The 56409-nt window shown below is 63.9% G+C and carries 50 protein-coding genes and 2 tRNA genes (1 of these 52 only partly in view); 18 read left to right on the top strand and 34 right to left on the bottom strand.

The genetic code is table 11. The features are described 5' to 3' along the window. Positions 1-153 precede the first annotated feature (153 nt). Positions 154-1041: a LysR family transcriptional regulator gene (locus tag CSZ94_RS11725; RefSeq protein WP_102121670.1), complete on the top strand. Its 888-nt coding sequence runs from the start codon at positions 154-156 to the stop codon at positions 1039-1041. 43 nt (positions 1042-1084) lie between these two features. On the opposite strand, the gene CSZ94_RS11730 is transcribed toward CSZ94_RS11725, so the two are convergent. The 8 genes from CSZ94_RS11730 to CSZ94_RS11765 are packed head-to-tail and all read right to left on the bottom strand — an operon-like array spanning position 1085 to position 7206. Next, positions 1085-2212, bottom strand: a complete 1128-nt coding sequence (locus CSZ94_RS11730; RefSeq protein ID WP_102121671.1) for an acyl-CoA dehydrogenase family protein — start codon at positions 2210-2212, stop codon at positions 1085-1087. Between the two features lie 57 nt (positions 2213-2269). Beyond that, the gene (locus tag CSZ94_RS11735; RefSeq protein ID WP_102121672.1) at positions 2270-2962 is read right to left on the bottom strand and encodes a glutathione S-transferase family protein; all 693 of its coding nucleotides are present in this window, start codon (positions 2960-2962) and stop codon (positions 2270-2272) included. A 23-nt stretch (positions 2963-2985) separates the two neighbouring features. Beyond that, positions 2986-3594 carry a flavoprotein gene (locus CSZ94_RS11740; protein ID WP_102121673.1) on the bottom strand — a complete coding sequence of 203 codons (609 nt, stop codon included), beginning with the start codon at positions 3592-3594 and terminating at the stop codon, positions 2986-2988. A 36-nt stretch (positions 3595-3630) separates the two neighbouring features. After that, entirely contained in the window at positions 3631-4851 is a 1221-nt protein-coding gene (locus CSZ94_RS11745; RefSeq protein WP_258000938.1) for a MalY/PatB family protein, read from the bottom strand. Next, the gene (locus CSZ94_RS11750; RefSeq protein ID WP_102121674.1) at positions 4848-5570 is read right to left on the bottom strand and encodes a glutamine amidotransferase; all 723 of its coding nucleotides are present in this window, start codon (positions 5568-5570) and stop codon (positions 4848-4850) included. Before CSZ94_RS11750 ends, CSZ94_RS11745 begins: the two co-directional genes overlap by 4 nt. After that, positions 5563-6261, bottom strand: a complete 699-nt coding sequence (locus tag CSZ94_RS11755) for a M23 family metallopeptidase (RefSeq protein WP_219725998.1) — start codon at positions 6259-6261, stop codon at positions 5563-5565. Before CSZ94_RS11755 ends, CSZ94_RS11750 begins: the two co-directional genes overlap by 8 nt. Beyond that, positions 6258-6788, bottom strand: a complete 531-nt coding sequence (locus CSZ94_RS11760) for a hypothetical protein (protein ID WP_102121676.1) — start codon at positions 6786-6788, stop codon at positions 6258-6260. The genes CSZ94_RS11755 and CSZ94_RS11760 overlap by 4 nt, the downstream gene beginning before the upstream one ends. Position 6789: 1 nt before the next feature. Further along, positions 6790-7206 (bottom strand): acyl-CoA thioesterase, encoded by a 417-nt coding sequence (locus CSZ94_RS11765; RefSeq protein ID WP_034783925.1) that lies wholly within the window; start codon positions 7204-7206, stop codon positions 6790-6792. A gap of 273 nt (positions 7207-7479) precedes the next feature. Here CSZ94_RS11765 and gshB point away from each other — a divergent pair, with 273 nt between their 5' ends. The 4 genes from gshB to CSZ94_RS11785 all read left to right on the top strand — a co-directional run bounded on the left by gshB (position 7480) and on the right by CSZ94_RS11785 (position 13631). Then, on the top strand, positions 7480-8448 hold the full coding sequence (gshB, locus tag CSZ94_RS11770; RefSeq protein WP_102121677.1) for a glutathione synthase: 969 nt from the start codon (positions 7480-7482) through the stop codon (positions 8446-8448). Continuing rightward, positions 8445-10499, top strand: coding sequence for a phenylacetic acid degradation bifunctional protein PaaZ (gene paaZ / locus CSZ94_RS11775; protein WP_102121678.1), 2055 nt, complete (start codon positions 8445-8447; stop codon positions 10497-10499). Before gshB ends, paaZ begins: the two co-directional genes overlap by 4 nt. Positions 10500-10745: 246 nt before the next feature. Beyond that, positions 10746-12821 (top strand): TonB-dependent receptor domain-containing protein, encoded by a 2076-nt coding sequence (locus CSZ94_RS11780; RefSeq protein WP_102121679.1) that lies wholly within the window; start codon positions 10746-10748, stop codon positions 12819-12821. Positions 12822-12866: 45 nt separating this feature from the next. Further along, positions 12867-13631 carry an SAM-dependent methyltransferase gene (locus CSZ94_RS11785; protein WP_102121680.1) on the top strand — a complete coding sequence of 255 codons (765 nt, stop codon included), beginning with the start codon at positions 12867-12869 and terminating at the stop codon, positions 13629-13631. Here CSZ94_RS11785 and CSZ94_RS11790 read toward each other — a convergent pair. From CSZ94_RS11790 to CSZ94_RS11810, 5 genes are all read right to left on the bottom strand, one after another. After that, positions 13628-15235: an ABC transporter ATP-binding protein gene (locus tag CSZ94_RS11790; protein WP_102121681.1), complete on the bottom strand. Its 1608-nt coding sequence runs from the start codon at positions 15233-15235 to the stop codon at positions 13628-13630. The two genes, CSZ94_RS11785 and CSZ94_RS11790, sit on opposite strands and share 4 nt — an antisense overlap. Beyond that, entirely contained in the window at positions 15229-16014 is a 786-nt protein-coding gene (locus tag CSZ94_RS11795; protein WP_102121682.1) for an ABC transporter permease, read from the bottom strand. The genes CSZ94_RS11790 and CSZ94_RS11795 overlap by 7 nt, the downstream gene beginning before the upstream one ends. Continuing rightward, the gene (locus tag CSZ94_RS11800) at positions 16011-16949 is read right to left on the bottom strand and encodes an ABC transporter permease (protein ID WP_102121683.1); all 939 of its coding nucleotides are present in this window, start codon (positions 16947-16949) and stop codon (positions 16011-16013) included. Before CSZ94_RS11800 ends, CSZ94_RS11795 begins: the two co-directional genes overlap by 4 nt. Positions 16950-17013: 64 nt before the next feature. Beyond that, positions 17014-18567, bottom strand: coding sequence for an ABC transporter substrate-binding protein (locus CSZ94_RS11805; RefSeq protein WP_146009789.1), 1554 nt, complete (start codon positions 18565-18567; stop codon positions 17014-17016). 275 nt (positions 18568-18842) lie between these two features. Further along, positions 18843-20303: a M20/M25/M40 family metallo-hydrolase gene (locus CSZ94_RS11810; protein WP_102121685.1), complete on the bottom strand. Its 1461-nt coding sequence runs from the start codon at positions 20301-20303 to the stop codon at positions 18843-18845. 175 nt (positions 20304-20478) lie between these two features. On the opposite strand from CSZ94_RS11810, the gene CSZ94_RS11815 reads away from it, so the two are divergent. The 3 genes from CSZ94_RS11815 (at position 20479) to CSZ94_RS11825 (ending at position 22670) form a co-directional block, all read left to right on the top strand. Further along, positions 20479-21009, top strand: a complete 531-nt coding sequence (locus CSZ94_RS11815; RefSeq protein WP_102121686.1) for a GNAT family N-acetyltransferase — start codon at positions 20479-20481, stop codon at positions 21007-21009. Positions 21010-21129: 120 nt separating this feature from the next. Continuing rightward, entirely contained in the window at positions 21130-21576 is a 447-nt protein-coding gene (locus CSZ94_RS11820) for a glycine zipper 2TM domain-containing protein (protein ID WP_102121687.1), read from the top strand. 143 nt (positions 21577-21719) lie between these two features. Beyond that, complete coding sequence (locus CSZ94_RS11825) at positions 21720-22670, top strand: PP2C family protein-serine/threonine phosphatase (RefSeq protein ID WP_102121688.1); 951 nt, start codon at positions 21720-21722, stop codon at positions 22668-22670. Here CSZ94_RS11825 and CSZ94_RS11830 read toward each other — a convergent pair. Continuing rightward, entirely contained in the window at positions 22651-23070 is a 420-nt protein-coding gene (locus CSZ94_RS11830) for a DUF2177 family protein (protein WP_102121689.1), read from the bottom strand. The two genes, CSZ94_RS11825 and CSZ94_RS11830, sit on opposite strands and share 20 nt — an antisense overlap. A 348-nt stretch (positions 23071-23418) precedes the next feature. Here CSZ94_RS11830 and CSZ94_RS11835 point away from each other — a divergent pair, with 348 nt between their 5' ends. Together CSZ94_RS11835 and CSZ94_RS11840 are read left to right on the top strand one after the other, a co-directional pair. Beyond that, a complete protein-coding gene (locus tag CSZ94_RS11835; RefSeq protein ID WP_258000939.1) occupies positions 23419-24990 on the top strand; it encodes an FHA domain-containing protein in 1572 nt (523 codons plus the stop codon). Between the two features lie 399 nt (positions 24991-25389). Further along, complete coding sequence (locus CSZ94_RS11840) at positions 25390-25983, top strand: metal-dependent hydrolase (RefSeq protein ID WP_102121690.1); 594 nt, start codon at positions 25390-25392, stop codon at positions 25981-25983. Positions 25984-26044: 61 nt separating this feature from the next. Here CSZ94_RS11840 and CSZ94_RS11845 read toward each other — a convergent pair whose 3' ends face one another. The 4 genes from CSZ94_RS11845 to CSZ94_RS11860 all read right to left on the bottom strand — a co-directional run bounded on the left by CSZ94_RS11845 (position 26045) and on the right by CSZ94_RS11860 (position 32159). Then, positions 26045-26932 carry a pirin family protein gene (locus CSZ94_RS11845; RefSeq protein ID WP_102121691.1) on the bottom strand — a complete coding sequence of 296 codons (888 nt, stop codon included), beginning with the start codon at positions 26930-26932 and terminating at the stop codon, positions 26045-26047. After that, positions 26929-27327: an OsmC family protein gene (locus CSZ94_RS11850; RefSeq protein ID WP_102121692.1), complete on the bottom strand. Its 399-nt coding sequence runs from the start codon at positions 27325-27327 to the stop codon at positions 26929-26931. The genes CSZ94_RS11845 and CSZ94_RS11850 overlap by 4 nt, the downstream gene beginning before the upstream one ends. Before the next feature lie 160 nt (positions 27328-27487). Further along, positions 27488-29818 (bottom strand): SUMF1/EgtB/PvdO family nonheme iron enzyme, encoded by a 2331-nt coding sequence (locus CSZ94_RS11855; protein ID WP_180977439.1) that lies wholly within the window; start codon positions 29816-29818, stop codon positions 27488-27490. Between the two features lie 19 nt (positions 29819-29837). Beyond that, complete coding sequence (locus CSZ94_RS11860) at positions 29838-32159, bottom strand: hypothetical protein (protein ID WP_102121694.1); 2322 nt, start codon at positions 32157-32159, stop codon at positions 29838-29840. Positions 32160-32513: 354 nt separating this feature from the next. Here CSZ94_RS11860 and CSZ94_RS11865 point away from each other — a divergent pair, with 354 nt between their 5' ends. The 3 genes from CSZ94_RS11865 (at position 32514) to CSZ94_RS11875 (ending at position 34791) form a co-directional block, all read left to right on the top strand. Next, on the top strand, positions 32514-32753 hold the full coding sequence (locus tag CSZ94_RS11865) for a hypothetical protein (RefSeq protein WP_102121695.1): 240 nt from the start codon (positions 32514-32516) through the stop codon (positions 32751-32753). Positions 32754-32941: 188 nt separating this feature from the next. Next, entirely contained in the window at positions 32942-33646 is a 705-nt protein-coding gene (locus tag CSZ94_RS11870) for a YXWGXW repeat-containing protein (protein ID WP_102121696.1), read from the top strand. A gap of 116 nt (positions 33647-33762) precedes the next feature. Next, on the top strand, positions 33763-34791 hold the full coding sequence (locus CSZ94_RS11875) for a transporter (protein WP_180977440.1): 1029 nt from the start codon (positions 33763-33765) through the stop codon (positions 34789-34791). Between the two features lie 54 nt (positions 34792-34845). On the opposite strand, the gene rnk is transcribed toward CSZ94_RS11875, so the two are convergent. Next, positions 34846-35253: a nucleoside diphosphate kinase regulator gene (gene rnk, locus CSZ94_RS11880; protein ID WP_162835757.1), complete on the bottom strand. Its 408-nt coding sequence runs from the start codon at positions 35251-35253 to the stop codon at positions 34846-34848. A gap of 581 nt (positions 35254-35834) precedes the next feature. Here rnk and CSZ94_RS11885 point away from each other — a divergent pair. Further along, positions 35835-37727 (top strand): putative bifunctional diguanylate cyclase/phosphodiesterase, encoded by a 1893-nt coding sequence (locus CSZ94_RS11885; protein WP_102121698.1) that lies wholly within the window; start codon positions 35835-35837, stop codon positions 37725-37727. Between the two features lie 48 nt (positions 37728-37775). Here CSZ94_RS11885 and CSZ94_RS11890 read toward each other — a convergent pair whose 3' ends face one another. Next, positions 37776-39452, bottom strand: a complete 1677-nt coding sequence (locus CSZ94_RS11890) for a peptide chain release factor 3 (protein ID WP_102121723.1) — start codon at positions 39450-39452, stop codon at positions 37776-37778. 174 nt (positions 39453-39626) lie between these two features. Between CSZ94_RS11890 and CSZ94_RS11895 the strand changes: the two genes are divergently transcribed. After that, positions 39627-41684 (top strand): methyl-accepting chemotaxis protein, encoded by a 2058-nt coding sequence (locus CSZ94_RS11895; RefSeq protein WP_102121699.1) that lies wholly within the window; start codon positions 39627-39629, stop codon positions 41682-41684. Between the two features lie 226 nt (positions 41685-41910). Beyond that, complete coding sequence (locus CSZ94_RS11900; RefSeq protein WP_102121700.1) at positions 41911-42720, top strand: Crp/Fnr family transcriptional regulator; 810 nt, start codon at positions 41911-41913, stop codon at positions 42718-42720. Positions 42721-42801: 81 nt separating this feature from the next. Here the strand turns inward: CSZ94_RS11900 and CSZ94_RS11905 are convergent, their stop codons facing one another. The 12 genes from CSZ94_RS11905 to CSZ94_RS11960 all read right to left on the bottom strand — a co-directional run bounded on the left by CSZ94_RS11905 (position 42802) and on the right by CSZ94_RS11960 (position 53536). Continuing rightward, positions 42802-44217, bottom strand: a complete 1416-nt coding sequence (locus CSZ94_RS11905; RefSeq protein WP_102121701.1) for a sensor histidine kinase — start codon at positions 44215-44217, stop codon at positions 42802-42804. 145 nt (positions 44218-44362) lie between these two features. Further along, entirely contained in the window at positions 44363-44995 is a 633-nt protein-coding gene (locus tag CSZ94_RS11910) for a response regulator (protein WP_034783185.1), read from the bottom strand. 201 nt (positions 44996-45196) lie between these two features. Beyond that, positions 45197-45601, bottom strand: a complete 405-nt coding sequence (locus CSZ94_RS11915) for a MerR family transcriptional regulator (RefSeq protein WP_102121702.1) — start codon at positions 45599-45601, stop codon at positions 45197-45199. Positions 45602-45611: 10 nt separating this feature from the next. Beyond that, positions 45612-45959 carry an integration host factor subunit alpha gene (locus CSZ94_RS11920; protein WP_010399205.1) on the bottom strand — a complete coding sequence of 116 codons (348 nt, stop codon included), beginning with the start codon at positions 45957-45959 and terminating at the stop codon, positions 45612-45614. A gap of 170 nt (positions 45960-46129) precedes the next feature. After that, positions 46130-48556: a phenylalanine--tRNA ligase subunit beta gene (gene pheT, locus CSZ94_RS11925; RefSeq protein WP_102121703.1), complete on the bottom strand. Its 2427-nt coding sequence runs from the start codon at positions 48554-48556 to the stop codon at positions 46130-46132. 78 nt (positions 48557-48634) lie between these two features. Further along, positions 48635-49651, bottom strand: a complete 1017-nt coding sequence (gene pheS / locus CSZ94_RS11930) for a phenylalanine--tRNA ligase subunit alpha (RefSeq protein WP_102121704.1) — start codon at positions 49649-49651, stop codon at positions 48635-48637. A gap of 147 nt (positions 49652-49798) precedes the next feature. Next, complete coding sequence (gene rplT / locus CSZ94_RS11935) at positions 49799-50158, bottom strand: 50S ribosomal protein L20 (protein ID WP_010399214.1); 360 nt, start codon at positions 50156-50158, stop codon at positions 49799-49801. Positions 50159-50184: 26 nt separating this feature from the next. Beyond that, complete coding sequence (gene rpmI, locus CSZ94_RS11940; RefSeq protein ID WP_010399216.1) at positions 50185-50382, bottom strand: 50S ribosomal protein L35; 198 nt, start codon at positions 50380-50382, stop codon at positions 50185-50187. 227 nt (positions 50383-50609) lie between these two features. After that, on the bottom strand, positions 50610-51170 hold the full coding sequence (gene infC, locus CSZ94_RS11945) for a translation initiation factor IF-3 (RefSeq protein ID WP_373629882.1): 561 nt from the start codon (positions 51168-51170) through the stop codon (positions 50610-50612). A gap of 12 nt (positions 51171-51182) precedes the next feature. Next, the gene (gene thrS, locus CSZ94_RS11950) at positions 51183-53090 is read right to left on the bottom strand and encodes a threonine--tRNA ligase (RefSeq protein WP_102121724.1); all 1908 of its coding nucleotides are present in this window, start codon (positions 53088-53090) and stop codon (positions 51183-51185) included. A gap of 211 nt (positions 53091-53301) precedes the next feature. Continuing rightward, positions 53302-53378 (bottom strand) — tRNA-Val (locus tag CSZ94_RS11955). 81 nt (positions 53379-53459) lie between these two features. Then, positions 53460-53536, bottom strand: a tRNA-Val gene (locus CSZ94_RS11960). A 148-nt stretch (positions 53537-53684) separates the two neighbouring features. Between CSZ94_RS11960 and CSZ94_RS11965 the strand changes: the two genes are divergently transcribed. After that, on the top strand, positions 53685-54149 hold the full coding sequence (locus CSZ94_RS11965) for a hypothetical protein (RefSeq protein ID WP_102121705.1): 465 nt from the start codon (positions 53685-53687) through the stop codon (positions 54147-54149). Between the two features lie 3 nt (positions 54150-54152). Here CSZ94_RS11965 and CSZ94_RS11970 read toward each other — a convergent pair whose 3' ends face one another. Beyond that, positions 54153-55256 (bottom strand): acyltransferase family protein, encoded by a 1104-nt coding sequence (locus tag CSZ94_RS11970; protein WP_180977441.1) that lies wholly within the window; start codon positions 55254-55256, stop codon positions 54153-54155. Positions 55257-55395: 139 nt separating this feature from the next. Between CSZ94_RS11970 and CSZ94_RS11975 the strand changes: the two genes are divergently transcribed. Then, the gene (locus CSZ94_RS11975) at positions 55396-56358 is read left to right on the top strand and encodes a succinylglutamate desuccinylase/aspartoacylase domain-containing protein (RefSeq protein WP_102121706.1); all 963 of its coding nucleotides are present in this window, start codon (positions 55396-55398) and stop codon (positions 56356-56358) included. On the opposite strand, the gene CSZ94_RS11980 is transcribed toward CSZ94_RS11975, so the two are convergent. Then, positions 56359-56409: the 3' portion of an SMR family transporter gene (locus tag CSZ94_RS11980; RefSeq protein ID WP_102121726.1), read on the bottom strand. Its footprint extends 279 nt past the window's final position; the window shows 51 of its 330 coding nt (coding positions 280-330); the start codon falls outside the window, past its right edge; its stop codon occupies positions 56359-56361. It lies immediately after the preceding gene.

Raw genomic sequence — 56409 nt, forward strand, 5'->3', positions numbered from 1 at the left:
TCAAGCTCACCGCGCGTCAGGGCGGAGAGATCGGGAGGGGTACGTTTTTTTGCCATGACAGCATGATGAGCCGGTTTGAAAAGGTTTACAACTGTTTTTTGAAACACTGCTCATGCTGAACAGTTACCTTTTAACTTAATGGACCCGCCCCTCATGGAAATCCATCACCTGAAAACCTTCGCCACGGTGGCGCGCGAGGGCAGCATTACGCGCGCATCCGAACGGCTCTTCCTGAGCCAGCCCGCAGTCAGTGCCCATGTCAAGGCGATGGAAGATTATCTCGGCCTGACCTTGTTTGACCGCACGGCGCGCGGCATGAGCCTGACCAGCAGCGGTCAGCGCATCCTGGCCAAGGCCGAACGCACGCTCAACATCCACCGCGAACTGCTCGACGAAGCCAACCACATCAAGGGCCGCCTGGCCGGCAAGCTGCGCATCGGCGTCGGCGGCCAGTCCAACAACGAAGCCATAGGCCGGCTGGTGCGGCGCTTTTCCGAGCACCATCCGGAAGTCGAAGTCTCGCTGGAACACGGCAGTTCCAGCGGCACCCTGAACGGCATCCGCAACGGCACGCTTGACGCGGGTTTCTACAACGAGGCGCGCTCGCCCGACGATGACCTGATGACCATCGAAGTGGCGTGCTTCCCCGTCTACGTGGCGGCGCCGGCCGGCATGCTCGACATCACCCAGCCGCTCGACTGGAACGCACTGGCCGAGCTGCCGTGGATCTTCGCGCCATCGAGCTTGTGCTGCGGCGGCGCCGCCGAGCACCTGTTCAAGACGCGCAATTTCCGTCCGCGCCGCATCATCAGCATCGACCGCGAAAGCGTCACCCGCTCGATGCTGGCCGAGCGCGTGGGCGTCGGCCTGCTGCATGGCGACACGGCGCTGGAAGCGCAGCGCCTCGGGGAAATCGATATTCTGTGCGTGGCCCAGTCCTCCGTGCGCAATCTGTTCGCGCACCTGGCCTCGCGCGCCAGCGAGCCGATGTTCGAGGCGATCAATGATGCGCTGAGCGAATCGGGCATATTGGCGGCCTGAGCCGCCAATATGCCGTGCGAGTGCCACAGCCAGCGCGGGAAACCTAGCCAGCCAGGCGCTGCATCTGATTGAAGATATTTTTGCGGTGCATTTCTTCGGTGCCGCCCACGCTGGCGAAAGCCAGGGCATTTTTCATCAGCTCGGCCACACGGCCGTTGTGATAGCCAAGACTGCCGTACAGCTTGACCAGACTGGTGGCGCTGTTGATCAGGTCTTCGGATCCCACCAGCTTGGCGATGGAACAGCTCATCAACCCTTCCCGCTGGCCTGCCAGCAATTGCGACAGCGCGCCAAACGCCAGCCATCGCGAACGTTCCATGCCGATGCGGATATCGACCAGGCGCCGCTGCACGTACTGGTGGTTGTCGATGCTGCTATTGAAGCTGCTGCGGCTGGCCGCGTAGCGCATCGCCTCGTCCAGGTAGGGCGCGATCAGGTTGGCCGCCGCCAGGCCGTAATACAGGCGTCCCAGCGAAATGGTGTCGATCAGCGTGGCCAAGCCGCGCCCGGGCGCGCCCAGCAGCTGCGAAGGGAGCACGGCCACAGCATCGAAATGCAGGGCGCCGGTGGGCAGGTTGCGGTTGCCCAGCTTGTCGTCCACCAGGCCGGCGCGCAGGCCCGGCGTGCCGCGGTCGACCAGCGCCAGCGCGATGTTGTGCTCTTCCTTGTCCGCCAGCCGGCAGACGATCAGGGCGAAATCCATGATGGGCGCGTGCGCGATATTGTATTTGCCGCCATTGAGCACATAACCGTCTGCCGTGGTGCGCAAGGTACTCTGGATGCTGCGCACGTCCGTGCCCGTGCCCGGCTCGGCAATACCGGTGGCGCTGACGTCGCCGCGCAGGATGGCGCCGAAATAGCGGTCGCGCTGCCCCTCTGTGCCGTGCCGCTCCAGGCCGCGCACCATGCCGGCCTGGGCGATGACCGACAGCAGCAGTTCCGGCGCACCGATGGTGGATGACAGGCCGTCGAGGGCGGCCGTAAAACGCCACCAGTCGCCCGTCGCGTGATCGCTGCCGGGCACGATCATGCGCCACAGGCCGGCATCGCGCAGGCGCTGCCAGCCGTCAAAATCGAAGCCTTCGGCGCGCGCGGCGGCGCCGGCGGCAATGTCGCTGCCGATGCCGGCGTAGCGCTGGCGTATCTCGCCCTGTTGCGGTGTAAACATCATGCTTGGCCTTGTTGATCAGTTAAAGGTGTAAGGGAAGGAAGCGCAGGCGGCCCCGTGTCAGTCCGACAGGATGACGGAGCGCCCGATGGCGCCATGCAGGTCGAGGCAGCGCTCGAACCAGGTGCTGACGGGATCGTCGACCGGCAGCAAGGGCGTCGGCACGGTGATGCGCGCCCATTGCAGCACGCCGAACAGGATGTAGTCGGCAAACAGGGGTTGCGCGCCGCCCAGCCAGGACTGCTTGGCCAGCACGCTGCGCAGCGGTGCGAATTTTTCCGGCAGGGCCGCCAGTTCGATGTGGCGGGTGGCAGAAGCTTCTTCCAGGGTCTTGCCGAAGCGCTTCTCGCGCGCCGCGCGGAAATACGCCTGGTCCGCCGGCGACATCAGCGCATGCATGTCCATGGCGGCGATGGCCGAGACGGGCGGATGGATGACCGTCTGGCTGAAGCTTTCGACGAAACGGGCCATGGCCTGGCCGCCCGGGCCGCCGAACAGGCTGGGCCGGTCCGGATAGGCGCGCTCCAGGTGCACGGCGATTTCAAAGCTGTCGCCCTCGATGTGGCCGTTGTCGTTCAGCACTGGCACGCTCTTGTAGCTGCCGTCCTCGATACCGGCGATTTCGGCGAAGGAGACGGGCCGCACCTCGGCCTGCAATTCCTTGTGCTTGAGTGCCATGATGATCTTCCATACATGGGGCGAATAATGACGGCGCCGGTCGGCGGCGCACAGGCTATACAGGATGATGGACATGCGGTTCTCTCCAGTTGGGAAGGTCAGGCTGCCGCGCCGCTCAGCGCCAGGCGCTGCACGCCGCTGGCGGGGAAGCGTTCGCGCAGCAGCGCCAGCACCTGCTCGGGACTCGGCAGCGAGTGGTGGCCGTGCATGCGCCCGAGCAGCGGATCGAAATGCTCGCGCCAGACGGGGTCGATGATGATGTAGCCGTCCTCGCGCAGCTGCGCCAGATTGCGCTGCACGGCCGGCTTGGCCAGCATCGGCCCGCCCATCACGGGAAACAGCAGCACGGGAAAGGTGGCGGCCAGGATCACGGTGGTCAGGCGGTTGCCGGAAAAACCGTTCGCCACGGCCGCCAGCGTATTCGCCGTGGCGGGCAGCACCAGCAGCAGGTCATGCTCGGCGGCCAGGCGGCCCGGCTTGTCGGTCGGCCAATCCTGCGGCCGCTCGCCGCTGATGACGCGGTCGACGTACAGCGCGATCGATTCCGGCTTGAGGAAGTTGGTGGCATTCGGCGTCATCAGCACGCTCAGCTCGCAATCGAGATGGTCCTTGATGATGCGCAGATAGTTCGGCAGCAAGGTCGAATCGAGCGATCCCGTGACGCCGATGAGGATGCGCGGCTTGTTTTTTTTGATGGGCGTTTCCATGATGTCGTATCCAGGTAGTGGCACGCGTGTGCCGGGTTAAGTGTGTACGGGCAGGCGGCGGCGCTGGTGCACGCGCACCGCCATGACCATGCGGTTGAGGATATCGGCCAGCAGCGGCTGCGAGGTGGCGAAATTGAGGCGCGCACAGTGCGCGGCGCGCGCGTCGAAGACTTCGCCCGGGCTGAGCGCCACGCGCGCATGCTGGAGGAAGAAATCCGCCGCCGGCTGGTCCAGCTCCAGCGCGCCGCAATCGAGCCACAGCAGATACGTCCCCTGCGGCACGTGGAAGCGGACGGACGGCAGCTCGCGGCGCAGGGTCTGCACCGCGTAGTCGCGCATGGCCAGCAGGTGCGCCAGCACGGCGTCGAGCCAGGGCTGGCCGTCGTTCCAGGCCGCCACGGTGGCGTCGATGCCCAGACTGTTGACGGCGCCAGTCAGGCGCGCCGGCAGGCGCGCGTGGAAGCGCTGCTGCAGCTCCAGCGTGCCGAAATGGGCGACGGCGCAGCGCAGGCCGGCGATATTGAAGCTCTTGGTGGCGGAGTTCAGGGTGACGGTGCGCGCGGCTGCCGCCTGCGACAGCGAGGCCAATGGCAGATGGCGCGCGCCCGGGTAGACCAGGTCGGCATGGATTTCGTCGGACACCACAATCAAGGCATGGCGCTCGGCGAAGGCCAGCACGCTCTCCAGCTCCGCGCGGCTCAGCACGCGCCCCGTCGGATTGTGTGGATTGCACAGGATGAGCACGCGCGTGCGGGCATCGACGGCGTGCGCCAGGCGCTCCAGGTCGAGCTGATAGCCGTCGGCAGCGGCGCGCATTTCCAGCGCGATCAGGCGCCGGCCCGTGCCCTCGACCGCCTCGCGGAACGGCGCATAGTGCGGCACTTGCACGATCACGCCGTCGCCCGGGTCGGAAAACGCCATCACCGCGGCAAACGTCGCCTGCACCAGGTCGGGCAGGACCAGCACCTGGTCGGCCTCGGCGTGCCAGCCGTACAAGCGGCGCATGCGCGCGGCGAAGGCGTGCGCCACGGCGCGGTCGGCCTTGCGCCCGTCGCGCAGGGGGTAAGTGAAATCGACGTGCCGCAGCATCTGCGCCAGCGCCGCCTGCACGGCGGGCGCGGTGCCCAGGTCCATGTCGGCCACGCAGGCGGCAAGCACGCCGGGCTGGTACTGGCTCCACTTGAAACTCTGGCGCGCCAGCAACTGCTCCAGGCTCAGCGCCAGGCCCTCCTGCAGGGTAGCGGGCTGGCGACTCATGCTTCGGTAAACACGCGGTTCAGGAAGCCGTTGAACCATGCCCGCAACGCCTTGTCGTGCAACACTCGTCCCTGCAGGTGCTGTTCACCCTGTTGCGCGTTCGGCAGGTGGAAGCGGTGCGCGCCCTTCACTGCCCAGCGGCGCTGCATGGCCAGGGTCAGCTCGGGATGGTACTGGATGCCCCAGGCTTTCTCGCCGTAGCGGAAGGCCTGGTTGCGGTAGGCGTCGCCCTCGGCCAGCAAGATGGCGCCCTTGGGCAGCTCGAAACCCTCCATGTGGAAGTGGTACACCATATCCGGCCACTTGGGCATGATGCTTTGGCCTTCGGCCGTCGGTTTCAGCCGATACCAGCCGATCTCCGTGATGTCGCCCTCGGCCGCCGTCACCTTGCAGCCGAGATTCTTGGCCAGCATCTGCGCGCCCAGGCAGATGCCGAGGTATGGCCGGTTTTCCGCCAGCGGTACGGACAGCCACTCAATCTCGCGGCGGATGTGCGCGTCGCTGTCGTTCGCGCTCATCGGGCCGCCGAACGAGATCACGCCCGCGTGGCCATCGAGGGTGTCGGGCAGCGGATCGCCGCACACGGGACGGCGGATATCGAGTTCAAAGCCCTTGTCGCGCAGCAGTTTGCCGGCGCGACCCGGCGTCGACGCCTCCTGGCGCAATATCGCCAGGATCGGCCGCTTGCGCCCGCGCCGGCCTTGCATCGTTTCACTCATGCTGTTCTCCTTGTATCTTGTTGCGCCGGATGTAAGACTCGACCAGGCTGGCATACGGCGGCACGAACGTCACCAAAGTCTGCTGGCCCACCTTGATGGTGTCCTTGACGTCGAAATGCAGGTGGATCGGCAGCTTGTCGACCCACGTGTTCGAGATCCTGCCGATGCGCGCGCCGCGCGCCACCGGCTGCAGTTCGCGCACGGCCAGGTCGCTGGTATTGAGGTGCACATAGCGGTACAAGGTGCCGGCGGCTGTCTGCAGGGTCACGCTGAAACGCGCGATTTGCACGATGACGCCATCGTCGGCCGCTACGGCCCAGTGAAAGTTGGCGCGGCAAGTGGCCGGGCGCAGGTCTTGTCCCTGATGTCCGCCGGACAGGCAGAACGGCAGGTTATCCTTGCGCAGCTCGCAAAAATTGTCGCGCCACGGATAGGCATAGTTGGCCTCGTCGCAAGAATCGCCTGCCTTGCCGCGCTGGCCGCCCACGCCATAGAAATGCGAACTGGCGTACGCCGCGCCCTGTTCGATGGGAAAGCGCATGTCCGGGTACAGCACCGCGGCGCTGGCCACGCCGCTGCCGCTGCCGGGCAGCAGCGCGCCCGGCGGCAGGAAACGTTCATCGCTGCCTGCCAGTGCGGGCAGCGCCATGGCACTCAGCACGCCCGCCAACAACATCATCTTCATCATCATGGTTTTTCTCCCGCCACGAGCAGCAGCGCGCGCGCCGCGTCGGTCAGATATTGCGGATCGGTGCAGCGCTTGTCCTTCAGCGGCTCGTCGCAGCTCATGCGCAACGTGTAGGCGGCGCCGAAGCGCGTGAAACTGTAGTCCGCGCCGTCGCCTATCGATTCAAAGGCGCCGCCCGCATGTTCGAGCTTCAGGTCACTTGGTGCGAGGAGGTGCGTGGCGCTGCCGAACAGCCCCAGCTTCGCGCCCGCCGGCGCATACAGGGCCGCATAGGCCGTGCCTTGGCCATGGAAACGCGGCGCGCCCCAGTCGCCTTCGGCCGGCAGCAGCAGTACCGGGATCCTGACTTGCGCCAGCCCGGCCGGCGCCGTGGCGCGCAGCGGCCGCAGCGCCGCGTCGGCGTGCGCCTGGCCAGCCGCGGGCCAGTCGATCGGCGTCAGCACGCGCTGTACCGGTTCGCCGGCGCCGGCGGCGCCCGCGAGCATGGCCAGCGTAGCGCCAAGCGCTTGCAGGGATGCCAGGCACGCCATCTTAAAGGCTGCCCTGGTAGGCCAGCACGGTCTGCTTGAACGATTCGGGTACGGGCTGCGTGGCCTGCTTTTCATAGTCGTACATGACGTGCACGGAAATGGCCTTGGCCATCACCACGCCCTGCTCGTCGCCGATGTGCATGATGTGCTCCATTTCAAAGCTCTTGCCGCCGAATTTGGAGACATGGCTGAGCACCAGCACCTTGTCGCCGTACTTGGCCTGGGCGATGTATTCACACGCGGTTTTCACCATAATGTGCGGCAGCTTTTCGCTCTTCGGGATTTCCAGGATGCGGTGCATGTATTCGAGGTAGGCCGTCTGCATGTACTCGTAGTACACGGGGCTGCTGACGTGGCCCATCGAGTCGGTGTCGCGGTAACGGATGTCGAGATTGGTCTTGAAAGAGCGGCGCATCATTGTGTCCTCATGTGGCGGTTATATCCGGTCAGGCCGGCTTGGGTAGTGACATTTCGCCAATGATGCTAAGACCGAACGAGGGTGCCTCACAAGACGCAATAACTGAGGGCGGACGTCCAAATATCTGAGGAGCCGAATGGTGCCTGTTGCGCTACCATCGCTGCAGAAATATTCCAGCGACAAGGACACGACGCCCGGCGCCGCGGATGCTGCGCGCACTGGCGCGACCGACCGTTTTCCTCTCCCCCAGCGTATTGAATGAAAGGCGCACCGATGAAAATCGCGATCTTGGCAGACCGCCTCGAACTGTTGAACATCAAGAAAGATTCGACCTACGCGATGATGCAGGAAGCGGCCGCGCGCGGTCACGCACTGCACGTGTTCGAACAGCAGCATTTGCACTGCGAAGGCGGCGTGGTCAGCGCCCACGCCGCGCACGTGCGACTGGTCGACGACGCCGGCGCGTGGTTCCACCGGGAGGCGGCGGCGACGCTGCCGCTGGCGCAGTTCGACGCGGTCCTGGTGCGCAAGGATCCGCCTTTCGACATGGAATACCTGTACAGCACCTACCTGCTGGAAATGGCGCAGCGCCAGGGCGCACGCGTCTTCAACCGGCCATCGGCCGTGCGCAACCACAACGAGAAACTGGCGATCCTGGAATTTGCGCCGTTCTGCGCGCCGACCCTGGTCAGCCGCGAGCCGTCGCGCCTGCGCGCCTTCCATGCCGAGCACGGCGACGTGATCTTCAAGCCGCTCGACGGCATGGGCGGCGCCGGCATCTTCCGCGTGCGCGAGGACGGCATGAACCTGGGCGCTACCGTGGAAATGCTGACGCGCGACGGCGCCGTCAGCATCATGGCGCAACGCTACATTCCCGCCATCAGCGAGGGCGACAAGCGCATCTTGCTCATCGGCGGCAAGCCGGTGCCGCATGCGCTGGCGCGCTTACCGCAGGCGGGCGAGGTGCGCGGCAACCTGGCTGCCGGCGGCCGCGGCGAAGCGCGCGTGCTGACCGCGCGCGACCGCGAAATCGCCGACACCCTGGCGCCGCTGCTGGCGGCGCGCGGCCTGCTGCTGGTCGGGCTGGACGTGATCGGCGCGCATCTCACCGAAGTCAATGTCACCAGTCCCACCTGCTTTCGCGAAATCATGCAGCAGACGGGTTTCGACGTGGCGGGCATGTTCATCGATGCGCTGGAAACGGCGGCATCTCTCACGCACACGAACGAGGAGCAAGCATGAGCAAGGTAAGCACACTGCAAAGCTGGATAGGCGGACACTGGATGGGCAGCGAAGCGGGCCTGTCGCTGCACAGCGCCATCGACAATTCGCTGATCTATCACACGCATGCCGAATCGGTCGACGCGCAGCAGGCGCTCGACTATGCGCGCCGCACCGGCGTGCCGGCGCTGATGGCGCTCGACTTCCAGCAGCGGGCGGCCTGCCTGCGGGCGCTGGCATCGCACATCCAGCAGCATCGCGAGGAGCTGTACACGATCGCCTACCTGAGCGGCGCCACGCGCGCCGACAGCAAGCAGGATATTTGCGCCGGCATCGGCGTGCTCAATTCCTACGCCGGCATCGCGGCCAGCGGCCTGCCTTCGGGCAATGTGCTGCACGAAGCACCCGCCATGTCGCTATGCCGGCGCGGCGGCGCGGCCGGCACGCACATCATGGTGCCGCGCGGCGGCGTGGCCCTGCACATCAACCCGTTCAACCTGCCCGTCTGGTCGCTGCTGGAAAAATTCGCCGCCAGCTTCCTGGCCGCCATGCCCTGCATCGTCAAACCCGCCACCTGCACCAGTTACCTGGCCGAAGCGCTGGTGCGCCTGATCGACGCTTCCGGCGTGCTGCCGAAAGGCGCGCTGCAGCTGGCCATCGGCCCCGCCGACGCGCTGCTGGCCCGCCTGCAGGACAACGATGCCGTCAGCTTCACGGGTTCGGACGCCACCGCCACGACGTTGCGCAACCACCCCAACCTGCTGGCGCGTTCAGTGCAGGTCAGCCTGGGCGCGGCGTCGCTGAACTGCGCCATCCTGGGACCGGATGTGCGCAGCGGCGAGCCGGAATTTGAGCTGCTGGTCGACGCCATCGTGCGTTCGATGACGGTCAAGGCGGGCCAGGACGGCGCCGCCATCCGCCGCGTGATGGTGCCGCACGGGCAGATCGCAGCGCTGACGGCGCGCCTGCGCGAACGCCTGGCGGCGGTGGTGATCGGCGACCCGGCCCAGGCGGGCGTGCAAATGGGGCCGCTGGCATCACAGGAACAGCGCAGCGAACTTGGCGCCCGCGTGCGCGCCCTGGCCGAGGAAAGCGACATCGTCTGCGGCCAGGTGGATGGCTACGCGCCTTCGGGCGACGGCGTGCGCAATGGCGCCTTTGCCGCGCCCACCCTGCTGCTGTGCCGCGGCGGCGCGCGCAACGACGCCGTGCATGAAATCGAGGCCTTCGGCCCCGTCTGCGCCCTGATGCCGTATGCTGACGTGGAGGAGGCGCTGGCGCTGGCCGCGCGCGGCCGGGGCAGCCTGGCCAGCACCCTGGCCACGCGCGACCCGAAGCTGGCCGCGTATGCCGTGCCGCGCCTGGCTGCCTCGCACGGGCGTGTGCTGGTGCTCGAGCGCGAAGTGGCGGCGGCGGGGACCGACGTGCTGGCGTCGGCGCACCTGAAATATGGCGGTCCTGGCCGCGCCGGCTGCGGCGAGCAGCTGGGCGGCTTGCGCGCCATCTCGCAATACCTGCAACGTTCGGCGCTACAAGGCTCGCCCACCATGCTGACGGCCGTGACGGGCGAATACGTGCGCGGCGCCGCCGTGCGCGAAAGCGTGCAGCATCCGTTCCGCAAGCATTTCGACGAACTGGAAGTGGGTGAATCGCTGCTGACGCACCGGCGCACCGTCTGCGAAGCCGATATCGTGGCCTTCGGCGGCATCTCGGGCGATTATTTCTACATGCATTTCGACGAGATCGCCGCGCGCGATTCGCAGTTCGGCAGGCGCATCGCGCACGGCTATTTCGTGCTGGCCGCCGCTGCTGGCCTGTTCGTGTCCCCGGCGCCGGGTCCCGTGCTGGCCAACTACGGGCTCGACGACCTGCGCTTCGTTGCGCCGGTCGGCATCGGCGACACCATCCGCGCGCGCCTGACGTGCAAGCGCAAGGTCGACCGCCAGCGGCGCGACGACAAAGGCGTCGGCCAGGGCGTCGTGTCGTGGGACGTGCAGGTCACCAACCAGAACAATGAACTGGTGGCCAGCTACGACATCCTGACCCTGGTGGCCAAGCGCGCAGGGCTGTGAGCCGCAGCCCTCAGCTTTCCTGATGGCGCCGCTCAAGAAATACAAATAGCCAACGTTGCCCCCGTCTTTCAGAATGGCGGCTGACGAGATGAAGCCAACCGGGTATTTCAGGGACCGGGAGGGGCGCGACGCGCCACTTCCTGCCCCGGGGACAGCGCTGCTGTAGCAGATTCGACTGACGATGCGCAGGTCTGCGCCTGCGCCCTCCCTTCCCGTAGCTTCCCTTCTGACAAAGACGACCTTCCCATGCGACATGCCGTTCCCCTTGCCCTTCCCCTTGCCCTTGCCCTTTTCCTGCTTGGCGCCAGCGCGCTGCCCATCGCCCCCTCTTTTGCCCAGCAAACGGCGGACACGCCCGCCCAACACGCCAAACAGGCGCCGCCGCTGGCGACCCTGCCCGAAATCAAGCTGATCGACCAATCCGCGCCGGACGCGCCCCTGCCGGGCATCACGCGCATTTCCCGCGAAACCATGCAGCGTCAGCAAGCCATGGACATGGCCGACGTCTTCGCCAGCGAACCTGGCATCAGCGTGGGCGGCGGCGCCAGCAATGCGCAGCGCATCTACCTGCGCGGCTTCGACGGCGCCAACCTGAACATCAGCGTCGACGGCGCCCGCCAAGGGCGCAGCCTGCACCAGCACCGCGGCGACCTGGGCGGCATCGATCCCGACCTGCTGAAACAGGTCGATATCCAGCCCGGCCCCAGCGCCGACGCGGGAGCAGGGGCGCTGGGTGGCAGCATTCGCTTTGAGACCGTCGACGCACAGGACTTGCTGGCGCCTGGCAAGCGCGCCGGCGCCAGCGTGCGCGCAGCGTACGCCAGCGCCGACGCAGCGCGGCGCGGCGCCGTCAGCGTGTATGGCATGCTGGGCGATGCGCTGGACAATAAGCTGGGCTTGCTGGCCCATGTCAGCGCCGTCAACCGCGAAAACTACCGCATCGGCGGCGGTGGCGACGTGCCCAACTCGGCCGGGCATGAGCGCGACTACCTGTTCAAACTGAGCTTGCTGGACCTGGCCGAGCATAGCCTGCGCCTGGGCGCGGCGCGCAACCGCAATGCGGGGCTCTACCTGTTCAGCCGGGTCGGCAGCGACAACGGCTATGCGCCCGCGAACGCCATGCCCAGCTACCAGCGCAGCGAACGCCACACGTATACCCTGGAACACCGCTACCAGCCGGCCGGCAATGCGCTGCTGGACTGGAAATTCAATCTGTACCAGAACGAGAACGAACTGGAAGACGTCAGCCAGGCGCGCAGCGCCAGGACGACGGAACGGGGCGGCAGCGTGCGCAATACGGCAAACCTGGCCTTGGCCGGCACGCAGCACCGCCTGACGGCAGGCGCCGACTTCATGGACGAGGAAGGCATCACCAACGGCGTGCTGGGCGCCGCCATCCTGGGGCCGGGCCGCAAAGCCACGCAGGCGCGCAACCTGGGCCTCTTCGTGCAGGAGCGCATGCGCTGGCAAGCAGTACAGTTGTCGCTGGGTTTGCGCCACGACCGCTACCACACCGCCTTCGGACCGCGCACATTCAAAGGTGGGAAGACGTCGCCGAACGCAGGCGCCGAGCTGGAGCTGGGCGGCGGCGTGGGCGCCTTTGCAAGCTATGGCGAAGCCGTGCGCGCCAGCGGCATCATTCCCATCGGTTTCCTCACCAGCCTGGACAAAAAGAGTAATTTCAACAACGGCAAGCCCTTCAAGCCGGAAACATCCGCCACGCGCGAAGCGGGCCTGAAGTACGAAGGCGCCAATACGCTGTTGGACAGCGACAGCCTGAGCGTACGCCTCAGCTACTTCGACACCCGCATTGCCAACCTGATCGAATGGGCCGGCCAGGGCGTCGTGTATCCCGCGCATATACGCAACATGCCCGAGGCCCTGCGCTCGAAGGGCTGGGAATGGAAGGCGCGCTGGCAGCGGGGCGGCTACGGCACATCCGTGGGCGTGGTGCTGGCCGATACCACGCTGGGCGGCAAGCCGCTGAGCCCGGCGCGCCGCGTGGGTACGGCCCTGGGCGACCGCCTGACGTGGGACAGCCAGTGGCAGGTGCTGCCCGGCCTCACGGCCGGCTATACCCTGAACGCCGTGCGTCGCCTGGACGACGTGCCGAAAGCGGCGCTACAGCGCGCCGGCTATGTGCTGCACGACGTCCAGCTGCAATGGCAGCCGGACGCCTTGCGCGCACTCAGCCTGGCGCTGGCCGTGCGCAATCTGGGCGACAAACACTACACGAGCCACAGTTCGCTCGACGGTGGCGTCGGCAATATCCTGCCGGAGCCGGGACGCGACGTGCGCGTCAGCGCCAGTTACCGTTTTTAAACGCTTCCATCATCCCAATCACCCATCCATAAAGAGAAGAGAACCATGAGCTATACCCCAAAAGAGGCCGCGCGCTGCGGCCTGTACCTCGTCAGCGCCGGCATCGGCGACCCTGACAGCATCACCGTGAAGGCGCAGAAAACACTGCGCGGCGTCGATATCGTGTTCGGCATCCCGCGCCTCCTCGAAGCATTTGCCGAACTGCTCAGCGGCAAGAAGTTGCACAAGGCCGGCCACGGCCTGTTCAGCCCCTTGGCGCGGCGCGATACGCCGGAAGACGAAGTCGACGCCATGGAAAAACAGACGCGCGACATCATCCACGCGGCAGCGGCGGCCGGCAAGACCGTCGCGGTGCTCGACTATGGCGACGCCATGATCTTCGGGCCGCAATCGGGCTACCTGAGCGAGTTCAGCGAACTGAACCCCGTCGTCATCCCTGGCATCTCCTGCTTCAATGCGGCCAATGCGGCGCTGGCCCGCGATGTCACCGGCGGCAAGCACAGCCGTTCCGTGATCCTCGCCGCCTCGGCCGACACGCGCGACGACTACACGGGCAGCGACACGCTGGACAAGCTGGCCGCCACGGGTTCCACCTTGGTCTTCTTTACCATGCGCGCCGACCTGCCCTCGCTGGTCGAACGCCTGGCGCGCCACCTGCCCGGCAGCACGCCGGTCGCCATCGTCGCGCACGCGGGCGCCGACGAGAAACAGGCCGTGTTGCGCGCCACGCTGGAGACGCTACTGGCACGCACGGAGAACGAAAAACCGCCGTTCGAACACCTGGTGTATGTAGGCGATTTCCTCGGCTAGGCCAGGCGCATCCAGGCCACCGGCGCGGCGCCTTCCGGGCCGTCCTGCGGCCCTGGCAACGCCGCGCAGCGGCCATCTTCCAAGCGCACGATGCGGTCCGCCACGTGGCGCGCGACGGACAGATTGTGCGTGATCAGCAGCAGGGCCAGGCCGCGCGCCTCCTGCACGTCGAGCAGCAGCCGCAGCACCTTCGCCTGCACCGAGGCGTCCAGCGCCGCAGTCGGTTCATCGGCCACCAGCACGGCCGGATCGGCGATCAGCGCGCGCGCGATGGCCAGGCGCTGCAATTCCCCACCACTCAAGCTGCGCGCCTGGCGCGCCAGGAAAGCCGGCGTGGCCGGCAGGCGCACGTCGGCCAGCGCCCGCAGCGCCGCCGCGCGGCAGGCGTCCATGCTGCTGCGCGCCGCGATAACGAGCGGCTCGGCTACCGCCTCGAACACGCTGAAGTGGCTGGCCACCGAGGCACTCGCATGCTGCGGCACGTAGGCGATACCCGCCGCCGCGCTGCCGGCCTCGCGATGCGGCGTGCTCACGCTGCCCGAATCGGCCTGCTGCAGGCCGGCGAGGATGCGCGCCAGGGTCGACTTGCCCGCGCCGGATGCGCCCACGATGACCACCGTTTCGCCCGACTGCACCTCCAGGTCCACGCCCGCCAAGACGGCTTGACCGCCCAGGCGCTTGTGCACGCCGCGCGCGGACAGCACGCTGACGATGCCGCCGCGCAGGCAGGCCACGCCCGTGGCATCGAGCGCCGGCGCTTCCTCGCCGCAGCGGGCGATACGCTGGCTGCAGCGGCTGGCGAAGGCGCAGCCGCGCGCACACTCTTCATGCGTGCCGGCGATGCCCTGCAAGTCCTTGCCGTTCTCGCGCGGCCAGGCGCGCAGCAGGCCGCGCGTGTAGGGATGGCGCGGCGCCGCCAGCACCGATGCGGCCGGTCCCGTTTCCACGGCGCAGCCGCCGTACAGCACCAGCACGTCGCCATCGAGCGCGCGCGCCAGCGCCAAGTCGTGCGTCACCACCACCAGTTGGCGCTGCGCCGCTTCGGCGCGCAGGCGCCCCAGCACCAGCGCGCTGGTGGCGGGATCGAGCGCGGACGTCGGTTCGTCCAGCACCAGCAGTGCCGGCGAAGGCGCCAGCGCCGCCGCCAGCAGTACGCGCTGCAGCTGGCCGCCGCTGCATTGCGCCGGGTAGTGCCGGTGCAGGTTTTCGGTCAGGCCCAGCGAGATGAGCAAGGCGCCGGCCGCCAGTTCGGCAGGTCCGCGCCGCATGCCAAGATGCCGCCGCAAAGGCGCCGCCACCTGCGCCAGCAAGGTGTGCTGGGGATTGAGGGCGTCGTGCACGTCTTGCGGCACCAGGCCCGCCTGGCGGCCACGCCAGCGCCGCAGCGCCGCCTCGTCCGCGTCCACCAGTTGCATGCCACCGGCGCGCAAGCTGCCGCTGCCGCGCCCCGGCGCCATGCCGAGCAAGGCGCGCGCCAGGGTGCTTTTGCCGGCGCCCGATTCGCCGATGATCACCAGCGGCACGCCCGGACGCGCCTGGAAGTGCAATTGGCGCAGCAACTGGCGGCCATCCGCCTCGACGCAGAAAGCGGCCGCCGCTAGCATCGCGCGCGCTCGTCGAGGCCCTGGCCCAGCAGCGCCAGCGCAATCAGCAGCATGGCCAGGCACAGCCACGCCGCCAGGATCCAGGCGCGCGCGTCGGGGTGGGCAAGATAGGGCATGGCTTCATTGAGCATGCCGCCCCAGGTCGGGGTACGTGGATCAGCCAGCCCGAGGAAGGCTAGGCCCGCGTAGTGAAACACGGCGCGGCGCACCAGGGCGACGGCTTGCACGGCCAGCAATCCCGCCATGGCCGGCCACACATGGCGGCGCAGCAGGTAGGCGCCCGATGCCGCCGCCAGGCGCGCCGCGTCCAGGCTCTCCTGGCGCCACACCTGGCGCAGGCGCAGGCGCAGCGCGCGAAATTCGGCATCCCAGCCGAATACCGCCAGCATCGCCACCAGGGCCGGCACGCCGGGCTGCATGGCCGAGGCAATGACGATGAAGACCAGCGTCGATGGCAGGGCGCTGAACAGATCGGCCAGCCGCAGCACCAGCGTATCGGCCGCCGGCCAGGCCAGCCCGCACAGCGCCAGCAGCACGGCCAGCGCGATGCTGGCGGCGCTCACGGCCACGCCGATGCTCAGGGTCGGCAGCGCGGCGGCGGCGAGGCGCCGCAGCACGTCGCGGCCCAGGTCATCGGTGCCCAGCCAGTGCATGGCGCCGGGCGGCGCCAGCACGGCATCCATGGCGCCGCCGGACGCCGGCTGCAGCCAGCTGGCGCCGGCCAGCATGAGGGCCAGCACCAGCAGCAGCAGCGTCCCCGCGCGCACGGACGCGTTCATGGCGCGCGCTGCGCGCGCCGCGCCAGGCGGGCGGCCAGTGCATCGGCCAGCAAGTTGATGGCGAACAGCAGCAGCCCCGTCGCCAGTAGCGCGCCGCGCACCAGCGGGTAGTCGTGCTTGACGATGGCGTGCGTCAGCATCAGGTTGATGCCCGGATAGGCGAAGACGGTTTCCGCGTACACGGCGCCCGAGACCAGGCGCGCGGCCACCCCGCCCAGGCGCGACAGCACGACAGCAAGCACGTTGGGCGCCAGGTGGCGGTAGCGCAAGGCGAGCGGTCCCACGCCCTGCGCGCGGGCCAGGTCCATGAAGGTGCGCTGCCGTACACTGACAGCCGTGGCGCGCGCGCTCAGAAACACCCCGGCGGCGGCAGGCAGCGCCATGGCGCACACGGGCAGTACCAGGTGCTGCGCGCGCTCCATCCATACGGCCGCACCCGTCTGCGTGGAAAACGGCGCCATGGCGCCATTGCTGGGCAGCCATTGCAAAGCATAGGCGAACAGCATGACCAGGCCCATCGCCAGGGCGAAAGGCGGGATGCTGTCGAGCGCCAAGGTGGCGGCCGTCAGCACGCGGTCCGCCGCCCTGCCCTGCGCAAACGCGGCCTCGATGCCCAGCACCACACCCAGCAGCAGGGCCAGCGCCAGCGCGCACGCCACCAGCAGCATGGTCCATGGCAGGTGCTGTGCCAGCAAATCCGCCACGGGCATGCCGTGGCGGATGGAATAGCCAAAGTCAAGCCGCGACAGCTGCGCCAGGTGCTCGCAGTACAACTGCCACAGGGGCTGTCCGTCTCCCAGGCCATGGCGCGCCAGCAGGGCGCCGCGTTCGGCCGCATCGAGTTCGATCAGCGCATCCTGTCCCAGGAAGGCCGTGACGGGGTCGCCGGGCATGAGCAGCGGCAGCGCGAAGTCGAGGCTGACGAGCGCCAGCAAGGCCAGCGCATAGCCCGCAGCGCGCCGGCCCAGGAACGTAGAAGCGCTCAGCGTCGGCTCCCGTCTACTGCACGAACATCAGTTTGTTCAGCGGCAGCGAGATGCCGACGGCGATGCCGCCCGGCGTGAACCACGGCCGCAGGCGCGCATTGGCCGCCGTGATCCACTGCGGCGAATACAGGAAAAACGCGGGCAGCTCCTCGGCATAGATGGCCTGGGCGTGGTCGAGCAGCGCGCGCCGTTTGGCCACGTCGACGGTACCGACCTGCTGCAACAGCAGGTCGAGCAGATCGGCGCGCCGGAAGGCATCGCTGAAGGCGCCCTTGCCCGCCGTTTGCCGCAGCATGCTTTCCGGATCGCCATTGCTGCCCTGGCTGACGAGGGCCAGGTCGAAATCGGTCGCGCTGATGCGCGCGCCCAGAATGCCGCTGTCCATGATGCGCACGTTGACTTCCATGCCCAGCTTTTCCAGCTGGCCCGCCAGTTGACTGGCGGGCCGCGCCAGGCTGCGCGCCGCCGCCAGTTCGAGTACCCACGGTTTGCCGCCGCTGTCGCGCAGGCGGCCATCGGGCGCGGCGCGGTAGCCCAGCTCGGCCAGCATGCGGCGCGCTGCCGCAGGATCGTAAGCATACGCATCGAACGGTGCCCCGCTCTGCCAGATGCTGCCCCGCACGAAGCGTCCTGCAGCGACTTCGCCCTGCCCGTTCTCGACCACGCGCAGCAGCTCCTGCCGGTCGATGCCGCGCGCGATGGCCTGGCGCAGGCGCTTGTCGTCAAACGGCGCGCGCGCATGATTGAAGCGCAGCCGCACCGGATGCCCGGAAGGCGCACTGACCACCGTGGCGAAGCGGGCCACCTCGGCGGCCAGCGGCGACGGCAGGCTGCGGATCATGTCCACCTGGCCCCGCTTGAGCGCCCCCACGGCAAGCGAAGGCTGCATGCGCAGGAACAGCACGCTACGCACCCTGGGCGGGCCCAGGTAGTACTGTTCATTTGCAGTAAACAGGTAGCGGCCCGCCGCCTTGTCATACGCACCCAGGCGGTAGGGGCCGCTGCCGACGATATCGGCCTGTTTCACGTGCTGGGGGTCGTCCAGGCGCGCATACACATGCTGCGGCAGGATGGGCACCGAACCGGCCAGCTGCGCGACGAACGGCGCATATACGCGCTTCAGGCGCACCCGCACCCGCCCCTTGCCCAGGTCGTCCACGGCGTCGATGGCGCCCAGGTCAAACAGGGGATGCGGGTACTGGCGCAAATACGCAAAAGTAAACACCACGTCCGCCGCCGTGACGCTCTTGCCGTCATGCCAGCGCGCATCGGGCCGCAAGGTGAAGTCAATGGTACGGTGGTCGGCGCTTTCCCGCCACGCGCTAGCCAGCCCCGGCACCAGCTTGCCGCTGGCATCGCGCCACACGAGGGTGTCGAAAATCAGGCTGGTGAGCGTATAGCCCATGCCGCCGCCAGCATGGGTGTAGGGCGTGGGCAAGCCGAAGTCGCCCTGCTCATCGGCGATGGTACAACGCTCGATGCGCGGCGCAGGCGGCTGCGCGCTGGCACTGGCCAGCGCCAGAGCGCCGGCAAGGAAGAGGGGGGAAAACAAGCGAAGACGGGACACCAGCGTTCCTGACAATCAGAAGAGAGACAAACCCTGGCCGCCATGGCCGGGCGAGTATGCTGCACAAGCTCCCCATATAAATGAGAACTATTTGCAGCTGCATATCTTATGACTGCCGCCCTGGCCAGGCAAATTGTCTTTCCCGAGGGCTGGTATCTGAAAATCTGAGGGTGCAAGGCGCAAGCCCACAGACTGCGACGACGTCGCGTGGATCGATGAACCTTGTCAACACCACGCGGAGCGCACCGGCAAGGCTGCGCCCCGCGCTATGGCACTTACTCGCCCTGCTCCGGCGCGCGCCCGATCTCGCCATCGATATTGGCCAGGAACCAGGCCAGCGACGACATCAGCGCCACGTTGCGCTTCAGGTTTTCCGGGTCGACCTTGTCCAAGGTATCGGCCGGCGTGTGGTGGTAATGGAAGTAGCTGTGGCTGTCGACCAACGGCTCGAAACTGGGCACGCCGCCCGTTTCCAGGCGGTGTAAATCGCCCGTGCCCAGCGCGTCGCGGCGCGTGAACGCGTGCGCGCCCATCGGCTGCAGGGCGGCGCGCAGGGGCGCAAACAGCTTTTCCGACTTCGGCCCCACGCTGGCGAGGATGCCGAACGGGCGACCGGCGCCGCTGTCCATCTCGATGGCCGCATATTGCTTGCCGAGCGCCTGCTTGTGGGCGTCGAAATACGCCTGGCCGCCGCGCCCGCCGTTTTCCTCGTTCATCCAGGCGATCACGCGGATGGTGCGGCGCGGGCGGTAGTCGAGCCTTTTCAGGGTTTCCAGCACGCCCATGGCCGCCACAACGCCGGCGCCGTCGTCGTGCGCACCCGTGGCCAGGTCCCAGGAGTCGAGGTGGCCCGATACCAGCACCACTTCATCGGCCTTGTCCGTGCCCGGCCAGTCGGCGATCACGTTGTAGCTGTCGGCGTCGGGCAGGTTTTGCGGCGTCAACGTCAGGTGCATTTTCATCGGGCCGCGCGCGGCCAGGCGGGCGATCAGCAAGGCGTCTTCCACCGTGACGGCGGCGGCGGGAATGCGCTTGTTATCATCCAGGCCCGTGGCGCCCGCGTGCGGGATGCGGAAGTTCGCGCCGCCAATCGAGCGCACCAGCGCGGCAGCCGCGCCCAGGTCGGCCGCCGCCTTGGGACCCAGGAAGCGCGAGCGCGAACCCTGACCGTAAGTCACGCCGGCCAGACCCCGCTCGGCCATCTCCTGGTCGAACGGCGTGTCGATCAGCACGATGGCGCCCTTCACTTGCGCCGCGCGCGCCTTGAGTTCTTCCAGGCTCTTGACGATGATGAGGGGTGCCGTCAGGCCCGCAGCCGGGGTGGCGCCCGAGCCGCCCAGGGCGGTCAGCACCACGCGCTGCGACACGCCCTGCGGACGGCCCGCGTAGTCGACGATTTCCGCCGTTTCCACGCCGCGCACCCAGTGCGGCACTTTCACGGGCTGCAAGGTGACGGTGGCGCCCAGCTGGCGCATGGCCTCGGCCACCTGCTGCACGGCCGCCGCCGCGCCAGCGGAGCCGGACAAGCGCGGGCCGATCAAATCGGTCATATCGGCCAGGCGGGCATACGCCCAGTCGCTTTGCAGCGCCGTGTCGCGCACCTGCGCCAGCGCTTGCGGCGCATTGCCTGGCGCGGCCGCAAAGGCGCCGGCGCTGACGGTGCAGCCAAGGGCGATGGCAATGGCGATGGACAAAGAGGAAGGGCGCAGCGGCGCGCCAGTCAGGATGGTATGCATGTGATGTCAGTTCCAGTCAACAAGGTCGAAGCGGGTACGCCGTGGCCAGGGGGCAGGGCGAGGTTTTATACGATAGCGTATTTATTCTGTCATTGCAGCAACTTTTACGCGATCGATTGCCTGTTTACGCCAGAGTCGATTACCATCAAGATCGTGATCGCTACCGGAAACCGCCATGCTCAAGGGAACCCTCTGTACTGTCCGGCATTTGCAGGCCGCCGACCTGAATACCTACATTTCCCTCGTCAATGACCTGCCCTCGCGCGGCGATTTTTTCTCGATGCAATTCAAGTCGCCTGAGGCCATGAGGCGCGACTTCCTGCAATCGGGCTTTGTCACCGAGGACAGCGAATTATTCCTCATCGAAGATCATGCCCAGCACATCATCGGCACGATCACGCACTTCAAGAGCCGCACGCCGGCCTCGCGCGAGATCGGTTACCGCCTGTTCGACCGGCAGCGGGACGGACAGGGCTACATCAGCGAAGCGACACGCCTGGTGATCGACTACCTGTTCAAGGCCTATGCGTATCACCGGCTGGAACTGCTGATGGACCCGCTGAACATCGGCTCCGAGCGCATCGCGCAAAAGAACGGTTTTACCGAGGAAGGTTTGATGCGCCAGGCCTTTTTCATCAACGGCGTGATGCGCGATGTCAAAATGTACAGCCTGCTGCGTCCCGAATGGCAGGCGCGGGCGCGCTGACTTGTTACCATCGGGGCAGGAATGTAAGAAGTTGTATTAGACGTGGAACAAGCTTGTGACAGCAGATATAGTCCAGTGCATGCAGATCATCGTGATCTCGCCGGAATGGAAGGAAATGCCATGTTGAACAAGAAACTCCTGGGTGCGGTAATGGTAGCGGCAGTGGCTGTTTCTTCGGCCGCAGTTGCCGGTGACCGCGACTTCAATACCGTTGCAGGCGCCGTCGTCGGAGCGGCCATTGGCAACAGCACCGGCGGCCGCAACGGCGCTATCGTCGGTGGCGTGCTTGGCGCCGCCGTCGGCAACAGCATCAGTACGAATGACCGTTATTATGACCGTGGCGGCTATCGCGGCGGCTATCGTGAAACGTATTATCAGCCCGCGCCACAGCCCGTCTACTACCAGCCTGCGCCGCAGCCTGTGTATTACGCGCCGCCACCGCGCTATTACGGCCCGCCGGCTGTCGTCTACGTGCAACCGGGCCGCGGCTATTACCGCGACCATGGCCGCCGCGACTACTATGACCGCGGCCGCGAGCATGGCCACGGTTGGGGCCATCGCCGTTAAGCACCGCCCTGCACCATAGAAAACCTGCGCCAGCCTGCTGCCGCAGGTTTTTTTGCGCGAAAAGCACGGTATCACCGACGCACAATTTCGGCTAAGCTGTGTCCTACGATTAACATAGCTGGCCGCCTGGACCGCTCCAACCGATGCATTTACTCAAAGACGCGCTAGACTTCGGCCCCTGGCTCGATGCCGCCGCCGGCAGCAGCGTGGGCGCCGGCTCCGTGCCGCGGCGCGAGAACCAGGATAACTTCCTGCTGATCGATGCCAGCGGCCACGCCGTCTGCCTGTCGCAGCAGGCGCCGTTGCACTGCCAGGTACCTGGCTGGCCGCCCGGCCATGTGCGCGCCGCCGTGCTCGACGGCATGGGTGGCCATGGCCAGGGGCGCGAGGCGGCGGAAGCAGCCGTGCAAGGCTTGCTGGCAGTACCCGCCTGCATCGACACGGCCAGCCTGGCAGCCAGGCTCGACGCCTTGCACACGCGCTTGCAAGACCGTTTCGCCAGCGATGCGCCAGCCCAGGCGCGTCCGCCCGGCACCACCCTGACCTTGCTGGAAGTGCCACCCGGCGAAGCGCCGCTGCTGTATCACGTGGGCGATTCGCGCCTGTATGAACTGGTCGACGGCGCGGCCAGCATCCTGACCGTCGACCACGTGCCGGCCACCGTGTACGCCATGCGCGGCGCGCTCGACGAAACGCGCTGGCGCGCCGCCGTGCATGGCGAGCACCATCCGCAAATCTCGCAGGCATTTATTTTAGGCAACGCCATCAACGACAACTTGCAGCTCGACAAGCCCCTGCGCGGCCTCGATGCATCCACCTTGCCGCCCTTTCTGGCGCACCTGGGCGACCGCCGCGTGCTGCGCGTGCGGCCCGGCGCCCACTATCTGCTGGCCAGCGACGGCTTCTGGGCCTGCGGGGATCCGCTGGCCCTCACGGGCCGCTGGCCCGCCTTGTGCGCAGGCAAGACTGCGGCACAGGCTGTCAGCGCCCTGTTTGACGACTTCCTCTCCCACCCGCCAAAGGGCTTGCACAGCGATAACATTACCTTGCTGGTGCTGCGCTTCGATGCGGCGTTCACCGGCCCAGGCGACTAGCTGCCAGATAACCGGCCGTCGCCGACACGGCCGACAGCACGCTGCCCCAGGCCATGTCGATCACCGTCAAGTCCAGCGGCCAGTCACGCAAGGTCGCATAGTTACTCAAATCATAAGTGCCATAGGCAAGCAGCCCCAGCAATGCGCCCAGTGCTGCCGCCGTGCGCCCGCGGCGCGCGCGTAGTCCGGGCAGGATGGCGAAGACCAGCAGTCCCGTCACGTACAGCAAATAAAACAGCGTGGCCGGTGCCCAGCGGGGCGTGGCCGCCAGCAGCGGCCCCAGCGCCGCGGCGTACACGGGCTGCATCAGCACCGCCAGCCACAGGGCATCGAGGGCCAGAAACACACACAAGGTGGCGCCATAGGCTATGGCAAGCTGAAGCGGGCGTTGGGCAGGCATGGTGATCTCTCTGAGTCAGGCGGCGTTGGAGGGAACGGCTGTGCCAGCATAATGCAAAAACGCCGCCAGGCTCGCATCGCGGTCCTAAAAATACCCAGCCTGCACGCACGCGCATCGATGGGAAAGAAATGCCATGCAATATCAAAATAACATATCCAGAAAGATATAATATGTGTTTTTGAGCAATAGTTTCCATGATACACATGCGGAGATGTGACCAGGGACATGAATTTGGGCAAAAAGAGCGCATTCCGGCGCCGTGAAAGTTGCCAAGCAGGCGCAAAAGCGCGTAAGCTCTCATGTAGAACAGAGGGCAAAATGTCCCCGCTCGATTCGAGTCAGAATGTCATGAAAAAATGCAGCAACCCGGAGCACCCGCACTGTACGTTCTGGGTCTTGCCTGGGGATACAGTCTGCGCGGGCAACCACCCGCAAGCGATGACTGCCCCCAGCAGCTACGACCTGTTGACCGCACTGCGCAGCGCCCGTTCCGAGCCATCGGTAACGGCGCTTCCGCACGCCCCGGCCCATGACGCTGTGTTTCATGCCGTGAGCAGCCCTGTGCCGGTCTCCGCCGCACCACGGACGTTCACGCCAGCCCCCGTTGCGCCGCCAACGGCTCCCCCGGCCTACCAGCCCGTGCAAGCGCATCTGCACATCAGCGGCTTCGATCCCCGCGCGGCAGGCGGACGGCAAACCCTGAAAATGGAATTGCGTGGCATGAGCGCCGCCTGCGCGCCGCAGCTGACCTTGCGCCTGCGCTCGGACCTGATTCCCCGCGGCCATGTGCAGCATGATTTCGTGCGCACCACGCGCGGCGACTGGCGGCCCGTGTTTGTCGATTTTTCCTCGCGCAACAAGGAACACGGGCAATACCAGATCGACGTGGAAGTGCACAGCCACCTCGATGGCGCCGTGGCGCAGAAATGGGTATGCACCTTCGTCATCCTGGTGCCGCGCCGCGACGCCACCCTGACGGAAATCCACCAGATATTCCTCAGCACGCACAAAAACGTGCGCGTGATGGCCGACGACGCTTCGATCGCCCGCGTGACGGGTGGCGACGGCTGCAACCTCGACGTGACGGCGCGCAATGCCGGCATTGCCCACGTGGATTTATCTGCGCCGCAAGGCAAGATCGACATGGGTTTTACCACCATTGCCTGGGATGAAGAGCTGATCGAAGTCGACCTGCCCGCCGCCAGCCACTGCCATCCGCACCCCAGCCAGGCGGCCTGCCTCGTCAATGCGGCGCCGGAAGCGGGCGAACAGCGCCAGATCCGCCTGTTCGCGCTGGAAGAATGCATGCTGGGCCGCTTCGAACTGGTGGACCCGGAAGCCGACGTGCTGCTCAGCCATTTCAGTCCCGACGGCCAGGACAACAATGGCTTGACGCGCCGCCTGTCGGGCCGCCATGCCATCATCCGGCGCGGCCAGCAAGGTTTTGAAATCGAGGATGTGTCGCGCTATGGCATGCTGCTCGACGGCGTATGGCCCGGCAAGCACAAGCCCGTCGCGCTGCGCCTGGGCATGCGCATCGAATTGTCTGCCAGCATCAAGGGCATCGTCGTGCTCAGCGTCACGGCCCTGCTCGCGCACGGCGTGATCCTGCACCGCATCGACCACGGCGCGCGCGCCGAATGCTTTTACCTGCTGCTGCCCGACACCCAGCCCACGCCGGCAAGCCACCTTGCCACGCCGCAGGCAAGCTGCCTTCCCGTGCTCTTCCACCGCAACGGCGGCTTCTGGCACCTCGATACCGCCAGTGGCAAGGAAACAGCGCTGGCACCCGTCACTGCGCTCGACAAGCTCAGCGGCTTCGCGCGGCACAAGCGCTTCGCCAGCGAACCGTATCCGGAATGCTGGATCATCCGCACCGAAGGCGCAGCGCTGTGCGACAACACCATGCAAACCGCATAGTAACACTGTTGTAAATCTGCAGTTATCGGCAAGGTACTAGCGGGGCACCAGTACAAGAAAAATCATCGACAGCCCCAGAATGAACACCGCTTCCAGCGTCAACACGATGGCGGGTATCTGCAATTCGCGCGGGATTTTCATGGCGACACCTCCTCACATCAAGCTACTGCTTTCAGCATAGCGCGCCCTGCGCCAATTACATTATCAACCGCATAACATGCTTGACCGCCCTGCATGAGTTGCCGAGTTCGCTGGCAAGGCTGAGGCGACACACAATTTAACAAATTATCGCCAGATATTCTGCAAATTGCACCCCTCCACGCCCTTGCATACTGTATATTCATCCAGTTAATATCCCTCGCATTTCACACAGCGCCCGCATGGCGTTTTACATTTTCTATGGCTTCCAACAAAGCGCATCATGCGACCGGTTGGGCTGCTGGCGTGATCGCCGCAGCCCTGGTCGCACACGCTGGCGCCGGTGGCCCCTATCAAGTGCTGAGCATGCTCGCCTTTGTCATGGGGGCGCTGGGCGGCACGGCGCCGGACTGGCTGGAGGTGGCCTGGTGGGCGCGCACGCACCGGCTGTGGATCACGCACCGCACCTGGACCCACTGGGGCCTGGCCTGGATCGGCCTGCTCGTCTACACCTACCTGCAATTGCCGCACCATCTGTGGGCGCCGCCCCTGTTCGGCTTTGCCGCTGGCGGCATCATGCATTTGCTGGCCGACTGGCCCAATCCGCTGGGCGTGCCGTGGATTTTCCGCCGCCACTCGCTGCGCTGGTGGAAAAGCGGCCGCCACGACATCATCGTCATCCTCGCCGCCTGGCTGGCCGCCACCGTCGTGGCCGACCACGTGTTTTTCGATGGCATCCACCTGCGGCGCACCCTGCTGGCGCTCGACAGCCTGCTGCACTGGTCGGCCGGCGCACTCCAGACGGCCTGGGCGGATCTGCAACAGTGGCAGGAGCGCTGGCGCCTGGGTAGCTGACGCCAATTGACGCCGGCAACGTGGCAAGGTGATCAGGCCCAGCGCGCTTCCAAGGGAAGGGCTAACTTGCCGGGCGCAGGGGCGCCTTCGGCAGCGGGATGAATTCCGTCTCGCCCGGCACTTGCCCCATGCGCTGGGCGCTCCAGTCGTCAGCCGCCTGCGACAAGCGCGCCTTGCTCGACGAGACGAAATTCCAGAACAGGAAGCGGTGGCCGTCCAGCGGTTCGCCGCCGATGACGACGAATTGCACGGGACCGCTGCCTGCCGTCACCACGGGCACGGCGCCGGCCTCCAGCAGCGCCATGGTATGCGGCACCAGCGCCACGTCATCGAGCAGCACCTCCCCGCTGATCGGATACACCGCCGCTTCCGCCGGCAAGCTCTCCAGGCGCAACGCGCGCCCCGCCTCTAGCGCCACGTCTAGGTACAGCGTCTGCATATAGGTGCGCACGGGCGAGGTCTGGCCAAACGCCGTGCCGATCAAGACTTTGACGACGGCGCCATCGAGCGCCACGACGGGAATGTCGGCCTGCGGCGTGTGCACGAAACTCGGTTCATCTTCTGCATGCGCCTTCGGCAGGGCGGCCCACAGCTGCAAGCCGTGCGTGCGGTGCGGCTGGCCGGCCAGGTCATGCGGCGTGCGCTCCGAATGCACGATGCCGCGCCCGGCCGTCATCCAGTTGATGGCGCCTGGCTCGATGCGCTGGTGGAAGCCAATGCTGTCGCGGTGGTCGATCGCGCCTTCAAACAGATAGGTAACGGTGGCCAGGCCGATATGCGGATGGGGGCGCACGTCGTGGTTGGCATCCGGCGCCACGTCGATGGGGCCGAAATGGTCAAAGAAAATGAAGGGGCCGACAGCCTGTTTGACGGCGGAGGGCAGCAAACGCCGTACGACGAAGCCGCCACCGAGGTCCTTTTCGTGGCTTTTCAGGATGGACGCGCTCATGCCAGCACCGTCGTCACTTCGGTGGTCACAGCCGTCATCAATTTATGCAGCGGGCATTTACCGGCCGCAGCCAGCAACTCCTGGCGCTGCGCATCCGTCAGCTCACCGGTCAGGTGCAGGGTGGTGGCCAGGCGGTACACGCCCTTGCGCTCTTCGCTGGCATCGCGCTCCGTCGACACTTCCACATGTTCCAGGGGAATACCCTTGTGTCTGGCGTACCAGACCACGGTGAGCGCCTTGCAGGCCGACAGGGCCGCGTCATACAGGTCGTGCGGCGACGGGCCGGCATCGCCGCCGCCCTCTTCCACCGAGGCGTCGGCGGAAATGATATGGTCGCGCACGTGCACGATGTGGCGCATGGCTTGCGACTGGTCGCGGATGGCTTTGATGGTCATGGCGTTCCTTGCTGCGTTTGGAAAGCCACAATTTACACCGTTTGCCCGCTTTGCGCAGCCCGCTCCCCGGGCGCCGGGCTATTTGGTGCGGAACAAGGCGTCGACCGTCTGCGCCCCCTTTCGCAAGGTCCGGCGCGACGAAGCTGTACGTCGTGGCTGCCTAATCGAGCGTGCGCGCCACGCGAAAACCCACGATATCGTTCGACAGCACGCTGGAAAAGCCGTTGCGCAGGGCCGAGCGCAGGTAGCGCGGGTGGTACAGCCAGGAGCCGCCGCGCAGGATGCGCCGGCTGCTGTCGCTGCCCTCTTCCCACGCGCTGCCATCGACGGGCGCGCCTGCGTAATTGTCGTGCACCACGTCCTGCACCCATTCCCACACATTGCCATGCATGTCGAACAGGCCCCATGGATTCGGCGCGAAGCTGCCCAGCGGACTGGTGCCGCCCCGATACACGCCGCGCGGGCCGCCGTTGTAGACATACAGGCCGTCGTAGTTGGCTTGCTCGGTGCTGATCGTGTCGCCCACGTTGAAGGCCGTGCGCGTGCCGGCGCGGCAGGCGTATTCCCACTCCGCTTCGCTGGGCAGGCGATACTGCCGGCCCGTGCGCTCGCTCAACCACGCCAGGTACAGCTGCGCGTCATTCCAGCTCACGCCGACCACCGGGTGCAGGTCGGTTTGCACGAAACCGGGATTGTCCCAGTCCGTTTCCGACCCGCCCGCCCAGTCGGTCGCCTTGACGAAGGCGCGCCATTCGCCCACGCTGACGGGGTGGCGCGCCAGCGCGAACGGGCGCTCGATGCCGACCCAGTGCTGCGGCATCTCGCGCTCCAGCCAGGTCTGTTGCGAGCCGGCCTGGATGGCCGCCTTGTGTTCCGCCTCGTGCGCGCCCACCTGGAAGCGGCCGCTGGGAATGAGCACCAGTTCCGGCCCCTGTCCCGCGCCATCGAGGAAATCGTCGCGCAAGATGCCTTCGGCATTGGCCACCGGCTGCACATGTTCGGGTTGCGATTCCGCTTCTGGCGCCGGCGCGGATGCCGGCGCAGGAACCGCCGCGGCGGCGCGGCTGGCCTCTGCGCGACGCGCGCGTTCCTGCTCGGCGCGATAGGCCGCCTCCGCCTTGGCGACGATGGCCTTGCGCTGCAATTCCTGATGCTCCTGCAAGGCCGTGGCGGCATCGGCTTCGCGGCGCGCGCGCAACTGGCCGCGCAGCGCTTCCTTGCGCAGCTTGCGCGCCTCTTCCGCCTCGAAATGGCGCTGCGCCTCCTGTTCGCGGCGCAGTTTGTCCTGCCGCTGCTTTTCCAGCGCAGCCGCCTGGATTTCCGCCTTGCGCCGCTGGTCCAGCTCTTCCTGGCGTATCCGGGCCCGCTTGACCTCTTCCTCGCGCGCCTGTTCCGCGGCCAGCACCGCCTGCCGTTGTTGCTGCGCCTGCTGCGCCGCGCGTGCCTGCTGCTGGCGCGCCTGTTCCGCCAATTCTTCGGGCGACGGCCCGGCAGCACGCTCCAGCCCTTCCAGCAAGGCTTGCACCGATTGCGGCCGCAGTTCCGCCGTCAAGGAAAAGCCGTTCTGCAGCACCTGCCACTGCGCTGCATTGAGCGCCTGCGGTGGCGAGGGCAGATGGCTGGCGCTGCGCGCATCGTCGAAGGGCATGCGCCCTTCGAGCATCTGGTAAATCATCACCGCCACCGCATACACGTCCAGGCGCGGACTGGGCTGGCGCTGGTTGGCGCCTGCCTCGGGCGCCCGATAACCGTGCGTGCCCGCATTCGGCGTTTCCAGCGCCAGGCTGCTGCCCGCATTGCGCACGCGTGAGGCGATACCGTAATCGAGCAGCTTGATGTCGCCTTTCGCCGTCAGGAAGACATTGCCCGGCTTGATGTCGCGGTGTACCAGCTTGTGCTTTTCCCACGCATACGACAGGGCCTCGGCCACCGGTTGCAGCAATTCCTGCACGCTCGACAGGGGCAGCGCGCCCTGGCGGCCCAGGTAGTGCTCGAGGTCTTCGCCATCGAGGCATTCCATGATGATGAAATAACTGGCCGTGGCCGGGTCCTGCGCCCATTCGTAGACGCGCACGATGTTTTCATGCGCGAGTTTGCGCGCCTGGGTAGCTTCCTCGATCAGCAGCTTGGCATGCGTGGCGCTCTGCGTCAGCTGGGGCGGCAATATCTTCAGCGCCACCATTTCGCTGCTGCCCAGCTCTGCGTGCGTGGCCAGGTCGGTGGCTTGCCACACCTGCCCCATGCCGCCCGTGCCGATCAGCCGTTCGAGCCGGTAGCGGCGGTTTTGCGGACCGATTTCCTGGCCTGTCATGAAGCCCAGTTCCGTACCCTGGCGTACGGGTAGCGGCGCGGCCACAGGGGCGACGCCGGGCGGCGCGTATTCGGCGTCGAGGATGGCGTTCTTGCGGCGTTCAAAGTCCTGTTCGCTGAGCAGCCCGTCGTCGTGGAGGGCGCGCAGTTCCCGCAGTTTGTCTCGTGCTTTTTGCATCATCGGGGGTGAAACGCTTCCATCAAGGCTGCAAGGGGACGCCGCAGGCGGCGCAGAATGTATCTTCCGGATGGCCCGCGCGCTGCGCATGGCCGTTCTTGCAGCGGGCCGGCGCTGCAGCGGCAGAGGCCGCGCCAGGCTGCAGCGCCTGCGCCACGGCCACGCCCAGCTGCGCCTGCGCCGACAGGCCATGCGCATGCGCCGCATTTTGCAGCTTAATCAGGTCGAGCTGCTGGCGCCGTTCGCGTTCCGCCTGGCCTTCCAGGTAGTTGCGCTCCTGCGCCACGCTGTCTTGCGCCATGCGCATGGCCTCCAGCGGCGCGACGCTGTTTTCGGCCGCCGCCAGCGCCGCCAGCGCGTGTAGTTGCTCGGCGCTCATGCCCGCCTGCAGCTGCACCTTGAGCACTTGCGCCAGCGCGACCGCATTCTGGCCGGTGGCCATGGCCACCTTGCCCGTGTCGCTCAGGGAGCCGATTTTCTCGATGCGGTCGATGTCGATGCGCGCCAGTTCGGCCGCATGCGCCTGCTGCGCCAGCAGGGCTTCGTATTCGCCCTTCCAGCGCGCGTAATCGCTTTCGCGCTGCTGCGCCATGGCCAGCAAGTCGCGCTGCCATTGCGCTTCCTGCTCCAGCTGGCGCAGTTGCTGGCGCTGTTCCTCGATGGCCAGCGCATCGAGCTGCGCCAGCTGCGTTTGCTGCTGCAGCTGGCGCGCGTGCACGCCGTCAGCCTCGATGGTGCGCAGCAGCTTTTCCTGCTGCGCGATGGCATCCTCGCGCGCGCCGCCGCGCCGCAGCGCCGCGACTTTTTCCGCAATCTCCGTCGCCTGCACCTGGGCCGCTTCATCCTTGTGCGCCTCGGCGCGCAGCAATTCGCGCTGGCGCGCCAGCTGCATCTGGTCTTCCCACTCCTGCACCCGCTCAGCCTCGCGCTTGCGCGCCGCATTCGCCAGCATCAGGCCCTGCCAGGCGGCCTGGTGCTGCTCCGCCTCCAGCTGCGCCTCGCGCCGGGCCGCATCCGCTTGCGCCTGGCGCAGGCGCGCCAGCTGGGTGCGGCGTCCCGTCTCGTCATCGATCAGCAACGCGCTTTCGATCTGCTGCGCGATCGACTGCAAGTGGACTTGATGCGTAAAGCGCTGCTGCGCCAGCTGGACCTGTTCGCGCCCATGCAGCTGCGACAGTTCCAGCTCGCTGCGCATCTTGATGGCGGCCAGCGCGCGCACGTGTTCCCAGTTGGCCGCTTCATCGGCGCGCTGTGCGCCCTTTTGCGCCAGTTCCTGTTCCAGCTCGCCCAGCGCCAGCGCGGCGCCATGGTCGAGCGCCTGGCGCCTCGATTTCGCTTCCAGAATGCGCCCATACAGGTCGATCTGGCGCCCGCGCAGCGCTTGCAGGCGCTCCGCTTCCTGGTGCCCCAGCTCCGCCTTTTCCAGCGTCGCATCCTGCTGCAGTTCCGCGCGCCGGTGCGCATGGCGCGCCGCCAGTTCTTCGCGGCGGATGCGCTGCCACTCTTCCTCGCCATACAGCTGGTCGAGCTGCTTCATGCGTTCCAGGCTGTGCTGCTCCAATGCCTGCGCCGGCAAGCCGCCCAGCCACAGGGTGCCGATGGCTGCGTCGCCGTTGCCCTCGCGCTTGTCGTGCCGCAGGCTGAGGGTTTCCACGCGCGCCACGGCCAGGCCGCTGGGCGCCAGGCGCTGCGTCAGGGCCGATTGCAGGCGTTCGTTCAATTCGGGCCGCAAGTCGGCATTCGCATCCATCTCGCGCAGCGCGCGGCTGCCGATGAATTCCAGCGCAATCTGGCGCACGGACGGCAGCAGCAAGGCGTGCAGGTGGGCGCGCGTGACGGCGCCCGGCGCGCGCATGAACTGGCGCGCGAACGCATCGGGCTGGCCCAGCGCGATATCCATACGCAGGGATGCGGCAATGCTCAGCAGCTCCGTGCTGGCCAGGCCGGGCAAGTCGAATTCCAGGCTGACGGCATCGGCGCGCGCGATCAGCACTTCGGCCGGGCGCGCCGGCAGCAGCGCCGGCAGGCGCGCAAAGAAGGCGGCGCTGTCGTAGTCGCCGGCCGGTATCAGGGTAAAAGCGTCCGATTGCACGATCCAGGCGCGCGACTCGGCGGGCACCTGCAGGCGGCGCGCCGCGCCGCCGAACAGCGAGGACAGTTCGCGCACGCCAAAGAACAGGGCTAGTTGCCCATCAGCAAGATGCCATTGATTGGCATGCAGCACCGCGTCGCTGTCGGGGGCGCCCAGCGACAAACCGCATTGCGCGCAATAACCGGCGGCAGCGCCGTTCTTGTGCTCGCAACGGGGGCAGCGGGCGCCGCCAAAACCAAACAATTGGAACATGTGTGACTCCTGATGAGAATGATTGTGTGCGCAAGTGTGCGCAACACGGCTGCCATGCCGATTCTAGCAGGACAGCTGGCGCAGCACCTGCCGGGCGCCGCGTGTGCACAACAGGCGCACAACACTGTGCAGTGTCAAATAATGCCATAGAGCAATTGCATTCATATGCAGGGATACAGGGCTAATTAGGCCTCAATTCAAGCGGTCGCCCGCCAGCCCCGTGCGCAGGCATTTCAGCGCCGTTTTTTTGCAGGCCATCCCGCCAAAACCACGGCTGGTCGCATCTGCATGGCGCAGCGGCGCGCGCCTGGCTACAGTGCAGACATACCCAGCCGCCACCCGAAAGGAACGATCATGAACACGCCAAAAAACGCCCTGAAAAACATGGAAGCCATCTTCACCGTCGCCGTCGCCATCGCCTGCGGCGCCAGCTACGCCAGCTATGCCAGTTTCAGCCAACCACAGGCGGCGCAAGCCGGTGCCATCCCCGTGGTGGTGGTCAGCGCCAAGCGCCTGACGGAACAGGAAAAGAAAATCTCGCTGATCGAGGAACGGCAAGCCTTGCTGGGCAACGCCAGCGCCAGCACCCTGTGAGCCTTCCATGCTGACCTTATGCCGCCTGGCGCACCACGGCTAACTGCCGCGCCAGGCCGCCATTTGTATCCGCCACCGATACACGGATACACAGTATTGTGTCAATTGTAATAAGTTGAATCAAAGGCGAAAAACCGCCGGCAAGTGGCTATAGTCCATTTCACGCAACCACCGAAATGGAGCACCCCATGAAACCCATCACACTCTACGCAGCAGCCATGCTTGCCATCAGCACCGCGGCTTTCTTGCCCGTGCAGGCGATGGCACAGAATCAGCTCGGCGTGAGCATTGTCGTCGGCAACGCCCCGCCTCCGCCACGCTTTGAAAGCGCGCCGGCGCCGCGCGCCGGCTATGTCTGGGCGCCCGGTTACTGGAACTGGGACGGCCAGCGCCATGTCTGGAACAGCGGCGAATGGCTGCGCGAACGCAGTGGCAACCAGTACCGCCGCGCCGCCTGGATACAAGAGAACAAGCGCTGGCGCCTGGATCGTGGCGGCTGGGTCGCCGCGCAAGTGCAGCCCGTGCGCTATGACGAGGTCCGCATCGCCCCGCCACCGCCGCGCCGCGAAGCTATCCCGCGCGCCCGCCACGGCTACCTCTGGGCGCCCGGCCACTGGGAATGGCGTAGCCAGCGCTACGCCTGGACCCCTGGCGCGTGGATCGCCGAACGCCCCGGCTATGTGTATGCGCCGCCCGCCTGGAACCAGCGTGATGGCCGCTGGCAGATGCAGCAAGCCCGCTGGTCGCCACGCGGCCCGAATGGCGACCGCGACCGCGACGGCATCCCCAACCGCTATGACCGCGACAATGGCAAGCGCCACGACCGCGACGGCGACGGCGATGGCGTACCGAACCGCAAAGACCGGCGTCCGGACAATCCGAACCGCAGCTAACACGCGGCGGTAGTCGCCGCCAAGGCCACCCATCGCGGTGGCCTTGTCATTTTCCCGACATATCAGTGTATTAAAATCGCGCGACGATCAATCATACTGCGCGAGAAAGATTCACGATGGCGATGGAAAATGCCGCTTTTACCTACGGTTCGGACACCTCGGGCCTGGTCTGGGGCTTCCTGTTTGGCCGCGAGGCGCAGCCGCTGGCGCTCGATTCGACGGCTGCCCTGGCCTGGCTGGCCGATGGCGCGGCCAGGCCGGCGCAGCAATTCGTCTGGCTGCATTTCAATTTATCGCATGCGGCCAGCGAAAAATGGCTGATGACGCATACGCAGCTGGCCGCTGAATTCTATGAGACCCTGCACCAGGGTTCGCGTTCGACGCGCATCGAACAGGCGGAAAACACCCTGATCGCCGTGGTCAACGATGTGGTGCACAATTTCTCGTTCGAAGCGTCCGACATTTCCACCATGTGGGCCAGCGTGGCGCAAGACCTCGTCATCACGGCGCGCCGCGCGCCGCTGCAGTCGATCGAACGCTTGCGCCAGGCCGTCATCAAGAACCACGAGCCGATCCGCTCGTCGGTGGAACTGCTGATCCATTTGCTGCGCGACCAGGCCGACGTGCTGGTCAACATCGTGCGCGATGCCGTGGCGCGGGTCGACGATATCGAAGACCACTTGCTGGCCGGGCGCCTGGTGCCCAAGCGCGAAGACCTGGGCGCCATGCGGCGCGTGCTGGTGCGCCTGCAGCGCCTGCTGGCGCCGGAACCGGCAGCCCTGTTCCGCCTGCTGCAACGCCCCCCTTCGTGGGTGTCGGAGCTGGACAGCCTGGAATTGCGCCAGTCGACGGAGGAATTTTCCGTGGTGCTCAGCGATATGTCGTCCTTGCAGGAGCGCATCAAGCTGCTGCAGGAAGAGATTGCCGCCAGGGTCAACGAGGAAAACAGCCGCAGTCTGTTCGTGCTGACCATCGTCACCGTGCTGGCCTTGCCGATCAATATCATCGCCGGCATGCTGGGCATGAATGTGGGGGGAATTCCGCTGGCCCAGCACCCGCAGGGCTTCTGGATCATCGTTGCCATCATCGTCACGTTTACCGTCGTGGCGGGCTGGCTGGTGGTGCGCGTGCAACGCAATAGTTGATTATTGGAAACACGGCCAGGCAGGCGAACGGCAGGCGCCGTCCGCCATCACAGCTTAACGGTGGTATTCGCCGGCCCGTTCAGGCTGATAAACGATTTCTTCGATCTTTACCTTCACCACGCCGCCGGGCATGGGCCAGGCGATGCTGTCGCCGACAGACAGGCCCAGCAGTGCACTGCCGACGGGCGCCAGCACGGAAATGCGGTCGGCCTGGCCTTCCACATCCTTTGGATACACGAGCGTCAGGCAGAATTCCTCCTTGTTTTCCACCGTGAAGCGCACGGTGGAATTCATCGTCACCACGGTGGGCGGTATTTCTTGCGGCTCGAGCACTTCGGCACGGCCCAGCTCATCGAGCAAGGCGGCCTTGTCCGGCGACAAGTTATTTCCCAAGGCATACAACAACGCTTCCAGTCGTTCCAGGTCTTGTGACGACAAAATAATTTTTGGTTTTTTTTCCAAGATATCCTCACTATTGATCATTAGGGCGACGTCCGATTTTGCTGGCGGCAGTTTACTTGGCCGCGGCAGACAAAACAAACAGCATCAGAACGTCCATCATCTGGGGATTATGGACGAACTCGCGGAGCAAGGCCATAGCGTTCTCGCATTCTTCATTAAAATTTATTAAAATCAATGACTTGCAATGGCTCATACAGACAAAAAGTTAATCCCTGCCGTGACGGCTGAAGGCAATCAAGTTATTCTTCATCACATTTTGTTTACTGTCAGCATGTTTTTAGGGGAAAAAACCCGCCGCTAAAAAAAAGGATTGAAATTCAGATTACATTATTATTAGAAAGACACACCCCGCCTTTTCCGCCTGACTTGTCCCCTTGCGTGCGGCTAACAGCCTGCGGCATGGCCAATAAATTGCCGCACGCGCTGTACTTTCACGCTGCGAAATGACAAGATGTCGGCCTTAACAACACGTTGAGAGTTCCGGCTCACTTCGGTTTTCATCAGACTGGAACGACAAGTATGGCAGGGCGAGGCGGGATCACACGGGGCGGCAGCAAGCGGGGCCGGCAGGAGCATGCGTCATGATGGGGTCACTGATGCTGCCCTCGGTGCAGTTGCGCGGTGACCGGATAGCCAGGCTGAACCTGCTGGCCGCAGCGGCCATGCTGGCCACGGCCAGCCTGCTGCTGATTCTCTTCCAGTTGTTTTCCCTCCAGACCTCTTTCCAGCGCAACCTGCGCATCCAGGCCGACATGCTGGCGCCAGCCGCTGCCCAGGCCATGCGCCGGAACGATCGCCTTGCGGCGCAACAGGTCCTCGCTCCCCTCGCCGCCGTGCCGCACATCCGCCTAGCGCTGCTCTACAGTCCGTATGGCACGCCATTCGCCCGCTACGCACGCAGCGGCAGCGATAGCGCGCCCACCGCGCCGCGTAACGGTCAGCAAATCGACTACCTGGACGGCAGCGCCGCCATCCTCCGTACCTTGCCCGGCGGCGGCGCCTTGTACTTGCGCGCCAGCCTGGCACCGCTGTTGGGCAGCCTGGCGCAGTTTGCCGCGTTCACCCTGCTGGTCTGCCTGTGCGCGTTCGGCCTGACATTCCTGATGGTGCGCCGCACGCGCACCGCCGCCCAGCATGCGGAAAACCATTTGCACTACCTGGCCCACGTCGACCCTGTTACGCAACTGCCGAACCGCCATGAATTCAACGGTGCCCTGGCCTACGCGCTGGCGCGCGCCGACCGCCAGGACAGCAGCGTGGGACTGCTGCTGCTGGACCTGGACAACTTCAAGGTCGTCAACGATACGCTGGGCCACCACTGCGGCGACCAGTTGCTGAAACTTGTTGCCGAGCGCCTGGTGGCAATCCTGCGCGGCACCGACATCATCTGCCGCATCGGCGGCGACGAATTCGTCGTCATCGTCGAACCGGCCGACGACGCCTCGGAAATGGCCAGCGTGGCGCGCAAGATCCTGGCCGTGCTGGCCACGCCGTTCGCGCTGGAAGGCCACCAGCTGTATGTCAGCGCCAGCATCGGCGTGAGCCTGTATCCCTTCGATGCGCAGGACGTGGCCACCCTGACGCGCAATGCCGACACGGCCATGTACCACGCCAAGCACCAGGGCAAGAACCGCTACGCCGCGTTCAAGGCCGAAATGGAATTGCGCGCCCAGCGCCGCCTGCGCATGGAAGCCAACCTGCGCCGCGCCCTGCAAAACGAGGAACTGTATCTGCACTACCAGCCTCAGATCGACTTGCGCAGCGGGCGTATCGTCGGCGTGGAAGCGCTGATACGCTGGCATTGCCGCGAGATGGGGCAGCTCAGCCCCAGCGAATTCATCCCCGTGGCCGAGGAAAGCGGCATCATCGTCGGCCTGGGGCGCTGGGTGCTGCAAAGCGCCTGCCGCCAGGCGGCCATCTGGTGCAAGGCCGGCCTGCTCGATTCGCTCGAACACGTGGCCGTCAACCTGTCGGCCTGCCAGGCGCGCGACCCGGGATTGATGGACGATATCCGCGCCATCCTGGACGAGACGCAGCTGCCGCATGGCTTGCTGGAGCTGGAAATCACGGAAGGGGTCTTGATGGACAATATCCACGCCAACGTGGAACTGATGCGGCGCCTGCAGGACACGGGCATCCACCTGTCGATCGACGATTTCGGCACCGGCTATTCCTCGATGTCCTACCTGAAGCGCCTGCCCATCGACCAGCTGAAAATCGACCGCAGCTTCGTGCACGACCTGCCCGGCGAGGGCGAAGCCATCGTCACGGCCATCATCGCCATGGCGCACAGCCTGCACCTGAAAGTGGTGGCCGAAGGGGTAGAGACCTTGCAGCAGGTGGAGTTTTTAAGAAAGGCCGGCTGCGACAATGTGCAGGGCTTTTTCTTTGCGCGCCCCATGACGGCGGCGCAGCTGACGGCATTGCTGCTGGAGCGGCGCGACTGGAGTACGCGCACCGTCATGACTGCATAAAAAAAGGCAGAACCGCTGGTTCTGCCTCTCAAGCTTACTGCAGATGCATCAAGCCAGCTTGGCCGAGTGTTCCCGCGTCGCATGGAACGTCAGCTTCGGCCAACGCTCTTCCGTCAGCCGCAGGTTGACACCCGACGTGGCCAGGTAAGCCATGTTGCCGGCCGCATCGTAGGCCACGTTGTGGCCCAGCGCGTTTTCGAAGTCCTGCAGGATGCGCTTGTCGTCGCAGCTGACCCAGCGCGCGCTGCTGATGCTGGTGCCCTCGAACACGGCGTCGACGCCATACTCGTTGAGCAAACGGCTGGCCACCACTTCGAACTGCAGCACGCCGACGGCGCCCAGTACCAGTTCGCCACCCTGCACCGGCTTGAACACTTGCACTGCGCCCTCTTCGCCCAGCTGCTGCAAGCCCTTGTGCAACTGCTTGATCTTCAGCGGATTACGGATGCGCACGGAGCGGAAGAAGTCCGGCGCAAAGTACGGAATACCCGTAAAGGTCAGCATCTCGCCTTCGGAAAAACTGTCGCCGATCTGCATGTTGCCGTGATTCGGCAAGCCGATGATGTCGCCCGCGTACGCTTCTTCCACCTGTTCGCGCGACGATGCCATGAAGGTCACCACGTTCGACACCTTGATCTCGCGCCCCAGGCGCAAGTGCCTGACCTTCATGCCGCGCTCAAAACGTCCCGAACATACGCGCAAAAAGGCGATGCGGTCGCGGTGGGCCGGGTCCATATTCGCCTGGATCTTGAAGACGAAGCCGGTGAACGGCTGCTCGGACGGCGCCACCGAGCGCACGGTCGCGTCGCGCTCGCGCGGTGCCGGCGCCCAGTCGACCAGCGCGGAGAGAATCTCGCGCACGCCGAAGTTGTTGATGGCCGAACCGAAGAACACTGGCGTCTGCACGCCAGAGAGGAACTCCTCCAGGTTGAACGGGTTCGATGCACCGTGCACCAGTTCCACTTCCATGCGCAACTGGTCCATCTCCAGCGGGAACATCTCCTGCAGGCGCGGGTTGTCGATGCCCCTGATGATTTCGAAGGCACCATCGGCTTTTTCTTCGCCGGCCTTGAACAGCATGATCTCGTCGTTCAGCAGGTGATACACGCCGCGGAAATTCTTGCCCATGCCGATAGGCCAGGTGACGGGCGCGCACTGGATCTTCAGGACCGATTCGAGTTCGTCGAGCAGGTCCAGCGGATCGCGCGTCTCGCGGTCCATCTTGTTCATGAAGGTGACGATGGGCGTGTTGCGCATGCGGCACACGGCCAGCAGCTTGATCGTCTGCGCTTCCACGCCCTTGGCCGCATCGATCACCATCAGCGCCGAGTCGACTGCCGTCAGCACGCGGTAGGTATCTTCCGAGAAGTCCTGGTGGCCCGGGGTGTCGAGCAGGTTGACGACGTGGTCGCGGAATTCGAACTGCATCACCGAGGACGCGACGGAAATGCCGCGCTGCTTCTCGATCTCCATCCAGTCCGACGTCGCGTGGCGGCCCGATTTACGCGCCTTGACGGTACCGGCCATCTGGATCGCGCCGGAGAACAACAGCAGTTTTTCCGTCAGCGTGGTTTTACCCGCATCCGGGTGGGAAATGATGCCGAAGGTGCGGCGGCGCTGCACTTCGCGCGCGATCACGGCAGGCGCCTTGCTGCTGGCTGACGCTGCGGCGCTGTCCGCATTGTCGCTGGAATCGGGGGTAGTGATGTCGTTCTCGTTGGCCATATTGGTGACCATAATATGGCCCTCGCAAAAAACCCTCGATTTTACAGAAGGATCGCCCTTCCGTGTGAACTGCTTCACTCTGGCGAAAAGCAAAATCGCCCACTTCATCAAGGGGTAACAATCCGCAGGCAACATTGCATTGCAGAAATGTTGTCACCCTACCCTGGAAACCCGATGAAAATCCTCCTCACTCCCGCCATCCGACTCATGCAGCGCTTGCGCCTGCTGCCCAAATTCATGCTTGTCTGCCTGGTCTTCCTGCTGCCGCTGGCGCTGGCAACCACCCTGCTGATCTCGGAGCTGGGCAAGTCACTGGCCCAGGCGCAGGATGCGCAGCGGGGCGTGGCCTATGTGCGCCAGTTGCAGGAAGGCACGCGGCTACTGCAGCAGCGGCGCGGCCTGGAGCACTTGCGCCTGAGCGGCAAGGCGGGCATGGACAACTCGGCCCTGAATGCGCGCATCACGGCCGCGCTGGCATCCCTGGGGCGCTTGCCGGCAGGCGCTGGCCTGCCCCAGGCGACCGAGCTGACGAAGCAGTGGCAAGCCCTGTTGGGCCGCCAGGCGGGCCTCGCGGCGCGCGACAGCTACGCGGCGCACACGGCGCTGCTGCGCCAGGCGGCCAGACTGGGCCAGCTGGTGGCCGACCGTTCCCACCTGAGCCTGGACCCGGATGCGGGCGCCAACCACCTGAGCGCCGTCTTCACGGCCACCCTGCCCGACCTGGCTGAAAGCCTGTCCGACATCGCCGGGCGCGGCGCCGCCTACATCGACACGGGCCTGTTCGAAGCGAACGAAGACCAGCTCGTCAACGCCAACGCCCTGATCGCGCGCCACGAACTGGAACGCCTGCCGGCCCGCTTCGACGAAATCATCGCCGCCAAGCCGGCCTTGCGCGCCAGCCTGCAAGGGGCGCTGAACGCCGTGCCGACCGCGCTGGCCTTCCTCGATCGCAGCAAGAATGAAGCGACGAATTCCTACGACCAGACCTCGGGCGCGCAATTCCACGCGGCCGGCATGCAAGCCATCGACACCTTGCACGCGCTCTCGATCGCCTCGGCCACCGCCCTGGACGGCTTGCTGGCGCAGCGCATCGCCCGCGACGAGACGCGCCGCGCCCTGATCCTGGCGGCCATGCTGCTGGTGCTGCTGGCCGCCGCCTACCTGTGCGCGGGCTTCTATGCCGCGTTTGCGCGCGACGTGACGCAATTGCGCGTGGCCGTCGGCGCGGCGGCGGCGGGCGACCTGTCGCAGCGCATCAGCTCGCAGGCACACGACGAAATCGGCGACCTGGTACGCGACTTCGGCGCCATGACGCACGGCCTGGCCACCCTGGTGCAGGAAATCCGCGGCGGCGCGGCCGTCATCGCCGCCGCCGGCGCCGATATCGCCCAGGGCAATGCCGCCCTGTCCGGCCGCACGGCCACGCAAGCAGACGCGCTGGGCGCCACCGTCGACTCGATGCGCGAGCTGACGGCCACCGTGGGCCGCAATGAAGCCCATGTAGGAAAGGGGCGCACCCTGGTGGCGACAGCGGCCGACGTGGCCCTGCGCGGCGGCCAGACGGTGGGCGCCGTGGTCGAGACCATGGCCTCGATCAAGGCCAGTTCGCACAAGATCGTCGACATCATCGGCGTCATCAACGGCATCGCCTTCCAGACGAATATCCTGGCCTTGAATGCAGCCGTGGAAGCGGCACGCGCGGGCGAGCAAGGACGGGGCTTTGCCGTCGTCGCGTCCGAAGTGCGCAGCCTGGCGCAGCGCTCGAACGAGGCGGCGCTGGAAATCAAGCGCCTGATCGGCGATTCCGTCGCCACCGTCGATGCGGGAGGCGACCTCGTCAATGCCGCCGGCAACACCATGCGGCAAGTCGTCGATGCGGTGCAGCAAGTGGCCGTGGTGATCGGGCGCATCAGCAGCGCCGGCGCCGAGCAGAATGGCGAGATCGCCCGCATCAATCAGGCGCTGGCGCAAATCGATGACATGACGCGCCAGAATGCAGGCCTGGTCGACGAGGCGCGCGCCGGTTCGCAGCGCCTGCACCAGGAAGGCGCGGCGCTGACGCAGGCCGTCAGCCGCTTCCGCCTGGACGAACACGAGATGCCTGGCGCGCGCCAGGCGAGCGCCAACAGCGTGCGCGAGGGCTTGCCCAGCGTGCGTCCGGCCGGCCTGTGGAGCGCGAATAAACCGCGCGTCATATCACAAAATCGCGCAGAACGGCGCAAGGCTAGCTAAGCTAAAGTGTGCGCGTAGGACAAGGACTACAATTTCGCCTCAAAGGAGACTACAAAGTGGCGACTGCTAATCTTATGTTCGCCACTTACATAAGCTTTTAAAGTAACTACATCGCGATCTGCACCGCGCGGTCGACAAAAATGCTGTTACCACTAGGCTACGGCAACTTTTTTTGACCAGCAACGCGGCAGTCGCACTCCGATGTAAAAAGCCTGTGAGGAATACTATGAACCATACTCAACTTAGCACCCCGGTCCGGAAAAACCAGTTGCTGCCGCGCGCCATGCCGGCGGCCGGACGGGAAATCAAGCTTGCGTCGCGGGTTAGCCTCAGCAGTGCCCAACAGAATGAATTGCTGGCCGCCCTGCCGCGCGCCGCGCTCGAATCGCTGTTCGAAGACCTGGAACTGGTGGAACTGCCTTTCGGCAAGGAACTGTATGCCTACGGCAATAACCTGGATTACAGCTACTTCCCCACCACCGCCATCATTTCCTTGCTGTATGTGATGGAAGACGGCGCCACCACGGAAATCGCTGTCGTCGGCCATGAAGGCGTGGCCGGTGCTTCGCTGCTGGCGGGCGAGCGCGCCATGTGCACGGCCGTCGTGCAAAGCGCCGGCTACGGTTACCGCCTCAAAACGCAAAGCTTGCGCGATGCGTTCAACCAGGGCGGCGCCCTGCCCCAGCTGCTGATGCGCTACACCAATGCCCTGTTTGCGCAAATGGCGCAAAATGCCGTCGGCGGCCGCCACAGTTCAATCGAGCAAAAGCTGTGTCGCTGGCTGCTGGACCGCCTGGACCGTTCGCCATCAAACGAACTCAAAGTGACGCAAGAGCTCATTTCCATCATGCTGGGCGTACGCCGCGAAAGCATCACGGCCGCTGCCGGCAAGCTGCAGGAAGAAGGCTTGATCCACTATCGCCGCGGCAATATCACGGTACTGGACCGCGCCGGCCTGGAATGCTATGCGGGCGAGTGTTACAAGGTGGCCAAGACGGAATACGACCGTTTGCTGCGCGACGTAGCACGCTGCTGATCGGCGGTGCTGCATGATCATGCAGCATCATCAAAAAAATGGCCGGGCTGCATGCCCGGCCATTTTTTCATCCCTGCACAGTCAAACGCTGGCGTCTTCGTCGATCTCTTCCGGCTCCGGCGTCAGCGGCAGCGGAATCACGGCTTCCACGCACGTGCCCCTGCCTTCCGGCCCCTGGCGCACGGTCAGAGTGCCGCCCAGCAGCAGAGCCCGCTCGCGCATGCCCAGCAAACCGTGCGACATGGGTTTTTGCAGTGCATCTTCGGTAATGCCGATGCCGTCGTCGATCACGCGCAGCACCAGGCCGTGTTCATTGCGTTTCAATGTCACGCTGACCATGCCGGCGCGCGCATATTTGAGGATATTCGTCAGCGATTCCTGGACGATGCGGAACAGGGCGATCGTCAGGGTAGCTTCGCGGTTGTCGATATTGATGGCCACGTCCGTTTCGCAACGAACCGAGCTCATGCGAGAAAAATCTTCGCAATAGCTTTCGATGGCGGCGCACAGGCCCAGGTTGTCCAGCAGGCTGGGGCGCAAATCCTCGACGATGCGGCGCTTCAGTTCCACCGTTTCCAGCAGGGTGGCCTTGGCGTGGCGCAATTGTGCCGCCAGTTCCGGCTGCGTGTGCTCCAGTTGCTGCGTGACGGCGCCCAGGTCCATGCTGATCGACGTCAAATTGGCGCCCAGCTCATCGTGCAGCTCACGCGCCAGGCGCGCCTTCTCCACTTCATTGACACTGATCAAATGGCGCGACAGCACAGATAACTGCTCCGTGCGCTTGCTGACCGTCGATTCCAGGGTGTCGTTGGCATTTTGCAGGGCATACTCGACGGCCGCGCGGTTCTGGAAGCTGCGCCGCACCAGCTGGTAAAACATGATCAATACGAGGATGGCCAGGGCGTTGATGCCTATGCCGAGCAGCACAGCTTTCTGGTACTCATGATAAAAGGCGGCGCTGCCGGACGACAGCGCTTCATTCTGTTCACGCGTCATGATCACCACCTGCAGGCGGATTTCGTCCATGGTGGCGCGGTCGTCGGTCACGCGCGAGATATTGACGATTTCGGCCAGCCCGCCCTGCTTGTAGACTTCGATCGACTCTTGCAGCATCGACATCTTGCGACGGATCAAGCTTTTCAGCTGGGCCAGGTTCTTCAGCTGGGTAGGACTGCCTGCCAGCAAGGTTTGCAGTTCGTTGAATTCGTTTTCGATTTCCGTGGCAGCCGTCTTCGACGGGCCCAGGTAGATTTCGGAGCCGGAAATGAAATAGCCGCGCAAGCTGCTTTCCGCATCCAGCACGAGCACATTCAAATACTGCAGGCGGTCCGCCACGCGGGCACTCTGGCTGAGCAAGGCGTTCGTGCCCTTCAGCGATTGCAGATTATGATAGAGACTGAAACCATTGAGTACAAGCAACAAGGCGCAAGTGACGCACAGGATGGTTTTGTACAGGGGCAGGCGGTGATTCGGGGCCGGTTCAGCGGTGAAATACATCCTGGTGTGCATCCTTAGCAAGGTTCGGCGCGGGAGAAAGCGCCGGCGCCGGCCAATTATAATCCTCGCTACAGACTGCTGCACTGCACAAGTCGTGCCCCGCTAGCTGGCTGAGCGATCATGCTGCCATGATCGCACTGCTGCGCTAGTCAAGCAAATTGTTTTTCATTGCGTAATAGGTCAAGTCGCTGTTCGATTGCAAGCCCATTTTTTCCATGATGCGCGTACGGTAAGTACTCACCGTCTTGATGCTCAGCGACAAGGCCACGCCGATATCGGACACGGTGGCGCCACGCGCCAGGCGCAGGAAGACCTGGAATTCGCGGTCCGACAATTCCGTATGCAGGGCGGCATTCGTATCGCGGTCGAACGATTGCGCCAGCAGTTCGCCCACGGTGGAACTGACGTAGCGACGCCCCTGGAACACGGTGCGCACGGCCGTCATCAGCTCATCGGCTTCACATTCCTTGTTCAGATAGCCATTCGCGCCCATCTTGAACAGGTTCAATGCGTATTGCTGCGCGGGATAGCCACTGAGTATCAGCACGGGCAACTCCGGCTGGCCCTGACGGATCGTGCGCAAGGTATCGATGCCGCTCTGATCGGGCATGGCGATATCGAGCAACAGCACATCGCAAATTTCGCGGCGAGCGATATCGAGCGCTTCACGCCCCGTACCGGCTTCCGCCACCACACTGAAATCGCTTGACGACGAAAAAATCTGTTTGAATCCAGCTCGTACTATTTGGTGATCATCACAAATGGCAACGCGTATCATTGTTTCCCCTTAAATTTTCCTGGCCTGGGAAAGACTGCCGGAACCTGCATGCTGCTCCGGATTAGCGTCACTAACAAAAACGCAACATTAACATTATATTCAAAATATGGCGCGCCGCAGGCTACCGGCAGCGCCCGGACAGCAAGTCCGCGCAATATAGTCAGCCGGTATCGGACAACCCGACCTATATTGGTACAAATCTTATTTTAGCAAGTTTAAAATGGCAATTAATTCATTGCGTATCCACACGCGGTCCAGTGGTGCTTCCTGCGGCACGACAGGCACGGCCGGCAGCACAGGCAGCTCATCGAGGATAGCATGTGATGCGCCACGGCTATCGAGCTTGTTGCGCGCGCCGCTGATGGTAAAGCCTTGTTCATACAGCAATTCGCGGATGCGGCGTATCAACAGTACCTCATGGTGCTGATAATAACGGCGGTTGCCACGTCGTTTGACCGGCTTGAGCTGGGAAAACTCCTGCTCCCAGTAGCGCAGTACATGCGGTTTGACGCCGCACAATTCGCTCACCTCACCGATCGTGAAATAGCGTTTCGCCGGAATGGGCGGCAAGGCGATCAACTCGGTTTTACTGATGCGCTCGTTCATCGCCACTCACTCAGGCAGCACGTGCCAGCGGACTGGTCTCTTCGACCATGCTTTTCAGCTTCTGGCTCGCATGAAAGGTCACGACACGGCGCGCCGTGATGGGGATCTCTTCGCCCGTCTTCGGATTGCGGCCAGGCCGTTGCGGTTTATCGCGCAGCTGGAAATTGCCGAAACCGGACAACTTGACGGCCTCGCCCCGCTCCAGCGCATTGCGGATCTCGTCGAAAAAGGTCTCGACCATATCCTTCGCTTCGCGCTTGTTCAGGCCCACTTGCTCGAACAACAGTTCAGCCAGTTCAGCCTTGGTCAAGGTGGGTAAATCTTTTTCCGCTTCCTGGCGCACTTTGGCAACCAGCATGGCCCGATGCAGATCGGCGGCCAGTGCGGATTGCAGTACGGCGGAATCAACGTCGCTGTTATTAATTTTCCTGCCCTGCCTTTTCTGTGCGCCCGAGCCTGCAACATGGCAAGCTCGTCTACGGTTGACGACGGAAAGGCCGTCACGCAAGGCGACGGCCAGTCCGGTAATTACGAACGCAGTTTCGCGTCGTGGCGCTGCTTGGCCGCATCGATCAGGACAGCCATCAGGCCATCGACGACATCGTCTTGCAGAGTGTTTTGAGTATCTTGCAAGCTAATCCGGAAAGCAAGGCTTTTTTCATCCGTTTCCAGCCCTTTTCCACGATATTCATCAAATAAAACAATGGCTTGCACGACACTCGCTGCAGGGCTTGCCTTGGCGGCGGTATGGAAACTGTCGAGCAGATCCTGCACCGCCACCGATTGCTTGACGACCACGGCCAGATCGCGGCTGGCGCCAGGGAATTTCGAGATTTCCTGGTACACGGGCACGACGCTTTGCGTCAGGGCCGCGGCGTCGACTTCGAACAGCACGGGTGCCAGCGGCAAGTCATACTTTTGCATCCAGCGCGGATGCAATTCGCCGATGAAACCGATGACCTTGCCATCGAGTTCCACGTTCGCCGAGCGGCCAGGATGCAGGGCCGGGTGCTCCGCCTTCCTGAAACGCAAGACCAGCGGCGCGAACAACGCTTCCAGGTCCGCCTTCACGTCAAAGAAGTCGACCGTGCGTGTAGCCTGGCCCCACTGCTCGTCCGCCACCGCGCCATAGGCGATGGCCGCCACGCGTTTTGGCTGTGCATAGCCGGCCACCGACAAGGGGCCGTTTTCCACGGCGTCGTCGCGCTGATAGATGGCGCCCACTTCGAAGATGCGCACGCGGTTCGTCTTGCGGTTCAGGTTGTAGCGCACATTGGCGATCAGGCTGCCGATCAGCGAGGAACGCATCACGCTCATCTGGCTGGCGATCGGATTCTGCAATTTGATCGGCTGCGTGTTGCCCGAGAAATCGCGCTCCCATGCCGTATCGACAAAGCTCATGTTAACCACTTCCTGGAAGCCCAGGTCGGCCAGTTCATGACGTACCGCAAACAGGGAGCGGGTATTTTCTGGTGCAATCTGCATCACGTTCGCTGCCACGGGCGGCAAGGTCGGGATGTTTTCAAAGCCATACACGCGCGCTACTTCCTCGATCAGGTCTTCCTCGATCTCGATGTCGAAACGGTAGCTGGGCGAGGTCACGGAAAACACGCCGTCCGCCAGGGTGAATGGCAGGGCCAGGCGCGTGAAGATATCGGCGATCAACGCATCATTGAGCGGCACGCCGATGACCTTTTGCGCGCGCGCCGTGCGCATCGTCACGGGCTGGCGTTGCGGCAAGTTCACCACGTGATCGTCGACGGGGCCGACGGTCGTGGCCGGCGTGCCGCAGATTTCCACGATCAGGGCCGTGATGCGCTCGATGTGCTCGACGGTGGTGGCGAAATCGACGCCACGCTCGAAGCGGTGCGCCGCATCGGTGGAGAAATTCAAACGGCGCGCGCGGCCTTGAATCGCGTTCGGCCACCAGAATGCCGCTTCCAGGTAAATGCTGTCCGTATCGTCCGAGACCGAGCTGGCGTCGCCGCCCATGATGCCGGCCAAGGATTCAATTTCCTGCTCATCGGCAATGACGCCGAGCCACTCGTCGACGGCAACGGTGTTGCCATTCAACAGCTTGACGGATTCGCCCGTCTTGCCCCAACGCACGTCGAGGCTGCCGTGAATCTTCGCCAGGTCAAACACATGGCTAGGACGGCCCAGCTCCAGCATGACATAGTTGGAAATGTCGACCAGGGCCGACAGCGGACGCTGGCCGCTGCGCTCGAGGCGCTGCTTCATCCAGTCCGGCGTGGCGGCACGGGCGTTCAAGCCGCGGATGACGCGGCCCGTGAAACGGCCGCACAGGTCCGGCGCGCTGACTTTTACGGGCAAGACTTCGTCGCTGGAAACAATCACGGTGCGGAACTGCGGCACATTCAGGGGCACGCCCGTGAGAGCCGACACTTCACGCGCCACGCCCAGCACGGACAGACAGTCCGCCTTGTTCGGCGTCAACTTGATGGTGAATTTCAAGTCATTCAGCGCAAAGTAGTCGCGGAAATTCTGGCCGATCGGTGCGTCGTCCGGCAATTCCATCAAGCCGGCATTTTCTTCCGACAATTTCAATTCGCGCGCGGAGCACAGCATGCCTTGCGACTCGACGCCGCGCAGCTGGCCCACCTTGATTTCAAACGGCTTGCCATCGGCACCGGGAGGCAGCACGGCGCCCGCCATGGCGCAAACGACTTTCAAGCCCGGGCGCACGTTGGGTGCGCCGCAGACGATATTGAGCATGGTGCCCGTACCGACGTCGACCTGGCACACATTCAGGCGGTCGGCGTTCGGATGTTTTTCCATCTCCAGGACCAGGCCTACCACCACGTTCGAGAACGGCGGAGCGACAGGATCGACATCCTCGACTTCGAGACCGGACATGGTCAGAAGATGGGCCAGTTCGTCCGAAGTCATCTTCGGATCGACCATGGTACGGAGCCATTTTTCGGAAAATTGCATAATCAAGCCTTCAAAGGGTAAAAGCGCACAGCGCGAGCGCACAGGCGCTCAAGCGCCATGAATCAAACGGAACAACGCTTAGTTGAATTGCTTCAGGAACCTTAAATCGCCTTCATAAAACAGGCGCAGGTCGTTGATGCCATAGCGCAGCATCGTCAAGCGTTCCAGGCCGGAGCCGAAAGCAAAACCGATGAATTTCTCGGGATCGAGGCCGAAGTTCTTCACCACGCTCGGATGCACCTGGCCGGCGCCCGACACTTCCAGCCAGCGGCCCTTCAAGGGACCCGAGCCAAAGGCGATGTCGATCTCGGCTGACGGTTCCGTAAACGGAAAGTACGACGGGCGGAAGCGCACTTGCAGGTCGTCCGTTTCAAAGAAGGCCTTGACGAAATTCAGGTACACTCCCTTCAAGTCGGCAAAACTGATGTCTTCGGCGATCCACAGGCCTTCGACCTGGTGAAACATCGGCGAATGGGTGGCATCGCTGTCGACGCGGTAGGTGCGGCCCGGCGCGATGACCTTGATCGGCGGCGTATGCGTACGCGCATAGCGCACCTGCATGGGGCTGGTATGCGTGCGCAGCAGCAAGGGCTTGCCATCGGTGTCGTTGCCATCGATGTAGAAAGTGTCCTGCATGGAACGGGCTGGATGGTTTTCCGGGCTGTTCAGCGCCGTGAAGTTGGTCCAGTCATTCTCGATTTCGGGGCCGTCGGCCACGTCGAAGCCGATCGAGCGGAAGATTTCCTCGACCCGCTCCCACGTGCGCATCACGGGATGGATGCCGCCGGGCATGCGGCCACGGCCTGGCAGGGTCACGTCGATCGCTTCGGCGTTCAGGCGGCCTTGCATTTGGGCATCGGCCAGTGCATCACGGCGCGCCGTCAGCGCGTCTTCGATCTGCACTTTGACGGCGTTGATCAGGGCGCCTTGCGCCTTGCGCGTGTCCGGGTCCAGCTTGCCCAGACCCTTCATCATTTCGGTAATCTGGCCAGTCTTGCCCAGGTAGCGGGCTTTGGCGTTTTCAAGTGCGGCAGCGTCTGCGGCGGCGATAAAGTCAGCCTGGGCCGAGACGACGAGTTCTTCTAAGGAGTTCATGCGGCATTTCCTGTTTTGGACATCAATTCTGGACTTGCTTATCTAAAATCCAACAATCAAAAACGGAAACGGGGCATAAGGTGTTAAAACCCCTGCCCCGCTCTTTATGACGTCACCCTACGGATGACGTCGTGCAATGACCGATGCTTACGCAGCGATTTTTGCTTTAACTGCGTTGACAATCGCAGCGAATGCTGGCTTGTCCATCACAGCCATATCGGCCAGGACTTTACGGTCCAGTTCGATATTTGCTTTTTTCAAGCCGTTCATGAATACGCTGTACGTTACGCCATGCTCACGGGAAGCGGCGTTGATACGGGCGATCCACAGGCGGCGGAAAACGCGTTTCTTGTTGCGGCGATCGCGGTAAGCGTATTGGCCAGCGCGCATAACTGCTTGCTTGGCAACACGGTATACACGGCTGCGGCGACCACGGTAGCCTTTAGCTTGAACAAGAATCTTTTTATGACGGGCACGAGCTGTAACCCCACGTTTTACTCTAGGCATAGTAACTCCTTAAATTGAGTGTGAGATTAAGCAGTCGGCATCATGCGGTAGACGGATTTCACGTCAGACGCAGCGACATTGGTGGTACCGCGCAGAGCGCGTTTCAGCTTGGTGGTTTTCTTGGTCAAGATGTGGCGTTTGAACGCATGACCACATTTAACAGTACCACCCGGACGCACGCGAAAACGTTTTTTCGCAGAGCTTTTGGTCTTCATTTTAGGCATAGCAATCTGTCCTCTTACGGACAGCTCCATTTATAACAGGATTGCAGGTGGCAACACGACGCTGCGCTTAGATGCCTGCTTTCACATGCTGTGCAGCGGATGCGAGTCCACTACAGTTCGCGCGGCCCGGACATTGCTGACCGGGCCGCGCAAATTCTGCCTGGAATCGTGTGTCGCGCCCATGCTGGCACAAACCACATTGATCCACAGTAAAACGCTATTGTAGCTTACTTCTTCTTCTTAGGCGAAAGAACCATGATCATTTGGCGGCCTTCCATCTTCGGGAACTGCTCGACCTGGCCGTACGGCTCCAGATCGGCTTTCAGACGTTCCAGCATGCGGAAGCCAATATCCTGATGCGCCATCTCACGACCGCGGAAACGCAGCGTGATTTTGGTTTTATCACCCTCATCGAGGAACTTGATGAGATTACGCAACTTGATATTGTAGTCACCATCATCAGTCCCCGGACGGAATTTGACTTCCTTCACGAGGATGATCTTTTGCTTCAATTTGGCTTCGTGAGCTTTCTTTTGCTCCGAATACTTAAATTTGCCGTAGTCCATCAAACGGCAAACCGGTGGCTGCGCAGTAGGCGCAATTTCCACCAGGTCGACGTTTGCCTCTTCCGCCAGACGGAAGGCTTCAGCCAAACTTACGATACCGAGTGGCTCGTTATCGACCCCGCTTAAACGCATTTCAGGGGCAGTGATTTCGCCATTGATGCGATGTGACTTGTCAGTAGCTATTGTAATTTCCTTTAAAAATCTTGTAAGACGGTCGTGCAGCGAGTTTCCTCGTCAGGCCTTGGTGTCGACTTCATGTTTAAGTCGCTCAATCAGGGCATCGACGGACATGACGCCCAGATCGATATTGCCCCGCGCCCGCACGGCCACTGTATTCGCATCCCGCTCTTTGTCGCCAATCACCAAGATGTAAGGCAATTTTTGTACGGAATGTTCACGTATTTTATAGGTAATCTTCTCGTTACGCAAATCAGCCTGTACGCGCAGCCCCGCTTTGCGCAGTTTTGTTGTAACTTCCTGTACATAGTCGGCTTGAGCGTCGGAAATATTCAACACCGACACTTGCACTGGCGCCAACCACAACGGCATGGCGCCCGCATAGTGTTCGATCAGGATGCCAATGAAACGTTCCAGCGAACCCACAATCGCGCGGTGCAGCATGATCGGCACCTGGCGCGTGTTGTCCACGGCCACATATTCGGCACCCAGACGGCCCGGCATCGACGGGTCGATTTGCACAGTGCCCACTTGCCATGCGCGACCCAGACTGTCTTTCAGGTGGTATTCGATCTTCGGGCCGTAGAATGCACCCTCGCCCGGCAATTCCGTCCACTCCACGCCGCAGGCGCGCAGGGCCGAACGCAGCGATTCCTCGGCGAAATCCCACGACTCTTCCGTGCCGATACGGTTATCGGGGCGCAAGGCCAGTTTCACATCGATATTCGTAAAGCCGAAGGCCGTGTAGACATCCATGGCCTGTTGGTGGAACGCCGTCACTTCGCCGGCGATCTGCTCTTCCATGCAGAAGATGTGACCATCATCCTGTGTAAAGCCGCGCACGCGCATCATGCCGTGCAAGGCGCCCGATGGCTCATTGCGGTGGCATTGGCCGAATTCGCCGTAGCGCAATGGCAAGTCGCGGTAGCTGCGCATGCCATTGTTGAAAATCTGGATATGGCCAGGGCAATTCATCGGTTTCAGCGCATAGGCGCGGTTTTCCGATTCCGTGATGAACATGTTTTCACGGTAATTATCCCAGTGACCGGTTTTTTCCCACAGGCCACGGTCGAGAATTTGCGGCGCCTTGACTTCCTGGTAGCCGTTGACATGGTACACATTGCGCATGTATTGCTCGACTTGCTGCCAGATCGACCAGCCTTTCGGATGCCAGAAGATCAGGCCTGGCGCTTCTTCCTGGAAATGGAAGAAATCGAGCTGCTTGCCCAACTTGCGGTGATCGCGCTTTTCCGCCTCTTCCAGGTTGTGCAGGTACAGTTCCTGGTCTTCCTTCTTGGCCCAGGCCGTGCCATAGATACGCTGCAGCATCTCGTTTTTCGAGTCGCCGCGCCAGTAGGCGCCGGCCAGCTTCATCAGCTTGAATACTTTCAGCTTGCCCGTCGATGGCACGTGAGCGCCGCGGCACAAGTCCGTGAACTTACCCTCGGAATACAGCGACACTTCCTGGTCGGCCGGAATCGAACCGATCAGCTCAGCCTTGTAGGCTTCGCCGATGCTCTTGAAGTACTCGATGGCTTCGTCGCGCGCAACAACCTTGCGCGTGACTTGCTCATCCTTCTTGGCCAGTTCCGTCATTTTCTTTTCGATCGCGACCAGATCTTCCGGTGTGAACGGACGCTTGTAGGCGAAGTCATAGTAAAAGCCGTTGTCGATCACGGGACCGATGGTCACTTGTGCGTCCGGGAACAGCTCCTTGACGGCATACGCCAACAAGTGGGCCGTCGAGTGGCGGATCACTTCCAGGCCATCGGCATCCTTGTCCGTGACAATCGCCAGTTCGGCGTCTTGCTCGATCAGATAGGAGGTGTCGACCAGCTTGCCATCAACCTTGCCGGCCAGCGCAGCCTTGGCCAGGCCGGTACCAATATTGGCCGCAACCTGGGCCACGGTGACCGGGCCGTCAAATTGACGGGCGGAACCATCGGGAAGTCGGATTGTAAGCATATTGATCTCCATATCGGCGCTGGCGCCAGGTAAAACTGCGATGTGATGGGTAAAATAACTGAAAGGAAAACGCAGACGCAAAAAAACGCGGACTAGCCGCGTTTTTCACTTTCATGAGACAAAGGAAACCCGTTCGACTAGCGTCACTCCCAAAGCTTGGTAGTAGTTCGCGGTGTCATAACCGGTTTTACCTTTCTCTCTCACTGCATTCTGGTGGGCGGTGAGGAATTCGAATCCCCGACCCCTTGGATGTCGACCAAGTATTCTAACCAGCTGAACTAACCGCCCGTAAAACTTTTGTTGATCATTGTATTTCAAATGACCGCTTGCGGCTTGCGCCAGCTTAAAAAACCATCTACTGCCAAATTCTGGTGGGCGGTGAGGAATTCGAATCCCCGACCCCTTGGATGTCGACCAAGTATTCTAACCAGCTGAACTAACCGCCCCGAAGACCAGCATTATAGAGAGGCTTTCCCGGAATGACAAGGGCTGTTTTACAGGAAACTTTAATCTGTTTTTCATCCGCTTCCCGGGCGTCAGCCCTCTTTATACAGAGTCGGCCCAGCATGCGCAGAATGCCGCTAGAATCGCGGCATGAACCCCACCATTATAAGCTGGCTGAAAACCCTGAGCCGCGTCTGCGGTTTCGAAACGGCCGATTCCTTCCCGCCCGGCCACCCATACGCGCGCACGCGATGGGAAGCCGCGTACTTCGATATCGCCTCCGACGTGAAGCCCGACGAAATCGAGCGGCGCATCTGCGCGGCCATCGCCAACACGCCGAGCGTCTTCGCCCACATCAGCAATCCCACGCCGCGCATGCAGCGCGCGCTGCTGAACGTGATCCACGACCGGCTGCGGCGCCAGCCCGGCACTGGCGCCACGGACCTGGTCTTGTTATTGATCAATGCCTACGCCAGCGACCACATCACGGAAGCGGTGCCCGGCCTGCGCACCTTGATGTTCAACACGCAACATGACGACACGAATCTGCGCGCGCATGCCATCCTGGAATTGCTGGTGGGCACGCCACGGGGACTGGACGTGATCGACATATAGTCGTCATGCATGATGGGTGGGAACATAACGCGCCCGCAAGCGCATGAACGGCGTTTCCACCCATCTGTATAAGAGCCAGCCCGTGGCGACGCTAACGGCGATACTGAACAGTATCGCCATGAAGCTATCGGGCCCGTAGCCCAAGTCCTGCAAATGGGGCCGCAGCAGGATACACAGTTGCTTGTGCAATAGATAAATCGCATACGACCACAGGGCCAGGCTGGCCGCACCCGGAACCCGCAGTTTATAGAGTGCACTGCCAGGACTCAGCGCCGCCACCAGCAACAGGCTGAAACTGGCGGCCAGGGCAGGATAGCCAAACACCGTCACCCAATAACCATAGTGATCGTCGAGAAATACATAAAACATCAGCGCCGTGCTGACAATTCCTGCCAGCAAGTTCCGATTGCCATAGGCGGTGAGGCGCGCCCAGGCGCTCGGGTGATGGTTTTTCAGCAAGGCCAGCGCCACGCCCGCCACCAGTTCATCGAAACGGCACCAGGACGCGTAATAAATATACTTGTAGTAGCCAAGGCCGCCGCGCGGCACTTGCACGTATTCATCCCACAGAGTGGCGCGCACCAGCATACCGACGATCACGCTGGCGGCCACGGCCAGCCAGGCCCACTGCAGGGATCTGCGACAAGCGGCGATCAACAGCGCCACGGCCGGCAGCAGCACGTAGAACTGCTCCTCCACGCATAGCGACCAGGCATGGGAAAACGCCGTGCCCGGCGTCAAATTGATGTTTTGCGTAAAGGTCAGGAATTTCCATAGCGGCAGCAACGCACTCTCGCCGCGAAACGCGGGCCACAAATAGTACAGCGCCAGCACGGCATAGAAACTGGGCAAGGTGCGCAGGAAACGCCGCGCATAGAAGCGCGGCAAGGAAAACCCGTGCTCGCTGCGCAAGGCCGCAAAGATCTGGTTGCCGATCAGATAGCCACTGAGGGCAAAGAACAGGTCCACGCCGACCCAGCCGATTTCTCCCCAGAAACCAAACGCCCCGCCCTCGCTGACGAACAGCAAATAATGGTTCATGAAGACGAGCACGATGGCTAGCGCGCGCAAGGTATCGAGGCCAGCCAGACGGGAGGAAGACGACATGGATATCAGCAATGGAAAACAACGGTGGCGCCGATCATGCCACGCCGCACGTTGCCATGGCCAACTTTTTGCAGGCGGCCACGGCGAATCCCGCTAAAATATGCCGACCCCGCTTTCCCTTCCCGCAACAGCATAGGATATGTCCAGCATGAGCAGCGCACTCCATTTCAAATCCATCAACTACACGGGCCAGGGCAGCGGCCCGCGCCTGATCGTCACGGGCGCCGTGCACGGCAATGAAACCTGCGGCACCAAGGGCATCGGCCGCGTGATGGCTGAACTCGACAGCGGCGCCCTCTCCATCGTGGCCGGCAGCGTCACCTTCGTGCCCATCACCAATCCGCTCGCTTACGCCAAGGGCGTGCGCAGCGGCGACCGCAACCTGAACCGCAATCTGTTCCCGAACGACAATCCGCAGGATTTCGAAGACCGCATCGCCAACTGGCTGTGCCCGCTGTTGGGCCAGCACGACGTGCTGCTGGACTTGCACTCGTTTAATGCCGACAGTCAGCCCTTCGTCATGGTGGGGCCGCGCAACAATGATGGCCCGCTGCAAGCGTTTCAACAGGAAGACAAGGAACGCGCACTGGCGCGCCGCCTGGGCGTGCGCCGCTTCGTCGATGGCTGGCTGCACGCTTACGGCCAGGGCGTGCAGCGCCGCCTGGGCAATAGCGACCAGGTAGGCCTGGTCTTGCGCTATGGCGTGGGCACGACCGAATACATGCGCTCGACGGGCGGCTACGCCCTGACCCTGGAATGCGGCCAGCATGCGGACCCTGCCGCGCCAGATGTCGCCTACCGCGCCATCATGAACACGCTGGCCTTCCTCGGCTTCATCGATGCACCGCAACCGGAGCTGATCGCCGACGCCGACATGGAAGCATTGAACATGGTCGTCGTGCACGACAAACTGCACGCGGACGACCGCTTCATCAAGACCTGGTCCAGCTTTGACAAGGTCAAACAAGGCGAGCAGATCGGCGTGCGCGCCGATGGCACGCCCGTGACGGCCGAATTCGACGCCTACATTCTCTTTCCGGACGTCAACGCGCAAGCCAATGCAGAGTGGTATTACCTGGCGCGGGTGGCCAGCAGCTTTTGATCAATGTCCGACGGACTTTGAAAACAGGTTGATGACCAGCACGCCGGCAAT

The organism is Janthinobacterium sp. ROICE36 (genome assembly GCF_002869965.1).
Taxonomy (GTDB): Bacteria; Pseudomonadota; Gammaproteobacteria; order Burkholderiales; family Burkholderiaceae_D; genus Janthinobacterium.

Bases quoted from the DNA above. Each gene is read 5' to 3' on its own strand.
- CSZ94_RS11745 (WP_258000938.1), bottom strand. From the start codon at position 4,851: ATGAGTCGCCAGCCCGCTACCCTGCAGGAGGGCCTGGCGCTGAGCCTG.
- CSZ94_RS11815 (WP_102121686.1), top strand. From the start codon at position 20,479: ATGCTCAAGGGAACCCTCTGTACTGTCCGGCATTTGCAGGCCGCCGAC.
- CSZ94_RS11860 (WP_102121694.1), bottom strand. From the start codon at position 32,159: ATGTTCCAATTGTTTGGTTTTGGCGGCGCCCGCTGCCCCCGTTGCGAG.
- paaZ (WP_102121678.1), top strand. From the start codon at position 8,445: ATGAGCAAGGTAAGCACACTGCAAAGCTGGATAGGCGGACACTGGATG.
- CSZ94_RS11910 (WP_034783185.1), bottom strand. From the start codon at position 44,995: ATGATACGCGTTGCCATTTGTGATGATCACCAAATAGTACGAGCTGGA.
- CSZ94_RS11915 (WP_102121702.1), bottom strand. From the start codon at position 45,601: ATGAACGAGCGCATCAGTAAAACCGAGTTGATCGCCTTGCCGCCCATT.
- CSZ94_RS11885 (WP_102121698.1), top strand. From the start codon at position 35,835: ATGATGGGGTCACTGATGCTGCCCTCGGTGCAGTTGCGCGGTGACCGG.
- CSZ94_RS11975 (WP_102121706.1), top strand. From the start codon at position 55,396: ATGTCCAGCATGAGCAGCGCACTCCATTTCAAATCCATCAACTACACG.
- CSZ94_RS11765 (WP_034783925.1), bottom strand. From the start codon at position 7,206: ATGATGCGCCGCTCTTTCAAGACCAATCTCGACATCCGTTACCGCGAC.
- CSZ94_RS11790 (WP_102121681.1), bottom strand. From the start codon at position 15,235: ATGCTAGCGGCGGCCGCTTTCTGCGTCGAGGCGGATGGCCGCCAGTTG.
- CSZ94_RS11920 (WP_010399205.1), bottom strand. From the start codon at position 45,959: ATGCTGGTTGCCAAAGTGCGCCAGGAAGCGGAAAAAGATTTACCCACC.
- CSZ94_RS11870 (WP_102121696.1), top strand. From the start codon at position 32,942: ATGAAACCCATCACACTCTACGCAGCAGCCATGCTTGCCATCAGCACC.
- CSZ94_RS11865 (WP_102121695.1), top strand. From the start codon at position 32,514: ATGAACACGCCAAAAAACGCCCTGAAAAACATGGAAGCCATCTTCACC.
- CSZ94_RS11890 (WP_102121723.1), bottom strand. From the start codon at position 39,452: ATGGCCAACGAGAACGACATCACTACCCCCGATTCCAGCGACAATGCG.
- thrS (WP_102121724.1), bottom strand. From the start codon at position 53,090: ATGCTTACAATCCGACTTCCCGATGGTTCCGCCCGTCAATTTGACGGC.
- CSZ94_RS11740 (WP_102121673.1), bottom strand. From the start codon at position 3,594: ATGGAAACGCCCATCAAAAAAAACAAGCCGCGCATCCTCATCGGCGTC.
- CSZ94_RS11810 (WP_102121685.1), bottom strand. From the start codon at position 20,303: ATGCATACCATCCTGACTGGCGCGCCGCTGCGCCCTTCCTCTTTGTCC.
- CSZ94_RS11820 (WP_102121687.1), top strand. From the start codon at position 21,130: ATGTTGAACAAGAAACTCCTGGGTGCGGTAATGGTAGCGGCAGTGGCT.
- CSZ94_RS11905 (WP_102121701.1), bottom strand. From the start codon at position 44,217: ATGTATTTCACCGCTGAACCGGCCCCGAATCACCGCCTGCCCCTGTAC.
- CSZ94_RS11970 (WP_180977441.1), bottom strand. From the start codon at position 55,256: ATGTCGTCTTCCTCCCGTCTGGCTGGCCTCGATACCTTGCGCGCGCTA.
- CSZ94_RS11785 (WP_102121680.1), top strand. From the start codon at position 12,867: ATGAGCTATACCCCAAAAGAGGCCGCGCGCTGCGGCCTGTACCTCGTC.
- CSZ94_RS11855 (WP_180977439.1), bottom strand. From the start codon at position 29,818: ATGATGCAAAAAGCACGAGACAAACTGCGGGAACTGCGCGCCCTCCAC.
- CSZ94_RS11835 (WP_258000939.1), top strand. From the start codon at position 23,419: ATGAAAAAATGCAGCAACCCGGAGCACCCGCACTGTACGTTCTGGGTC.
- CSZ94_RS11730 (WP_102121671.1), bottom strand. From the start codon at position 2,212: ATGATGTTTACACCGCAACAGGGCGAGATACGCCAGCGCTACGCCGGC.
- CSZ94_RS11750 (WP_102121674.1), bottom strand. From the start codon at position 5,570: ATGAGTGAAACGATGCAAGGCCGGCGCGGGCGCAAGCGGCCGATCCTG.
- CSZ94_RS11830 (WP_102121689.1), bottom strand. From the start codon at position 23,070: ATGCCTGCCCAACGCCCGCTTCAGCTTGCCATAGCCTATGGCGCCACC.
- rplT (WP_010399214.1), bottom strand. From the start codon at position 50,158: ATGCCTAGAGTAAAACGTGGGGTTACAGCTCGTGCCCGTCATAAAAAG.
- CSZ94_RS11760 (WP_102121676.1), bottom strand. From the start codon at position 6,788: ATGGCGTGCCTGGCATCCCTGCAAGCGCTTGGCGCTACGCTGGCCATG.
- CSZ94_RS11850 (WP_102121692.1), bottom strand. From the start codon at position 27,327: ATGACCATCAAAGCCATCCGCGACCAGTCGCAAGCCATGCGCCACATC.
- CSZ94_RS11780 (WP_102121679.1), top strand. From the start codon at position 10,746: ATGCGACATGCCGTTCCCCTTGCCCTTCCCCTTGCCCTTGCCCTTTTC.
- CSZ94_RS11840 (WP_102121690.1), top strand. From the start codon at position 25,390: ATGGCTTCCAACAAAGCGCATCATGCGACCGGTTGGGCTGCTGGCGTG.
- CSZ94_RS11725 (WP_102121670.1), top strand. From the start codon at position 154: ATGGAAATCCATCACCTGAAAACCTTCGCCACGGTGGCGCGCGAGGGC.
- pheT (WP_102121703.1), bottom strand. From the start codon at position 48,556: ATGCAATTTTCCGAAAAATGGCTCCGTACCATGGTCGATCCGAAGATG.
- CSZ94_RS11895 (WP_102121699.1), top strand. From the start codon at position 39,627: ATGAAAATCCTCCTCACTCCCGCCATCCGACTCATGCAGCGCTTGCGC.
- CSZ94_RS11755 (WP_219725998.1), bottom strand. From the start codon at position 6,261: ATGATGATGAAGATGATGTTGTTGGCGGGCGTGCTGAGTGCCATGGCG.
- CSZ94_RS11825 (WP_102121688.1), top strand. From the start codon at position 21,720: ATGCATTTACTCAAAGACGCGCTAGACTTCGGCCCCTGGCTCGATGCC.
- CSZ94_RS11900 (WP_102121700.1), top strand. From the start codon at position 41,911: ATGAACCATACTCAACTTAGCACCCCGGTCCGGAAAAACCAGTTGCTG.
- CSZ94_RS11845 (WP_102121691.1), bottom strand. From the start codon at position 26,932: ATGAGCGCGTCCATCCTGAAAAGCCACGAAAAGGACCTCGGTGGCGGC.
- CSZ94_RS11735 (WP_102121672.1), bottom strand. From the start codon at position 2,962: ATGTCCATCATCCTGTATAGCCTGTGCGCCGCCGACCGGCGCCGTCAT.
- CSZ94_RS11795 (WP_102121682.1), bottom strand. From the start codon at position 16,014: ATGAACGCGTCCGTGCGCGCGGGGACGCTGCTGCTGCTGGTGCTGGCC.
- rpmI (WP_010399216.1), bottom strand. From the start codon at position 50,382: ATGCCTAAAATGAAGACCAAAAGCTCTGCGAAAAAACGTTTTCGCGTG.
- gshB (WP_102121677.1), top strand. From the start codon at position 7,480: ATGAAAATCGCGATCTTGGCAGACCGCCTCGAACTGTTGAACATCAAG.
- CSZ94_RS11875 (WP_180977440.1), top strand. From the start codon at position 33,763: ATGGCGATGGAAAATGCCGCTTTTACCTACGGTTCGGACACCTCGGGC.
- pheS (WP_102121704.1), bottom strand. From the start codon at position 49,651: ATGAACTCCTTAGAAGAACTCGTCGTCTCGGCCCAGGCTGACTTTATC.
- CSZ94_RS11965 (WP_102121705.1), top strand. From the start codon at position 53,685: ATGAACCCCACCATTATAAGCTGGCTGAAAACCCTGAGCCGCGTCTGC.